Below are 57,671 nucleotides of genomic sequence, written 5' to 3' on the forward strand. Positions count from 1 at the left end.
CACCACGCCAAAAATCATGCCGAGGATCAGGTAAAGCCACAGGGTGTTAACCGGCGCGTTGGTCAGTTTACCCACCTCAATGACCGCCCCTTCGCCATTAAAGAGGCGAAACACGATGCTCGACATAATGACGCCGGTAAACACCGCTTTAATCGAGATCAGGTTGTAGCGAAACTGCGCGCGCATCTCTTCGATGATAAACAAAATGCCCGCCAGCGGCGCGTTAAAGGCCGCCGACAGCCCCGCCGCCGCACCGGTTGCCAGCAGCGTATGGCGCGCTTCGGCGCTGCGCATCCGGAACAGATCGCCCACCATGCGGCCAACGTTCCCGCCCAGTTGAACCGTAGGCCCTTCCCGGCCAAGAACCATCCCCGCGCCCAGAGTCCCCATGCCGCCGATGAACTTAACCGGAATCACCCGCCACCAGCGCACCGGACGCAGCTCCTCCAGCGCGCCTTCAATTTCCGGAATGCCCGATCCGCCCGCCTCCGGCGCAAATTTACGCACCAGAAAATACCCCACCATGGCAAACAGCGCGGACAGCCCGAATGCCCACACCCAGACCAGCCATTCGCTGTCGGCGAAACCGGCCACGGTGCCCACTCGCCAGTTGAGTACGGCATTAACCGCTTTTTCAAACGCTACGCCAACCAGGCCCGCGAGAGTGCCCACCACGGCAGCGGCCAGCAGGATCGCCAGCGGCGTTTTATCGCGATTGAGCAGCCGCCGAATGCTGACTCGGTGCTGGGCGCGCGTAAATTGTTGTTCTTCAAAAGACGGAGAATCTGATTTCATGTCCTGTTCTTATTTGTCACACAAAAAGCCGCGAGGATTTTACCAGAGACGGCCCCACCGTCTCCTGAAAATTACTTAACAAATCTTAAAGCATTGCCCGGCTAAAAATTTCATAACCTTCCCCGAATCACATAGAATAGTGGGCTTAACCATTTTATTCGAACCAGGAACGACGCCATGAGCAAGTCTGAAAACCTCTACAGTGCAGCCCGCGAGCTTATTCCGGGTGGCGTGAACTCACCTGTGCGCGCCTTCACCGGCGTGGGCGGTACGCCGCTGTTTATCGAACGTGCTGACGGCGCGTATCTGTATGATGTCGATGGCAAAGCCTATATCGATTATGTAGGTTCCTGGGGACCGATGGTGCTGGGGCACAACCACCCTGCCATTCGTAACGCGGTGATTGAAGCCGCCCAGCGTGGCCTGAGCTTCGGTGCGCCAACCGAAATGGAAGTGAAAATGGCGGAGCTGGTGACCGAGCTGGTGCCTACCATGGACATGGTGCGTATGGTGAACTCCGGTACCGAAGCCACCATGAGCGCTATCCGCCTGGCGCGCGGTTTTACCGGTCGCGATAAAATCATCAAGTTTGAAGGCTGCTACCACGGTCATGCGGACTGCCTGCTGGTGAAAGCCGGTTCCGGCGCGCTGACGCTCGGCCAGCCGAACTCGCCTGGCGTACCGGCAGATTTCGCGAAGCATACCCTGACCTGCACCTACAACGATATTGCTACCGTTCGCGCGGCGTTCGAGCAGTATCCGCAGGAGATCGCCTGCATCATCGTTGAGCCGGTCGCCGGCAACATGAACTGCATCCCACCGCAGCCTGACTTCCTGCCGGGCCTGCGCGCCCTGTGCGATGAGTTCGGCGCGCTGCTGATCATCGATGAAGTCATGACCGGCTTCCGCGTCGCGCTGGCGGGTGCCCAGTCTTACTACGACGTCGTGCCGGACCTGACCTGCCTCGGCAAAATCATCGGCGGCGGCATGCCGGTCGGCGCATTCGGTGGTCGTAAGGACGTGATGGAAGCCCTGGCGCCAACCGGTCCGGTTTACCAGGCGGGCACGCTCTCCGGTAACCCCATCGCCATGGCGGCGGGCTTTGCCTGCCTGACCGAGGTGGCACAGCCGGGTATTCACGAAACCCTGACCGACCTGACCACGCAGCTGGCAAACGGTCTGCTGGAAGCCGCGGAAGAGGCCGGTATCCCTCTGGTGGTCAACCACGTGGGCGGCATGTTCGGGATTTTCTTCACCGATGCGAAAACCGTGACCTGCTATCAGGACGTGGTGAAGTGCGACGTTGAACGCTTCAAGTGCTTCTTCCACCTGATGCTGGACGAAGGCGTGTACCTCGCGCCGTCCGCGTTCGAAGCGGGCTTTATGTCCGTGGCGCACAGCGAAGAAGATATCAACAACACCATCGACGCGGCGCGCAAGGTGTTTGCGAAGCTGTAAGATGTGCGGCTTGATGCCCTCACCCCAACCCTCTCCCACGGGGAGAGGGCGCAAACACTAAAACGGCAATCTAAGGATTGCCGTTTACTTTTATTACCGGCTCTGCTTTCTCAACAGATAAATAAAGTACGGCGCACCGATAAAGGTCGACAGCAGACCCGCCGGGATCTGATACGGGAACAGCACCATTCTTCCGCACCAGTCCGCAAACACCAGCATCATCCCGCCCGTCAGTGCCGACATCACAATATGCGGCATCGTCCGGCGGAACCCCATCATTCTGGCAATGTGCGGCGCCATTAATCCGACAAAACTCAGCGGTCCAATCGTCAGGGTTGCCACAGCCGTCAGGCACGCCGCCAGCAGCAGCAGGGCCACGCGCGCTGGCGTCAGCGCCATTCCCACCGCGCGCGCGGTTTCGCCGCCGAGCGGCAGAATGGTCATCCAGCGGCGGCACAGCGGCACCATCGCCAGCAGCACGAGCATCGAGATCCCGGACCAGACCACCTGGCTGCCGGTGGCATTGTAGGTTGAGCCGGAAATCCAGGTCAGGATCTTCGCCATACGCGGATCGCCGCTGGCCTGCAGCATCATCAGCAGCATGGTAAACGCGGTGCTGAGCGCCATCCCGGCCAGCAGCATGCGGTGCGGTGAAAATCCGCCGCGACCGGCGGCAATAAGGATAATCATCAGCGTGACTGCCGCGCCGATACTGCCGGCAGGCATCAGCCAGCCAAACGCATTCCCCGGCACAAAGAACAGCATCAGCACCACGCCAAAGGCGGCGCCAGAGCTGATCCCGAGCACTTCCGGGCTTGCCATCGGGTTGCCGGTCAGACGCTGAATAATGCACCCCGCCACCGCCAGCATTACCCCTGCGATCAGCGCAGCGAAGATACGCGGCCAGCGCCACTGCACCAGTTCATCGAGTAAATCCCCCGTCGCCCAGTGCCAGCCCACGGCATCGCGTCCAAATGAGAGCGCCGCAAACGAAGCGATAATCAGCACAGCCAGACCGGCAAGGCTAAACCACAGCACCGACCGACGTTCAGCGTAAACTTTATCGCCGGCGTCCATCGCCGGTGCGCTCATGCTGCGCAGGCGCGGGAGCAGCCACAGCAGCAGCGGCGCCCCGATAAGCGCGGTCAACGAGCCGGTGGACACTTCCCTCCAGACCTGCGCCAGCCAGAGAACAAGCTGATCGGAAAGCCAGAGGATCAGGGCCCCAATCAGCGGCGCCAGCATCAGACGCGCCAGCAGGCGACGCGCCCCGAGCATTTTCGCCAGCAGCGGCGCAAACAGGCCGATAAACCCGATGATGCCGACCGCGTTTACCAGCAGGGCGCTTAATACAATCGCCAGCGTCAGCGCCGCCAGACGAGCCAGCGACAGCGCCAGCCCCAGGTTACGCGCCACGCCATCATCCAGCCCCATGAGCGTCAGAGGGCGCAGGAGCAGCAGCGTTAGCAAGACGCCGCCAGCCAGCTGCGGCCACAGGTGCTCTACAACGCTCCAGTCGGTCTGGGTGAGCGTGCCGGTACTCCACAGGAACATGCTTTGCAGCCGATCGTGATGGAACAGCACCAGCAGCTGGTTAATCGCCCCGCAGTACAGGCTCACCACCAGCCCGGCCAGAATAAGCGTTACAGGAGAAAGGCGCTTGCCCCAGGCCACGCCAAAGACCAGCGCGCCCACCACGCACGCTCCAGCGAGTGCCGCAAACTGCGAGGTTAACGCTCCCGGCAGCGCCCACAGCGTAGTAATGGTGATCCCAAGCTGCGCGCCGGTCGCGACGCCGAGCGTGGTTGGCTCTGCCAGCGGGTTACGTAAAACCTGCTGGAACAGCACGCCCACCAGCCCTAAGCCAGCCCCGACCAAAAGGGAGATCGCCAGACGCGGCAGCAGGCTGTAGTGGAACAGCATCTGCTGAATATTGTCGATATCCGGCGAGGCCAGAGCGGCCCCCCACTGCGCGCGCGGTAAGGCCGCGGAGAGGTTGAATCCGGTTAATACCAGCGCAACCAGAAAAAGCAGGGATAACAGCAGCGCCGGGAAGCGGGCGATACGCGTACTCATGCGTTACCTCCCAGGGCGTTATCAAGCACGCGGGCAAAATGCATGGCCGACAGCGTCGCACCGTAGAACCAGACCGCCGGGACGCGCTGGAAGCGCTTCTCGCGTACAAACGGCATCGCCTGCCAGAGCGGGGTCGCCATCAGGGTTTGCATGTCGCGTTCGTTACCGTGGTCGAAACAGAGCACGTCCACATCGCGAAACGCCGCCAGACGATCGATACCCACGGCGGTACTGCCCCAGAAGGTCATCTCCCCTTCCCAGGCATTGCGAATGCCGAAGCTGTCCAGCACCTCCTGGAACAGACAGTTTTTACCGAAGACCAGCATATGGCGGGCATCCAGCAGCGTCACCATCAGCAGCGGACGATCGCCCCGGTGAGCAAAGCGCGGCTTCAGGGAGTCTATCAGGGCATCAAATTCGTCGAGATGTTTTTTGGCCTCCGCTTCGCGGTTGAGGAAATGCGCCATCTCGTTAATCGAGTTTTTCGCCACGGCCAGCGGTTTTTTACCGTCGCTGAAAGCAAATCCACGCCCCGGCGCAATGCGCGCCATGGTCTCCTCTGACGGGCCGTAGCCCGCGGACCAGAACAGGAACGAGGGTTTCATCTGGGTGAGCAGCTCAAGGTTTGGCTCCGTTCGCAGGCCGACGTCGATTACCGAGTCCGGCAGCTTTGGCTCGTTCACCCAGAGGTTATAGTTAGGAATGTCCGCCACGCCATAGGGCGTGACGCCGAGCGCCATCATCAGTTCGACCGGCAGCCACTCCAGGGCCACAATACGGTGCGGATCGACGGCGGCGGCACGCGCCGTATTCATTTTTAACAGCAGCGGCGAGAGCGCCATCGCCGTCAGCAGGCGACGGCGGCTAATGCGTGTGTTACTCAGCATCAGTAGACAAAGCTCACCGGTGCAGCCCCGGCCGGGTGAGGCAGAATACCCATCGGAATACCGTAAATATGTTCCAGCGTTTCGCTGCGCATCAGCTCGGCCGGTGTCCCCTGGGCAATCATCTCGCCCCCGCGCAGCGCGACGAGGTAGTCACAATAGCGCGCGGCCATGTTGATATCGTGCAGGACCGCAATGACCGTCAGGCCACGCAGCTGGCTCAGGCGATGCACCAGCGCCAGGACGTCGACCTGATGGGCGATATCCAGCGCAGAGGTCGGTTCATCCAGCAGCAGACAGCGGCTGTCCTGCGCCACCAGCATCGCAATCCACGCGCGCTGACGTTCGCCGCCGGACAGGCTATCCACCAGACGGTGCGCCAGCGGTTTTAGCCCGACCAGCGCAATCGCCTCTTCCACCTTCTCTCTGTCGGCGACGCCGAAGCGCCCAAGCGCACCGTGCCACGGATAACGCCCAATCGCCACCAGCTCACGCACCGTCATCCCTTCCGCCTGCGGCAGCTGCTGCGGCAGATAGGCCACTTTGCGGGCAAAGGCTTTACTGCTCCAGCTCTCCAGCGGTTGGTCATCCAGCAGAATATCGCCTTCTGAAGGCGGCTGATGGCGCCCCAGCATCTTGAGCAGCGTGGATTTACCGGAACCGTTGTGACCAATCAGTCCCGTCACTTTACCGGCCGGAAACGTCAGAGAGAGCGGATGCAGCAGCGTGCGCCCGGGTACGCGAAAGGAGAGATGGTTGAGCGTAAAGGTGGTGTCGGGTTGCGTTTGAATATCCTGCATATCAGCCAACTTAAATAAAAAGGGCACGGCGAACCGTGCCCGAAGAGAGATTAGAAGCGGAAGGTCGCGGTGGCAACAACCTGACGTCCTGCTCCCCAGTAGCATGCGTATTCGCTGTAGCAACTGGAGACATATTCACGGTCGAAGATGTTGTTCACGTTGACGCCGACTGACGAGCCCGGCAGCCCAAAGCGAGCCAGGTCGTATTTCACTGTGGCATCCGCCAGGGCATAGCCCGCGACGTTGAACGACTGGTAGGCTTTTGGCGACGAGGCAGAGTAGTAGGAGACCGTGTTGCCGATGTAACGCGTCCCCGCGCCAACGGTCAGGCCACTCAAGGCCGTCTCGTGGAAGGTGTAATCGGCCCACAGTGACGCCATGTTACGCGGCACTTCCGCCGGACGACGGCCTTCATACCAGGTATCGTGCGTGTATTCCGCATCGGTAAAGCTATAGGACGCCGTCACGTTCACATTGGCAGAGACTGCGGCTTTCGCTTCCAGTTCGAACCCGCGGGAACGAATTTCGCCGCCCTGCACGCTAAAGCCGCTGGTCGGGTTCGCCGGATCGGCCGTCAGGTTGTTGTTTTTAGTCAGCTGATATACCGCTGCAGTCACAACCACAGGCAGATCTTTCGGTACGTATTTCACGCCCGCTTCATACTGCTTGCCGCGCGCCGGATCGAACGGTTTGCCGCCCTGAGTGGTACCCGAAATCGGTTCGAACGACTCGCTATAGCTGAAGTAAGGCGTTATGCCGTTGTCGAACAGGTAGTTAATCCCGCCGCGCCATGTGAATGCCTGGTCGTTGATTTCCGCAGTAGTACCGGTTGTACGCGTCAGCGCAGAGGTTTTCGCAAAATCGTAGCGGCCCCCCATTGTGAGTACCAACTTATCCCATTCAGCCTGATCCTGAGCATACAGGCCGGTTTGTTCCTGACGGTTCAGCACTTTGTATAGGTAGTAAACGTCGACATTCGGATTGCCGTACGCAGGCTTCGTCATGCTGATGGGATCGGCAGTGCCGTAATCAGCATCAATATCGTTACGCATGCGCAGGTAATCGACGCCCGTTAACAGGGTATGATCCACTGCACCGGTTGCAAATTTAGACTGAAGCTGGGTATCGACCGTGAACGAGTTCAGGTCCTCATCAGAGCGCACGTACGCACGGCTGATCTGAGCCGGTGCAATATAGCCGTTACCGTAGACGGAACGGTAAAGCGTGTTGATTTTGGTGTAGCGCAGGTTTTGACGCACGGTAAAGGTGTCGTCAAACTGATGCGAGAAGCTGTAGCCCACCATTTTCTGACGACGGGAGATCTTGTTGTCTTCTTCACCTTCGTTGAAATCGGTCGGCAGCTTGTGCGCGTTGCCGTTGGCATCATAGTAAGGCACAACGGTACCTTCCCGCGGCAGCCAGCCGTAATAGCCTGCATCCGGATCGCTCTGGAAGTTGCTCAGGAACGTAAAATCGGTTTTATCGTCAGGTCGCCAGCTGAAAGCAGGCGCAATGGCGTAGCGGGATGACTTAACCATCTCCTGCTGCGCATTTTCGCTGCGCCCCAGGCCGGTCAGACGGTATGACCACACGCCGTCATCATCAATCGCATCGCTGAAATCAAACCCGGTCTGCCACAGGTTATCGGTACCCATTTTGAACTGGATTTCTTTCAGTGGCTCGGTGGTTGGACGCTTGCTAACCATGCTGACCACGCCGCCCGGGTGACTTTTACCGTACAGAACGGACGTTGGACCGCGCAGCAGTTCAACGCGCTCAAGGAAATACGGATCCATGGACGCTTCAGAATAGTTATCCCCCTGCAGCTTCATACCGTCCAGGTACTGGTTAGTATTCACGGTACTGGAGGTGGTGAAACCACGGATAGAAACAACATCATACGTTGTTGACGCGCCGCGCGTTGCGAACACGCTCGGCGTATAGGCCAGCGCCTGTTTAACCGTACCCGGCTGTTTCATGTCCATCTCTTCACGGGTGACGACAGAAATAGACTGCGGGGTTTTCTCAATCGGGGTATCGGTCTTGGTCGCCGTGGCGGTGCGTTTGGCCGCAATCGTGGGTGCCGGTCCCCAGGCACTTTCCTGTGCCGCAGGTGCTGCGGTTACCGTAATGGTTTCTTCTTTTTTCGGGGTTTCGGCCGCGTGAGTATAAGCAGACATGCCGGCAACCGCTGTGGCGACGACAACCGCGAGCTTACGCAGCGACGTGTTCATAGGCTGAGCAGTATTGGAAAGCGCCATGTTGAATCTCTGATGTGAAAGTGAATGATAACGTAAACGAGAATTATTATTATGAGCGCCAGAATAATATGCGAAACGCTGGTTGCATAGCAAGCAGTAAGCGGCCCTATGAGAATTAAGGGTTTAAGAAATCATCAAGAGAAAACGAAGGGTTAATCAGAGTTAAAGCGAAGGTTAACGAAATAAAGTTTACGGGTAAAAAAAGCCCCCTTCCAGGGAAGAGGGCTTTAAAAGGTTAGTTACCGCCGAACATGTCTTTAATCCAGCCCGCGACACCGTCGCTGTCTTTCTTCTCATTCTGCTGCTGCGGCTGTTGCTGCTGCGGCTGCTGTGGTTGAGAAGACTGGTCGAACGGGTTACCCGTTGGCTGTTCCGGCTGGCTTTGCTGGCACAGCGAGTCCGGGTTAGCGGTCCAGACAGGCAGCGTACGCATTCCGCCGCCGCAGACGAAGTTACCGGAGCTGTCCACGCCCATATCGACGATATCTTCCGGCGCGACCAGATTCAGCGGCACAGGAGACTGATTCGCCAAGTAGCGCTGGTAAATCGACATCGCCCCGCTCGCGCCGTACAGCTTGGTCGGCTGGTTGTTGTCGCGGCCTACCCAGGTGATCACCACTTCACGGCCATCAATACCGGCAAACCAGGTATCGACGTTGTTATTGGTGGTCCCGGTTTTACCCGCCAGATGGAGACCCGGATACTTCGCTCCCAGCTGGCGCCCTGTGCCGCGCTGCACGACCTGCTGCATGGTCCACAGCGTCATGTAGGCGGCCTGAGCAGGAACGGCACGCTCCGCCTGTGGGAAGCTCTGATACAGCACGGAGCCATCTTCGGCAATCACCGAACGCAGGGCAGACAGCGGCGCGCGGTTGCCCCCGCTGGCAATGGTCTGGAACGCCTGCGCCACTTCGATCGGCGTCAGGTTAAGCGCGCCGAGGATCATCGCCGGCACCGGGTGCAGCTGATCTTTCGACACGCCCAGTTTTTGCCAGGTGTCGACAATCGCCGGCAGTCCCAGCGACATGCCCAGGTTCACCGTTGGCACGTTCATGGAACGGGTCAACGCATCCACCAGCATGACCTGGCCGCTGAACTGTTTATCATCGTTCTGCGGTGACCAGACCTGGCCGTTAGGCTGGCGCAGGGAGATAGGCGCATCCGCAATCCAGGTATTCAGGCGATACTGATTTGGCTGGCTCAGGGCAGTGAGGTAGGTTGCCGGTTTTGCCAGAGAGCCGATTGAGCGACGCGCCTGCATGGCGCGGTTGTAGCCTGCAAACTGCGGCTCGGCACCGCCCACCATGGCGCGAACTTCACCAGAGTTACGGTCAACCACCACCATCGCGGTTTCCAGATCGCTCAGCTTACGCTGTTTCTTCAGCGCCGGAATACCTTCCACCGCGGCTTTTTCGGCCGCATCCTGCGCCACGGAGTCAAAGGTGGTGAAGATCTTCACGCCGGAGAGATCTTTGACCTTATCACCGAGCTTGCTTTGCAGCTCCTGACGCACCAGCTGCATAAATGCAGGCTGAGGCGAAATCACGCCACCGCGCGGCTGAACGCCGAGGGGACGCGCGCTCAGCATGTCGTACAGCTCCTGGTCAATCACCTGCTGCTGTTGCAGCAGACGCAGAACGAGGTTACGACGCTCCAGCGCCAGTTTCGGGTTACGCCACGGGTTATAGATGGACGCCCCTTTCACCATGCCCACCAGCAGCGCCTGCTGGTCCAGGCTCAGCTCTTCCACCGGACGGCCAAAGTAGTACAGGCTCGCCAGCGGGAAGCCGCGGATTTCGTTATCGCCGCTCTGACCGAGGTACACCTCGTTCATGTACAGCTCAAGGATACGATCCTTGCTGTAGCGCGCATCCATCAGCACGGCCATGTAGGCTTCGTTCGCTTTACGCCAGTAAGAGCGTTCGCTGGAGAGGAACAGGTTTTTCACCAGCTGCTGGGTCAGCGTACTCGCCCCCTGCACGGTGCGACCGGCAGTCAGGTTAGCCAGTACCGCACGACCAATCGAGTAGAGGCTGATGCCATCGTGCTCGTAGAAGTGACGGTCTTCGGTTGCCAGCAGGGTATCAACCAGCAGATCCGGGAAGCCGTTACGCGCCACGAACAGGCGCTGCTCGCCGTTTGCTGACGAAAGCATGGTGATCAGACGCGGATCGAGGCGGAAGAAACCGAACTGACGGTTGTTATCCATGTTCTCGATGGTGTCCAGACGATCGCCGTCAAAGGTCAGACGCGCGCGCACCTGCCCCTCTTTGCTGTCCGGGAAATCAAACGGACGACGGATCATCTCAATGCTGTTGGACTGCACGGTAAATTCGCCAGGCCTCGTCATTTTAGACACCTGACGATACTGGGTGGCTTCCAGCAGTTTGACCATCTCGTTCTTGGTGATGGACATATCTGGCTCAAGGTTCACCATACGGCCATACACTGCCGCAGGTAGCTGCCAGACTTTACCGTCGATACGGCTGCGGATCTTCTGATCCAGATACACGCCGTAAATCGCCATCAGCACGACAAAAACAATAAACAGCTTCAGCAGCAGCCAGAACCAGCCGCGTTTGCCCCGAGGCTTACGCCCTTTGCCTTTTCCATTACGCGGCATCGGTTCTTCATCCTCATAATCGTCTTCATAGTCATCGTCATAGTCCTCATCTCTGAGGCGACGACGGCTTACCTTTTCTTTCGCCGGACGCGTTGGTTTTCCCTTACGTCCTATTGGCTCGCGGTCATTCCCCGCCATGCTTTTTCTCCGCAACTTTCAGGCGCAAAGGCCAGATTTTCTTTTCTTTCACAGGCCTGTGAAAGAAGAAATCTCTCAAAATTTGTTTTCTCCCTCTCCCCATGGGAGAGGGCCGGGGTGAGGGCATCGGGCCGCACTCCCCTTTTACGAATATTTCTTCGTTCGCCGCGTCGGCGCCGTATTCGCCGGATCGTCCGGCCAGACATGTTTGGGATATCGCCCCTTCATCTCTTTCTGCACTTCACGGTAGCTTCCCGCCCAGAACGCCCCCAGATCTCGGGTGATTTGTAATGGACGATGCGCAGGCGACAGCAGCTCAAGCACTAACGGCACACGCCCTTCCGCAATGGACGGCGTGGTGGCTTCACCAAACATCTCCTGCATCCGAACCGCCAGCGCCGGCGGATTATCCTCATGATAACGGATGGCAATCCGGCTTCCGGTCGGCACAGTGTAATGCCCTGGCAGTTCACTATCCAGACGTTGACGTAATGACCAGTCCAGTAAATTCTGTAACGCGGTCTTAACATCAAGCGCCTTCAGGGCTCGCAGAGAGTGTACGCCGCTCATTTGCGGCAGTAGCCAGCGCTCAAGCGTAGCGAGCAGCGTCTCGTCATCCACCGCAGGCCAACCGTATTCCGGTAGCCACTTCGCGGCGCAGTGCAGACGAATGCGGTATTGCTCCGCTTCCGGCGTCCAGTTCAGGGCGCTCAGCCCTTTTTCCCGAATTCCGTTCAGCATCGCCTGGTGAAGCTCGTCTTCCGACGGCTTCGCCAGCGGCTTCGTTTCTAACGTCAACTTACCAATCTGGCTGCGACGAAAGGCCTTCAGCGTGCCCTGGGCGTCATCCCATTCCACGGTATCAGATTGCTGAAGCAGCTGCGGACAGGCACGCGTCAGGGCGTCAATCTCTACGGCAATCGCCTGCAGGATACGCGCATCCGGAGAATGGCTGCCCTGCAGCAGCAGCGGGGCGATCAACCATTCGTGGCGCGTCAGCGCATCATCGCTGTCCAGCATCGCCCCCATGCCGTTTGCCAGCTGGTAGCGACCGTCCAGCCCGCGCCGACGCGCGATCCTGTCCGGGAAGGCCTGGGCCAGCAGGAAGGCAATCTTATCGCTATCAGGCATTCCTCCCCGGCTATTCAGGCGTTTGCACAACTGCTGCGCACGCTGCTGCCAGTTCCCCTGGCTGCGCGAAAACGCCTGCCCCAGATCGCTGCTGCCACCGCGAGGCGGCTCCTCAAGAATAGCCGCCAGTTTTGCCGCCGTGGCAATTTCATCATCCCCTTGCGCGGCCACCAGCATCGCGGCCAGACGCGGATCGTTGCCCAGCGCCGCCATTTTCTGGCCGCGCGCCGTCAGACGCTCGCCTTCCAGCGCGCCAAGCTGCGTCAGCAGGGTGCGCGCAGCGGTGAGGTTTACGACAGGGGGAGGATTAAGCCAGGTGAGCTGCTCAGGGTTCGGGCAGCCCCACTGGAGCAGATCCATCACCAGACCAGACAAATCGCTTTGTAAAATTTCCGGCGTGCTTTGCTGTGCGGCGCGTTCAGCCTGCTCCGCGCTGGTCAAATGCAGGCAGATGCCCGGCTCAAGACGCCCCGCGCGGCCCGCGCGCTGCACCATCGACGCCTGGCTGATGCGCTGCGTCAGGAGTTTAGTCAGCCCGGTACGCGGATCAAAGCTTGCCACCCTCTCCTGCGCGCTATCCACCACCAGGCGAATCCCTTCAATGGTCAAACTGGTCTCAGCAATGTTGGTTGCCAGCACCACCTTGCGCTGCCCCGCCGGGGCCGGAAGGATGGCTTTACGCTGATCCTGTAGCGACAACGCGCCGTAGAGCGGGCAAAGCAGCACGTCGCCGCCTACGCGGGTAGAAAGCTGCTCCTGCACGCGCTGGATTTCACCGACTCCCGGCAAAAATAGCAGCAGGGAACCGGCTTCCTGGCGCAGCAGCTCAGCCGTGGCAATGGCGACGGTCTCGTCAAAACGCTGATGGGAGGGAAGCGGCTGATAGCGGCGTTCAACCGGAAACGCCCGCCCTTCCGAGCTGATGACCGGTGCATCGGGTAATGCCTGTCGTAGCCGCTCGTTATCCAGCGTGGCCGACATAATAAGCAGCCGGAGATCGTCGCGCAGCCCCTGCTGCACGTCCAGCAACAGCGCAAGGGCCAGATCCGCCTGCAGGCTGCGCTCGTGGAATTCATCGAGGATCACCAGCCCAACGCCGTTCAGCTCCGGATCGTTTTGCAGCATGCGGGTAAGAATGCCCTCGGTGACCACTTCAAGACGCGTGGTCGGGCCAACGCAGGTCTCGGCACGCATCCTGTAACCTACCGTTTCGCCCGGTTTTTCATTCAGCAGCTCCGCCAGGCGCTGCGCCACGTTGCGCGCGGCCAGCCTGCGCGGCTCCAGCAGGATAATTTTCCCGCTGATGTTCCCGTCTTTCAAAATTTGCAGCGGCAGCCAGGTGGACTTACCCGCCCCCGTCGGAGCATTCAGCAAAACCTGCGGGGAGTGGCGTAAGGCAGCGAGAAGGTCAGGAAGAACGACGGCGACCGGCAATGAGGACACTAACAGCTCCAGAGGGTTAACATTAGTCGGCGTACATTGTAGCATCGGCGCATATCATTACCGAGTCCTCCGTATGCCTGAGTCGAAACGGCTGTTTTTTGCCATTGAATTGCCCACCACAATACAGCGTCAAATTGTTCGCTGGCGCGCCGATTGCTTTCCGCCGGAAGCGGGCCGCCCTGTCGCGGCGGCCAACCTGCACCTGACGCTGGCCTTTTTGGGCGACGTCAGTGCCGAAAAACAGCGGGCGTTAGCCGCAATGGCCGGGCGTATTGCCCAGCCGGAATTTACGCTGCACCTCGACGACGCGGGTCAGTGGCTGCGTTCGCGCGTGGTGTGGATGGGAACGCGCCAGCCGCCGCGCGGATTATTGCAGCTGGCGAATATGCTGCGCGCCCAGGCGGCGCGCAGCGGCTGTTATCAGAGCCCACAGCCGTTTCATCCACATATCACGCTGCTGCGCGATGCCGGTCAGGCCGTTGCCATCCCGCCGCCGGGTTTTCACTGGGCCTTTCCGGTCAACGCATTCGCGCTTTACGAATCCGTCTTTGCACAGGGACGCACCCGCTATACGCCGCTACAGCGCTGGACGCTGGGCAACACCGAAAGGAATTCCGATGAAGTTTAGTCCTCCCCTGCAGCACGCCACGCTTATCCAACGCTACAAACGCTTCCTCGCCGACGTGATTACCCCCGAAGGGGTTCAGCTCACCCTGCACTGCCCCAATACCGGCGCCATGACGGGGTGTGCGACGCCGGGTGACAGAGTCTGGTATTCCACATCAGAAAATAGTAAACGCAAATATGCCCATACCTGGGAAGTGACCGAAACCCAAAACGGGGCATTTATTTGCGTTAATACCCAGCGCGCAAATCAGCTGGTTAAGGAAGCGCTGACCCTTGGCACCATTCCCGAACTGGTGGGATATGGCACGCATAAAAGTGAAGTGAAATATGGCGATGAAGGCAGCAGAATTGACTTCATGTTACAGGCGGAAGACAGGCCCGAGTGCTATATTGAAGTAAAATCAGTGACGTTAGCGGAACAGGAAAATGGCTACTTCCCGGATGCGGTAACGCTACGTGGCCAGAAGCATCTGCGAGAGCTAATGAGTGTTGCGGCGGCGGGCAAACGCGCCGTATTGCTGTTTGCGGTGTTGCATTCAGCCATTGAACGTTTCTCACCTGCCCGCCATATCGATCCTAAATACGCGCAATTGTTGAATGAGGCACAAAAGCAGGGGGTAGAGGTTTTCGCTTATAAAGCGGAACTTTCTGCCGATAATATGACTCTGAGATCGTCTCTTCCCATTGTCTTATAAGGGATTAGACATTGACGAATAAGTGTTCTGGCCGCGTGCGCAAATACGCTTTTCCTCACAGGCTTGTCAAGTGTTACGTTTAGATAATTGCCATACGGAAAAGCATCTGCTATTTATAGCGACCTGATTTTTCCCCCAACACGGGGATCGATAGTGCGTGTTAAGGAGAAGCAACATGCAAGAAGGGCAAAACCGTAAAACATCGTCCCTGAGTATTCTCGCCATCGCTGGGGTGGAGCCGTATCAAGAGAAGCCGGGCGAAGAGTATATGAACGAAGCCCAGCTGTCGCACTTCAAGCGTATTCTTGAAGCATGGCGTAATCAACTCAGGGATGAAGTCGATCGCACCGTTACTCATATGCAGGATGAAGCTGCTAACTTCCCGGATCCGGTAGACCGTGCCGCTCAGGAAGAAGAGTTCAGCCTCGAACTGCGTAACCGTGACCGCGAACGCAAACTGATCAAAAAGATCGAGAAAACGCTGAAAAAAGTCGAAGACGAAGATTTTGGCTACTGCGAATCCTGCGGTGTTGAAATTGGCATTCGTCGCCTGGAAGCGCGTCCAACCGCCGATCTGTGCATCGACTGTAAAACGCTGGCCGAAATCCGCGAAAAACAGATGGCCGGTTAATACCAGCGCTGTTTACACATACCAAAGGCGGGAGTCTCTCCCGCCTTGTTACAGTTGATATGTCTGAATCACACTATATTGGGCGCTTCGCGCCATCTCCTTCCGGTGAATTACACTTCGGCTCATTAATTGCCGCGCTCGGCAGTTACCTGCAGGCTCGCGCCCGCCGGGGAAAATGGCTCGTCCGCATAGAAGATATTGACCCTCCGCGTGAAGTTCCCGGTGCAGCAGAGACGATTCTGCGTCAGCTGGAACATTACGGTCTTCACTGGGATGACGAGGTTCTGTGGCAGTCAAAACGTCACGAGGCCTATCGGGAACGTCTGGCCTGGCTTCGCGCTCAGGGACTTTCCTATAACTGCACCTGCACCCGCGCGCGTATCCAGAGCGTTGGTGGCGTCTATGACGGCCACTGCCGCACGCTTAATCTTCCCCCGGAAAATGCCGCCGTGCGTATAAAACAGCGCTCCCCGGTGACGCGCTTTACCGATTTACTCTCCGGTGAGATTCATGCCGATGAACGCCTGGCGCGTGAGGATTTTATTATTCACCGCCGTGACGGCCTGTTTGCCTATAACCTGGCGGTGGTCGTCGACGATCGTTTTCAGGGCGTGACGGAAATTGTGCGCGGGGCGGATCTGGTCGAACCAACCGTACGACAAATATCGCTGTATCACCAGTTTGGCTGGACGGCACCGGACTACATTCATCTGCCGCTGGCGGTCAATGCGCAGGGCTTTAAATTGTCAAAGCAGAACCACGCCCCGGCCCTGCCAGACGGCGATCCGCGTCCTGTTTTGATCGACGCGCTGCGATTTCTCAACCAGAATGTATCCAACGAATGGCAGGATCTGCGTATTGACGAACTGCTGAAAATGGCCGTTGCCAACTGGACGCTCGCGGCAGTGCCAAAAATCCAGCATTCTCAAATGCGTTGCGCTGAGCTATGATTAGCCGCTTTTTTCATAACAAAACACACTACGAGGTGTACCATTTTTACCCGAGTCGCTAATTTTTGCCGTAAAGTGCTAAGCCGCGAAGAGAGCATGGCGAACGATGCTATTGCACAGCCACACATGTCGGTTATTCCGCGTGAGCAGCACACTATTTCCCGCAAAGATATCAGTGAAAATGCCCTCAAGGTGCTCTATCGTCTGAATAAAGCGGGCTACGAGGCCTATCTCGTGGGCGGTGGAGTACGTGATTTACTGCTGGGCAAAAAACCAAAAGATTTCGACGTGACGACCAGCGCCACGCCTGAGCAGGTGCGCAAATTATTCCGCAACTGCCGTCTCGTTGGCCGCCGTTTCCGTCTGGCTCACGTGATGTTTGGCCCGGAAATTATCGAAGTGGCGACCTTCCGCGGCCACCACGAAGCCGGCGCATCCGATCGCACCACGTCACAGCGCGGCCAGAACGGCATGCTGCTGCGTGACAATATCTTCGGCTCTATCGAAGAAGATGCCCAGCGTCGCGACTTCACCATCAACAGCCTTTATTACAGCGTGGCGGATTTCACCGTGCGCGATTACGTCGGCGGCATGCAGGACCTGAAAGAAGGTCTGATCCGTCTGATCGGCACGCCGGAAACGCGCTATCGCGAAGATCCCGTGCGTATGCTGCGCGCCGTGCGTTTCGCCGCCAAGCTTAATATGCGCATCAGCCAGGAAACGGCAGAGCCGATTCCGCGCCTGGCGACGTTGATTAACGACGTGCCGCCTGCCCGCCTGTTTGAAGAGGCGCTGAAGCTGCTGCAGGCAGGCCACGGCTTTGAAACCTACAATCTACTGCGCGAATACAACCTTTTCCAGCCCCTGTTCCCGACCATTACCCGCTACTTCACCGAAAGCGGTGACAGCCCAATGGAGCGGATGATTGCGCAGGTGCTGAAAAATACCGATACCCGTATTCGCAACGACATGCGCGTCAATCCGGCGTTCCTGTTTGCGGCGATGTTCTGGTATCCGCTGCTCGAAACGGCCCAGCGAATTACCCAGGAGAGCGGGCTTGCATACTATGATGCCTTCGCGCTGGCCGCAAACGACGTGCTGGACGAAGGGTGCCGTACGCTCGCTATTCCAAAACGCATTACCACGCTGGTGCGCGATATCTGGCAGCTTCAGCTGCGCATGTCCCGTCGTCAGGGCAAACGCGCCTGGAAGCTGATGGAGCATCCAAAATTCCGCGCCGCCTTCGATCTGCTGTCGCTGCGTGCTGAAATTGAACGCAACCAGGAGCTGCAGCGCCTGGCGCAGTGGTGGGCCGAATTCCAGGTCTCAGCACCGCCGGAGCAAAAAGACATGCTCACCGGGCTGGATGAAGAGCCAGAACCGCGTCGCCGCCATCGTCGTCCGCGCAAACGCGCGCCGCGTCGTGAAGGGACAGCATGACCCTCGCGTATATCGCCATCGGCAGCAATTTAGCCTCTCCGCTGGAGCAGGTGAACGCTGCCATACAGGCGCTGGGGGAGATCCCGCAAAGTAAGATCGTGGCGGTCTCCTCTTTCTACCGTACCCCGCCGCTGGGTCCGCAGGATCAGCCTGATTATCTCAATGCCGCCGTGGTGCTGGAAACCGCTCTGAATGCCGAAACGCTGCTGGATAACACCCAGCGTATCGAACTGCAGCAGGGCCGCGTACGCAAAGCCGAGCGCTGGGGACCGCGCACGCTGGACCTCGACATTATGCTGTTTGGTCACGAGACCATTAGCACTGAACGTCTCACCGTTCCGCATTACGACATGAAAAATCGCGGGTTTATGCTCTGGCCGCTGTTTGAAGTCGCCCCCGATCTCATCTTCCCGGATGGCATCCCACTGAGGACCATTCTGGACAACCTCAACGCGGAAAGACCCGCCCGCTGGTGATCCGATTCCCCTGCCGATTAACCTCAAAATAATTGTGGCTAATCGGTTACCTAAAATCATTGTTCCCCCGAATGTTACTGTTAGAATGCGCAAAGATTCGCTTTTGGGCTATCAGGAAACAGTATGAAACCAACCACCATCTCCTTACTGCAGAAATGCAAACAGGAAAAAAAACGCTTCGCCACCATCACTGCGTATGACTACAGCTTCGCCAAACTCTTTGCCGAAGAGGGTATCAACGTCATGCTGGTCGGAGATTCGTTAGGGATGACGGTACAAGGACATGATTCCACCCTGCCGGTCACGGTTGAGGATATCGCTTACCACACCCGTGCGGTGCGCCGCGGGGCTCCAGCCTGCCTGCTGCTCTCCGATCTGCCGTTTATGGCCTATGCCACGCCGGAGCAGGCGTTCGAAAACGCGGCAGCGGTCATGCGTGCTGGCGCTAACATGGTCAAAATTGAAGGCGGCGCCTGGCTGGTGGATACGGTGAAGATGCTCACCGAGCGCGCCGTGCCGGTGTGCGGCCATTTGGGCTTGACGCCGCAGTCCGTCAACATCTTTGGTGGATATAAAGTGCAGGGCCGCGGTGACGCCGCCCAGACGCTGCTGGATGATGCCCTGGCGCTGGAAGCCGCAGGCGCCCAGCTGCTGGTGCTGGAGTGCGTGCCGGTTGAGCTGGCGAAGCGTATTACTGAAGCCCTGTCGATTCCGGTGATTGGTATCGGTGCAGGCAACGTGACCGACGGTCAGATCCTGGTGATGCACGACGCCTTTGGCATCACCGGCGGGCATATTCCGAAGTTTGCCAAAAATTTCCTCACCGAAGCGGGCGACATGCGCGCTGCGGTCAGGCAGTATATTGCCGACGTTGAATCCGGTGTTTACCCGGGTGAAGAACACAGTTTCCATTAAGGAGTCTCGTTGTGCTAATCATTGAAACCCTGCCGCTGCTGCGCCAGCATATCCGCCGCGCGCGTCAGGAAGGTAAACGTATCGCACTGGTCCCGACCATGGGCAACCTGCATGACGGCCATATGAAGCTGGTTGACGAAGCAAGAGCCCGTGCAGATATCGTGGTGGTCAGTATCTTCGTTAACCCAATGCAGTTTGACCGCGCCGACGATCTGGCACGCTATCCGCGCACCCTGCAGGAAGATTGCGAGAAGCTCAAAAAACGCCATGCGGATATTGTCTTCTCTCCGGCACCGGCGGATGTCTATCCTCAGGGTACCGATGAGGCCACTTACGTTGACGTACCGGGCATTTCCACCATGCTGGAAGGCGCAAGCCGCCCGGGTCATTTCCGCGGCGTATCGACCATCGTCAGCAAGCTGTTCAACCTGGTGCAGCCGGACGTTGCCTGCTTCGGTGAGAAAGATTTCCAGCAGCTGGCGCTGATCCGCAAGATGGTTGCTGACATGGGTTACGATATCGAGATTGTCGGCGTACCGATTGTACGCGCGAAAGACGGTCTGGCGCTCAGCTCGCGAAATGGCTACCTGACCGCGGACCAGCGTAAAATCGCGCCGGGCTTAAGCAAGGTCATGAACACCATGGCAGAACAGCTGCTGGCGAAAGAGTTAACGGCCGAAGAGATTATTGCTCTGGCTGAACAGGCGCTGAACGATAAAGGCTTCCGCGCTGATGATATTCAAATTCGCGATGCCGACACGCTTCTGGAGCTTACACAGACCAGCAAACGTGCGGTCATTCTGGTGGCGGCATGGCTTGGTCAGGCCCGCCTAATCGACAACAAAGTGGTTGAACTGGCGTAGGTTTCTCTACCCGGAAGATGAAAGGTAAACGTAATGATTCGCAAAATGCTGCAAGGTAAGCTTCACCGTGTGAAAGTCACCCAGGCCGACCTGCACTATGAAGGCTCCTGCGCCATCGACCAGGATTTCCTTGATGCTGCGGGCATCCTTGAAAACGAAGCGATTGATATCTGGAACGTTAACAACGGCAAACGTTTCTCAACCTACGCCATCGCCGCTGAGCGCGGGTCTAAAATCATCTCCGTTAACGGCGCGGCAGCGCACTGCGCGGACGTGGGCGATATAGTGATTATCGCCAGCTTCGTGATGATGTCTGATGAAGAAGCGCGCCGCTGGCAGCCGAAAGTTGCCTACTTTGAAGGCGACAACGACATGAAACGTACCGCGAAGGCGATTCCGGTTCAGGTTGCTTAAGCACTATCCCTGCGGCTGATTGCTGATCAGCCGCGACATGGTCTCCAGCGAATCCGTTCTTAAGATGTACAGGCGTTTCAGCAAGAACGGATTATCCCCCGGCTTCACCTTCCCTTTTACCGTCGTCACCGCCAGATGAAAACCGGCGTCATTCGCCGCCTTTATCGCTTTATTGTCGTAGCCGCCAAACGGATAGGAAAGATAGAGCACGCGTGGATTAAACTGCGCCAGCGCGCGACGCGAGCGTTCAAAATCAAACAAAATCACGTGATAGCTGCGGCTCAGCAATATCGGGTGTTTATACCCATCCACGCGGTGCAGGAAATGGGTGTGAGACTGAATATCGAACACATCCTGAATCCCCTTAATCTCCTGCACGCTCATAAACTGCAGCGATTTTGGATCCCACTTCTGCGGATGGCCTTTTATGCGGGAAGAGATAATAAACGCGGTAGCCTTGAAGCCATACTCTTTCAGCACAGGATAGGCATAGCGGCTGACGGATTTCAGGCCGTCGTCAAAGGTAATCACCACCGATTTTGCAGGCAGGTTCATTTTGTTACGCACGTACCCTTCAAGCTGGTACATCGTCAGGGTGGTATAGCCCTGATCGCGTAGCCAGGCCATCTGGTTGTTGAACGCACGTACGCTGGTGGTCGTGGACGTATGTCGAAAACGCGTGTTCTCTTCATCACGCAGAATATGATGGTAGGTCAGAACCGGAAGTCCGTTATCTTCCTGCGCGTCCAGGCTGCTGATCCACGCCAGACGATTGCCGATGCGGATCTGGAACCAGGTCTGATTCAGCCGGTCTTTCAGTTTATTCAGTATGGGATAGCGCAGATTGGCGCTTAATGTGCCGAAAGGCGCGCTGCCGCTCGACGGCGCGTTATACACCGGCGTGTCTTTCCAGGTAATCAGGTTCTGATTGCTCAGGGGTTTATTGAGATCCCCGAGGCTGTCCTCGACGCGCTGTTTCCCCTGAACCGGCTCCAGGTGGCCCTTGTCGATAAACCCCGTGCCAAAACCGAAGCGAAATTCGTAGTAGTCCGCCGCCGCGGGCACAACGGCCAGGATCTGCCCGGCGCGCACGTTACCGACGTTGATCACGCTGTTCCCCACCTGCGCCCAGATCGCCGCGTCTTCGGTGGTTTGCATGTACTGGGTAGGCAGCGTGTGCTGACTGAGTAAACTGGCTGAGCTGACGCCGGAAATGAGCATCAATAGCAGGAAAAGAAAGCGCGGTAGCATGGTGTCTTAATCGGTGCGGAAAACTGCCGCTATTGTAACAAATGAGACATCAATACCAACGTTTAATTCTTATACAAATCGTGGAGCAGGACGAAAGGAGGATTTTTTTGCTGCTGATGCCACAAGCTGCTGACGCCCGGAACGCCCTGCGCCACGATGGCCTGGCGAAACTCAGCGCTACTTAATAATTCACGCTGCGGATACATTAACGCCAGCAGGGAGAGGTTAATACCCGAGATCACTTCACAGCACGCGTGCTTATGGCTCAGCAACGCGGCTGCGCGGTAAGGCGCCGCGCCCGATTTATCGGTCAAAAAAATGACGCCATCACCGGTGTCCGTTTCATGCAGGGCATCGCACATCATGCGGCTCAGCATGTTGGTGCTCAACCCGCGCCAGTAGTTTACCGCCCGGCACTGCACCAGCGGGCCAAATCTGGCTTCAAGCTTATCCAGCATTTCCTGCGCCTGTTCATCGTGGCAGGTGATAACCCATCCCAGCATAACTCCCTCCTTAGCAGGCAAGTAGTTTAGCGGAGTGAAGGTTAGCTTACGGTGATAACTGTCAAAGAAAGTGCCCGGCAAACAGAACGTCGCCGGGCAAAAGATTAGCTGCGCAGCCCGCGTCCGCGCTGGATCAGCGACCAGCAGAGCAGGTAGAAGGCGATGATAAACACCACCAGCACCGCCACCGTGGTAAACAGCGGCACATCGGTGATACCGAGGAAGCCAAAGCGGAACCCGCTGATCATGTAGACAATCGGGTTCAGGTGCGACAGCGCCTGCCAGAACGGTGGCAGCAGCGTCAGGGAGTAGAACACCCCGCCGAGATAGGTCAGCGGCGTCAGCACGAAGGTCGGGATCAGGCTGATGTCGTCAAACGTTTTGGCGAACACGGCGTTCAGCAGACCGGCCAGCGAGAACAGGATCGCCGTCAGGAGCAGCGTCAGCGCGACAAACAGCCACGAGTGGACCTGAAACGGTACGAAGAACAGCGAAATCGCCGTGACCAGGATCCCCACGCACAGCCCGCGCGCCACGCCGCCGCCAACATAGCCCGCGATAATGACGTGCGTCGGCACAGGCGCGACCAGCAGCTCTTCAATATTGCGCTGGAACTTGGCGCTGAAGAATGACGACGCCACGTTGGCATAGGCGTTGGTGATCACCGCCATCATAATCAGGCCCGGCACGATAAACTGCATATAGGTAAAGCCGTGCATTTCACCAATCCGGGAACCAATCAGGTTACCGAAGATGATGAAATAAAGCGTCATCGTGATGACCGGCGGCACCAGGGTTTGCACCCAGATACGCATAAAGCGGTTGATCTCTTTCGCCCAGATACTTTTCAGCGCGACCCAGTAAAGATGCGTCATGCCTTGTCTCCTTGTTTGTCATGTACCAGAGAGACAAACAGCTCTTCCAGTCGGTTCGCTTTGTTACGCATACTTAAAACCTGAATCCCCTGCGCGCTCAGCTGTGAGAACACGCTGTTAATCCCCTGCTCGCGCAGCACTTCCACTTCCAGCGTCGAGGTATCCACCAGACGATAGTTGTAGCCTTCAAGTTTTGGCAGCGCGCTTTTCGCCGCCAGATCGAGAATGAAGGTTTCGGATTTCAGCTTGGAGAGCAGATTCTTCATCGAGGTGTTTTCCACCAGCTCGCCGTGCTGAATGATGCCGATGTTGCGGCACAGCATTTCAGCCTCTTCCAGGTAGTGGGTGGTCAGAATAATGGTGGTGCCTTTATCGTTGAGATCTTTCAGGAAGCCCCACATGGAACGACGAAGTTCGATATCGACACCCGCAGTCGGCTCATCGAGGATCAGCAGTTTTGGCTCATGCATCAGCGCACGGGCGATCATCAGGCGGCGCTTCATCCCGCCGGACAACATGCGCGCGCGTTCGTTACGCTTTTCCCACAGATCGAGCTGCTTAAGGTATTTTTCGCTACGCTCGAGGGCCTCTTTACGCTCAACGCCGTAATAGCCCGCCTGGTTAACGACAATTTGCTGCACCGTCTCGAACGGGTTGAAGTTGAACTCCTGCGGAACCAGCCCCAGCTGGCGCTTGGCGTTCACCACATCTTTTTGCAGGTCGTACCCAAAGACGCTCACCCGGCCGGACGTTTTATTGACCAGTGAGCTGATAATCCCAATGGTGGTCGATTTCCCCGCCCCGTTCGGCCCCAGAAGCGCGTAAAAATCACCGGCCTCTACTTTCAGATCTATTCCGCGTAGCGCCTGAACGCCACCCGGATAGGTTTTTTTAAGCTGCTCAAGCTCCAGTGCAATTGCCATGAAATTAACTTACCTTCAGTTCTTACACACGTTGTGTGGTTTCATTAAAAGTCGGGTTACCCTATAGTAGCGCAACGCAATAACTCGGTTACAGGTCGCTAACCTCCATGAACAACATAGATACACTCATCAGCAACAATGCACTATGGTCAAAAATGCTGGTGGAGGAAGACCCCGGATTTTTTGGAAAACTCGCGCAAGCTCAGAACCCACGCTTTCTCTGGATTGGATGTTCCGACAGCCGCGTACCGGCGGAGCGCCTGACCGGCCTTGAACCCGGCGAACTGTTTGTTCACCGCAATGTCGCCAATCTCGTGATTCACACCGATCTCAACTGTCTTTCTGTCGTTCAGTATGCCGTGGACGTTCTGCAAGTCGAGCACATCATCATTTGCGGCCATTATGGCTGCGGCGGCGTGCAGGCGGCGGTTGAAAACACGGAACTGGGGCTCATTGATAACTGGCTACTGCACATCCGCGATATCTGGTTCAAACATAGCTCACTGCTGGGCGAAATGCCGCAGGAGCGTCGCATGGATACCCTTTGCGAACTCAACGTGATGGAGCAGGTATATAACCTGGGCCACTCAACGATCATGCAATCAGCATGGAAACGCGGGCAGAAGGTTTCTATCCACGGCTGGGCGTACGGTATTCACGATGGCCTGCTGCGCAATCTGGAAGTGACCGCCACCAACCGCGAAACGCTGGAGCAGCGTTACCGTTCGGGGATTGCCAACCTTCAGCTTAAGCATGTGAACCATAAATAAAGCCGGGAATGTTCTCCCTCTCCCTGTGGGAGAGGGCCGGGGTGAGGGCATCAGCCCGCCATTACTCGTCCAGCAATACCACTTTCCCCACATACGGCAGATGACGATAACGCTGCGCGTAGTCAATGCCGTAACCGACGACGAATTCGTCAGGAATCGAGAAGCCTACGAACTCTACCGGCACCTGCACTTCACGACGGTCAGGTTTATCCAGCAGCGTACAAATCGCCAGAGATTTTGGCTCGCGCAGGCTCAGGATCTCGCGCACTTTTGACAGCGTGTTGCCGGAGTCGATGATGTCCTCAACGATCAACACATCTTTGCCACGAATATCTTCATCCAGATCTTTCAGGATTTTCACATCACGGGTAGTGGACATGCCGCTGCCGTAGCTGGAGGCGGTCATAAAATCGACCTCATGAGGCACATGCACTTCACGGCACAGGTCTGCCATGAACATGAAAGAGCCGCGCAACAGACCGACCAGCACCATTTCGCTACCGCTGTCCTTGTAATGTTCGGTGATTTGACGACCCAGTTCGGCGATACGCGCTTTGATCTCGGCTTCCGGGATCATCACTTCAACAGTATGTTTCATATTACTAACCAAATGATTTTAGTGAAAATCTCTCAATACGGATGAGTTAATATCCAGCACTGATACGCAAGCCAGCCATTATATCAGCAAATGGATAAGCCTGGCGTATGAGTTATAAAAAGCAAATATTGTGATTCCGATCACACTTGTTAATACCTATAATTAGTTGCTAGCAAATTATTAACAAAAACTGACGAGTACACTTTCTATGGCTGAAACAAACTCTAAACAGCCGCGTCTACTGGTGACATTAACAGCCGCATTCGCAGCCTTCTGCGCGCTGTATCTGTTAATCGGTGGCGTCTGGCTGGTCGCTTTAGGCGGCTCCTGGTACTACCCGATTGCGGGTCTGGTTATGGTTGCCGTAACCGTCCTGCTGTTGCGCAGAAAACAATCTGCACTGTGGCTGTATGCCGCCCTCCTCCTTGCCACCATGATCTGGGGCGTCTGGGAAGTCGGGTTCGACTTCTGGGCACTGACGCCGCGCAGCGACATCCTGGTCTTCTTCGGTATCTGGCTGATCCTGCCGTTCGTCTGGCGTCGCCTGATTGTGCCTTCCAGCGGTGCGGTAGCGGGCCTGGTTGTTGCCCTGCTTATTACCGGCGGCATTCTGACCTGGGCCGGCTTTAATGACCCGCAGGAGATCAACGGTACGCTGAACGCAGAATCCACGCCTGCGGCAGCTATCTCCCAGGTCGCTGACGGCGACTGGCCTGCATATGGTCGTAATCAGGAAGGTCAACGCTACTCTCCGCTGAAGCAGATCAACGCGGACAACGTTAAAAACCTGAAGGAAGCCTGGGTATTCCGTACCGGCGATGTGAAGATGCCGAACGATCCGGGCGAGCTGACCAACGAAGTGACGCCGATTAAAGTCGGCAACATGCTTTATCTGTGTACGGCGCACCAGCGTCTGTTCGCGCTCGACGCGGCCACCGGTAAAGAGAAATGGCACTTCGATCCGCAGCTGAACTCCAACCCGTCCTTCCAGCACGTCACCTGCCGCGGCGTCTCTTACCACGAAGCGCGCGCCGATAATGCCAGCCCGGAGGTCATTGCCGACTGTCCTCGCCGCATTATGCTGCCGGTGAACGATGGCCGTCTGTTCGCCATCAATGCCGAAACGGGCAAGCTGTGCGAAACCTTTGCCAACAAAGGTATCCTGAACCTGCAGACCAACATGCCGGACACCACGCCGGGTCTGTATGAGCCAACCTCGCCGCCAATCATCACCGATAAAACCATCGTGATTGCCGGTTCGGTAACGGATAATTTCTCCACGCGTGAAACCTCCGGCGTTATCCGTGGTTTCGACGTGAACACCGGTAAACTGCTGTGGGCCTTCGACCCGGGCGCGAAAGATCCCAACGCGATCCCGTCGGACGAGCACACCTTTACCTTTAACTCGCCAAACTCCTGGGCACCGGCGGCGTATGACGCGAAGCTGGACCTGGTCTACCTGCCAATGGGCGTGACCACGCCGGATATCTGGGGCGGTAACCGCACGCCGGAGCAGGAGCGTTATGCAAGCGCTATCGTGGCGCTAAATGCGACCACCGGCAAGCTGGCGTGGAGCTACCAGACCGTTCACCACGATCTGTGGGATATGGATATGCCGTCCCAGCCGACGCTGGCCGACATTACCGTTAATGGCAAAACCGTTCCGGTGATTTACGCTCCGGCCAAGACGGGCAACATCTTCGTGCTGGATCGCAGCAACGGTAAGCTGGTTGTGCCAGCACCGGAAAAACCGGTTCCGCAGGGCGCGGCGAAAGGCGATTACGTCAGCAAAACCCAGCCGTTCTCTGACCTGAGCTTCCGTCCGAAGAAAGACCTCAGCGGTGCGGACATGTGGGGCGCCACCATGTTTGACCAGCTGGTGTGCCGCGTGATGTTCCACCAGCTGCGCTATGAAGGCATCTTCACGCCGCCGTCTGAGCAGGGCACGCTGGTCTTCCCGGGTAACCTGGGGATGTTCGAGTGGGGCGGTATTTCCGTTGACCCTAACCGTCAGGTGGCGATCGCCAACCCGATGGCGCTGCCGTTTGTTTCCCGTCTGATCCCACGCGGTCCGGGCAACCCAATGGAGCAGCCGAAAGACGCGAAAGGCAGCGGTACCGAAGCCGGCATTCAGCCGCAGTACGGCGTGCCGTTTGGCGTAACGCTGAACCCGTTCCTGTCGCCGTTTGGTCTGCCGTGTAAACAGCCTGCCTGGGGTTATATCTCCGGCCTGGATCTGAAAACCAACCAGATCGTATGGAAAAAACGTATTGGTACGCCACAGGACAGCATGCCGTTCCCGATGCCTGTTCCGGTGCCGTTCAATATGGGTATGCCAATGCTGGGTGGCCCAATTTCCACCGCCGGTAACGTGCTGTTCATCGCGGCAACCGCAGATAACTATCTGCGCGCGTACAACATGACCAACGGTGAAAAACTGTGGCAGGGCCGTCTGCCAGCGGGTGGACAGGCCACGCCGATGACCTATGAAGTGAATGGCAAGCAGTACGTTGTCATCTCTGCCGGCGGTCACGGTTCGTTTGGCACGAAAATGGGCGACTACATCGTCGCATATGCGTTGCCTGACGAAGGCAAATAAAAGCAAAACGGCAACTTCGGTTGCCGTTTTTGTGTTTGTTCCCTCTCCCTGTGGGAGAGGGTCAGGGTGAGGGCATCAGGCCGCACCTGCGAAATCCAGGCCGGGTAAGGTGAAGCCGCCATCCGGCTTTTTTTATACGGTAAAGCCGAGCATCATCCCCGTATCTTCATGCTCCAGCAGGTGGCAGTGCGCCATATAGGCAAACTCCTTCGGCGCCTCGTGGTCAAACTTCACCAGCACCTCGCTGACGCCGCCTTCTACTCTCACCGTATCTTTCCAGCCCGCGCGGTGCGCATCCGGCGCTTTGCCGTTCTCTGTGAGAATGCGGAACTGGGTGCCGTGGATATGGAACGGGTGCAGCATCATGTCCCCTTCGCCTGAAATCACCCAGCGCTCAAGCTGACCCTTTGTCGCAGCAAACATCGGCGTATTCATGTCGAACGCTTTGCCGTTGATCATGTTGGCGTTGTGGAAATCAAAACCGTGGTCGCCGTGATTCATGTTCCCCATGCTGCCCATTTTGCCGTGGTCCATATTCATGTGGCCCATCATCTGCCCGTGGTGCATCCCCGCCATCGCCTGATCGCCATATTTCGCCATCAGTGCCTGCATGCCCATCATATCGAGCATCGGGTTCATAGAGAGCTGCAGCTTGCGCTGCGTAAGCCCCTCCAGCGACGGGAGGGCTGGCAGAGTGGTTAACGTATCAGGCAGCGTGCCGGATGCGGTCACCAGCAGCGGCTGAATACGAAGCACCGGATGCGGCTTATCAAACGGTGCGACCGCCATCCCCATCTGGCTCACCGGCAGCGTCACGAGGTCAAACGGCTTGCCGTCGCTGATATCCACCAGCACCTCAAAGCGTTCGCCCATGAGCATCGGCAGTTCGCTCACCTTAACCGGCTCCGGCAGCAGCCCGCCGTCGCTGGCTACCACATACAGCGGGCGTTTATCGCTGGTGGCGAAATTGAGCGAGCGTGCGTTACAGCCGTTGAGCAGGCGCAGGCGCAGCCAGCCTTTCGGCGCGGCGTGCTGAGGGTAAATGGCGCCGTTGGTCAGCAGCGTGTCGCCAAACCAGCCTACCGCCGCGCTCATCACGTCCAGCTGGTAGTCAATTTGCCCGTCAGCGTTGAATTTCTTGTCCTGCACAATCACCGGTACGTCGTCGATGCCCCACTGCTTCGGCAGGCGCAGCAGGCGGCTTTCGTCGTCTTCAATCAGCACCAGCCCCGCCAGCCCCATCGCCACCTGATGGCCCGTTTTGCCATGCTGATGCGGATGGAACCAGCAGGTCGCCGCGCGCTGATCGGGCGTAAAGGTGACGCTGCGCGTACCGCCCGCTTTGATGATGCCCTGCGGCCCGCCGTCCACCTCGCCCGGCACTTCCAGCCCGTGCCAGTGCAGCGTCGTCTCTTCGGCGAGCGTGTTGTGGATATCCACCGTCACCGTTTTCCCTTTACGTAGCTGAAGCGCCGGACCGAGCAAATTGCCGTTATAACCCCACGTCGTGGCGTGGTGCTCGCCGAACGTCGTTTTACCGGCCTGAACCACAAGCTGGATACGGCTGCGGGCGTCAGCGGTCACTAAGTCAGGGATGGGTAAGGCAGGCCTGTCGGCCGCGAAAACCGCGCGGCTCCAGAGTGGTAATGCGCTGGCAGCCCCCAGCACAGCGGAATATTTTAAAAAATCACGACGTTGCATGTTCATTTCCTTATTTCCAGCAGGCGATCTTTTGAGCATAAACCCTCCCCTTACCGGAAGGTCAAGTAAAGCGGCAATAATAAAGATCGTCGCACCGGCATCAAGTATGCTAACGTTAATTTTCCGTGAAGAAGTGGTAGAAGCAATGAAGACGTTTTTCAGGACAATTTTGTTCGGAAGCCTGATGGCAATGTGTGCGAACAGCTATGCGCTAAGTGAAAATGAAGCGGAAGATATGGCCGATTTAACGGCGGTTTTTGTATTCCTGAAAAATGATTGTGGCTACCAGAATTTACCCAACGGGCAGATTCGCCGCGCGCTGGTCTTTTTTGCCCAGCAAAACCAGTGGGATCTCAGCAACTACGACAGCTTCGACATGAAGGCGCTCGGTGAAGACAGCTACCGTGACTTGAGCGGTATTGGTATTCCCACTGCCAAAAAATGTAAAGCGCTGGCTCGCGACTCACTCAGCCTGCTCGCCTACGTCAAATAACCTTCCCGACGCCCCCTGTTGAACCTATAGCCGTGCAACCACGGTTATAGTTAGCTATCATGTTTCGCTCATTTTTTGTGAGCGTAACGGATGTTAACAAAGGAGGAGTCCGCGTATGGCCGACCACACGTTGTGGCATGAAACACTGCATGACCAGTTTGGTCAGTACTTTGCCGTTGATAACGTGCTCTATCATGAGAAAACCGATCACCAGGATCTCATTATCTTCGAAAACGCCGCCTTTGGCCGCGTCATGGCGCTGGACGGCGTGGTGCAAACCACCGAGCGCGACGAGTTCATCTATCATGAGATGATGACCCACGTCCCGCTGCTGGCGCACGGTCACGCGAAGCATGTCCTGATTATCGGCGGCGGCGACGGCGCAATGCTGCGTGAAGTGTCCCGCCATCGTTCCATTGAAACCATCACCATGGTGGAAATCGATGCGGGCGTCGTCTCTTTCTGCCGCCAGTACCTGCCCAATCACAATGCCGGTAGCTATGACGATCCGCGCTTTAGCCTGGTGATTGACGACGGCGTTAACTTTGTTAACCAGACCTCGCAGACCTTTGACGTTATTATCTCCGACTGCACCGACCCTATCGGCCCCGGCGCGTCGCTGTTTACCTCCTCCTTCTACGAAGGCTGCAAGCGCTGCCTGAACCCGGGCGGGATCTTCGTCGCACAAAATGGCGTCTGCTTCCTGCAGCAGGATGAAGCGCTCGACAGCCATCGTAAGCTGAGCACCTATTTCGATGACGTCAGCTTCTATCAGGCGGCCATTCCGACGTACTACGGTGGGATCATGACCTTTGCCTGGGCGACCGATAACGACGTATTACGCCATCTCTCCACCGAAATTATTCAGGCCCGCTTCCATCAGGCCGGTCTTCAGTGCAGATACTACAATCCGGCTATCCATACCGCAGCGTTTGCTCTGCCGCAGTACCTGCAAGACGCATTATCCACTAAGGGGGTGAGCTAATTGAAAAAGCTTAAACTGCATGGCTTTAACAACCTGACGAAAAGCCTGAGTTTTTGTATTTACGATATCTGCTATGCCAAAACAGCGGAAGAACGCGATGGTTACATCGCCTATATCGACGAACTCTACAACGCCAACCGTCTGACCGAGATCCTGTCAGAAACCTGTTCCATTATCGGCGCAAACATCCTGAACATCGCCCGACAGGATTATGAACCTCAGGGCGCCAGCGTGACCATTCTGGTCAGCGAAGAGCCGGTCGACCCGAAGCTTATCGACAAAACGGAACATCCGGGCCCGCTGCCGGAAGTGGTCGTGGCCCACCTCGATAAAAGCCATATCTGCGTGCACACCTACCCGGAGAGTCACCCGGAAGGCGGGCTGTGTACGTTCCGCGCCGATATTGAAGTCTCGACCTGCGGCGTGATTTCCCCGCTGAACGCGCTGAACTATTTAATCCACCAGCTGGAATCGGACATCGTCACCATTGATTACCGCGTGCGTGGTTTTACCCGCGATATCAACGGCATGAAGCATTTCATCGACCACGAGATCAACTCCATCCAGAACTTTATGTCCGAGGACATGAAATCACTGTATGACATGATGGACGTGAACGTGTATCAGGAAAACATCTTCCATACCAAGATGTTACTTAAGGAGTTTGACCTTAAGCACTATATGTTCCACACGAAGCCGGAAGATTTGAGCGAAGAAGAGCGTAAGGCGATTACTGACCTGCTCTGGAAAGAGATGCGCGAGATTTACTACGGCCGCAATATTCCGGCCGTGTAAGAGCAAGCCGGAGCATGGATGCTCCGGTCTTTTATTTCTGTTTCATAAAGTCGCGGTAGGCATTTACCACCTGAAGGAAATCCTCTACGCCGCACATCGACAGGCTCTCTTCGTCGTAGTAGCTCATCCCCTCTTCCATCTCGTCACCTGAAAACTCGAGCTGGTTGGCACGCACCATGACCTCTTCACCGTCCATCCACAGCGTATATTCATGCCCGGCGCGCTGCCAGGATCGTTCACTGCCTTTCACCGTATTTGCCGCCTGTTCAACTTCATCAAGAAGTGCGAGATTTTCTTTCACCTCTTCGTTAAACCAGTGTCCAACGGCTTCGTGGCCCATCGACATACGCACTTTCACCACTCCGGTGATGTCGCGCAGAAATTCGTAATCCATAGTGTTTTCCTCTGCAAAGCCATTACGGTAATTATCGCAGCAGCGAGGAAGAAAAAAAGCGGGAGAGGTGGGAGGAATGAAAATAAAAAAGGTGAGAGCAAGACCCTGCGGCCTGATACCCTCACCCCGTCCCTCTCCCACGGGAGAGGGTGCAAACACTAAAAACCGTCTCGTAGAGACGGTTTTGCTGTTTATACCGCCGTCTGGAAGATAACCCCGTCGGCCTTCTCGGTGTACTGAGAAAGCTGGTCGAAGTTCAGATAGCGATAGGTATCCACCGCGGTCTTATCCACCTGAGCCACAAAGGTCTGGTACTCTTCCGGCGTTGGCAGTTTGCCAATCAGCGCCGCAACCGCCGCCAGCTCCGCAGAGGCCAGGAAGACGTTCGCACCGGTACCTAAACGGTTCGGGAAGTTACGGGTAGAGGTGGAAACCACCGTCGCACCGTCGGCTACGCGCGCCTGGTTGCCCATGCACAGGGAACAGCCAGGGATTTCGATACGCGCACCGCTCTTACCAAACACGCTGTAGTAGCCCTCTTCGGTCAGCTGAGCCGCGTCCATACGGGTTGGCGGCGCCACCCACAGACGGGTTGGCAGCTGGCCTTTGTGGGTATCCAGCAGTTTACCGGCAGCACGGAAGTGACCGATGTTGGTCATACAGGATCCGATGAACACTTCGTCGATCTTCTCGCCCTGAACCTCAGACAGCGGACGCGCGTCGTCAGGATCGTTCGGTGCACACAGGATTGGCTCTTTGATATCCGCCAGATCGATGTCGATCACCGCCGCGTACTCTGCGTCAGCATCGGCTTCCAGCAGCTGCGGATCGGCCAGCCATTTTTCCATGCCCTGGATACGACGCTCCAGCGTACGACGATCGCCGTAGCCTTCTGCAATCATCCACTTCAGCAGCACGATGTTAGAGTTCAGATACTCAATAATCGGCTCTTTGTTCAGCTTGATGGTACAGCCCGCCGCAGAACGCTCGGCGGAAGCATCGGTCAGCTCGAACGCCTGCTCCACTTTCAGATCCGGCAGACCTTCAATTTCCAGAATGCGGCCAGAGAAGATGTTTTTCTTCCCTTTCTTCTCAACGGTCAGCAGGCCCTGTTTAATCGCATACAGCGGGATCGCGTGAACCAGGTCGCGCAGGGTGATACCCGGCTGCATTTTACCTTTGAAGCGCACCAGCACCGATTCCGGCATATCCAGCGGCATCACGCCCGTCGCAGCAGCAAACGCCACCAGACCGGAGCCCGCCGGGAAGGAGATACCTATTGGGAAACGGGTATGGGAGTCACCGCCGGTACCGACGGTATCCGGCAGCAGCATGCGGTTCAGCCAGGAGTGGATGACGCCGTCACCCGGACGCAGGGAAACGCCGCCGCGGTTCATGATGAAGTCTGGCAGCGTGTGGTGCGTGGTCACGTCAACCGGCTTCGGATAGGCCGCCGTATGGCAGAAGGACTGCATCACCAGGTCAGAAGAGAAGCCCAGGCACGCCAGGTCTTTCAGTTCGTCACGGGTCATTGGACCGGTGGTGTCCTGAGAGCCCACGGAGGTCATCTTAGGCTCGCAGTACGCGCCAGGACGAATACCGGCGACGCCGCACGCGCGGCCCACCATTTTCTGTGCCAGAGAATAACCGCGGTTGCTTTCAGCAACGTCTTTCGCCTGACGGAAAACGTCAGAGTGCGGCAGACCCAGCGCTTCGCGCGCTTTGGTAGTCAGGCCACGACCAATGATCAGCGGGATACGGCCACCGGCGCGCACTTCGTCGATCAGCACGTCGGTTTTCAGCTCGAAGCTTGCCAGCAGCTCGTTGGTTTCGTGGTTACGCACTTCGCCTTTGTACGGGTAAACGTCAATTACGTCGCCCATGTTCAGGTTAGAAACATCCACTTCGATCGGCAGTGCGCCCGCATCTTCCATGGTGTTGAAGAAGATTGGCGCAATTTTGCCGCCGAGGCACAGGCCGCCGCCGCGCTTGTTTGGCACATGCGGAATGTCGTCGCCCATGAACCACAGCACGGAGTTGGTTGCGGACTTACGGGAAGAACCGGTACCCACAACGTCACCCACATAGGCCAGCGGGAACCCTTTTTTCTGCAGGGCTTCGATCTGTTTGATCGGTCCGACGCTGCCCGGCTGATCCGGCTCAATACCTTCACGGGCGTTTTTCAGCATCGCCAGGGCGTGCAGAGGGATATCCGGGCGAGACCACGCGTCCGGTGCCGGAGAGAGGTCATCGGTGTTGGTTTCACCGGTCACTTTAAAGACGGTAACGGTGATTTTTTCAGCCAGCGCTGGGCGGTTCAGGAACCATTCGGCATCAGCCCAGGACTGCATCACCTGCTTCGCATAGACGTTGCCCGCTTTGGCTTTTTCTTCCACATCGTAGAAGTTATCGAACATCAGCAGCGTGGAAGAGAGCGCTTTAGCGGCAATCGGTGCCAGCTTGTTGTTATCCAGCGCGTCAATCAGCGGGTGAATGTTGTAACCACCCTGCATGGTGCCGAGCAGTTCAATGGCTTTTTCAGGAGTAACCAGTGGGGAGGTGGCTTCGCCTTTGGCGATAGCAGCAAGGAATCCGGCTTTTACGTAGGCAGCTTCATCTACGCCAGGCGGTACGCGGTTGATCAGCAGATCTAACAGGAATTCTTCTTCGCCCTTAGGCGGGTTCTTCAGCAGCTCGACGAGCGCGGCCATTTGGGTTGCATCTAAAGGTTTGGGTACAATTCCCTCGGCGGCACGTTCTGCTACGTGCTTACGGTATTCTTCTAGCACGACGGTTCTCCTCGCTCTCATTGTCATATGCGGCGGGCGTTCTCTTCACGCTCCTGTGAGACAGCAGTTTGTAGGGTAAATGCCCGATACCGCGTCGGGCAGCATAGCAGGATTTCTGCACAGTGTTAATCCGTTTACAAAAAAGCAACATTAAAAAATTTGCTGAATCGTTAAGCATGGTGTAGCGGGGATTCAGGGCATCTTTTTTGCGGTATCTTCTGCACCGTGACGCTTCAGTTTTTTCTTCATCAGATATAATTGTGTAATAAATACTCACACTCTTTATCCGGACGTCCCGGACGCTTCCCAATAAAAGTCAAAACAGTAAAAGACGGGCGAATAATACTCACGCCAACCGTAACGCCTCACGGCACAGCGCTTGTCTCGTTGGAGTCATTTTATGAAGTTGCCCTTTAAGCCACATCTGCTCGTCCTTGTGTGCAGTGCCGGGCTGTTTGCCGCCTCGGGCGTCATGTTTGTCAAAGGCCGCGCCACGGAGCCCGCTGCGCCAGCCGCCGTCACACAACAACCGGCTGCACCAGCGCCTGCAGCAGCCCAGCCCGCCCCTGCTGTCGCGCCAGCCTATACTGCCGCGCAAATCGATCAGTGGGTCGCCCCTGTTGCGCTCTACCCCGATGCCCTGCTGTCGCAAATTTTAATGGCGTCGACCTATCCGGCCAACGTGATCCAGGCCGCTCAGTGGTCCAAAGACAACCCTAAAATGGAAGGGGACGCGGCGATTCAGGCCGTTGCCAGCCAGCCCTGGGATCCCAGCGTAAAATCGCTGGTCGCGTTTCCTCAGCTTATGTCCCTGATGGGTGAAAACCCGACGTGGGTGCAAAATCTGGGTGATGCGTTTCTCGCGCAGCCGAAGGACGTGATGGATTCCGTTCAGCGCCTGCGCGCGCTGGCGCAGAAGGCCGGCGCTTTACAATCCACGCCCCAGCAGACGGTCACCACCGTGACAAAACCGGCGCCAGCGAAAACCAGCACCGCTGAGGCAACGACAACCACGACGTCCGCGCCCGCCCCAACGGTAATCAAAATTGAATCTGCCGACCCGCAGGTTGTTTACGTCCCCACCTATAACCCCAATACGGTTTACGGGACCTGGCCAAACGCCGCCTATCCGCCCACCTATCTCCCGCCTTCACCCGGGGAGCAGTTTGGCAACAGCTTCGTAAACGGTTTAGGCTTCAGCCTGGGCGTCGCCACAACCTATGCCATCTTCAGCAGCATCGACTGGGATGATGACGATGACTGGGATCATCACCATGGCGACTGGGATAATCACGGCGGCTATAACCGCAACGGTGATAACAATATCAATATCAACGTTGAGAACTTCAATAAAATCAGCGGACAGCGCCTGACGGACGCCAACCGCACCTGGCAGCATAACCCGGCCTATCGGGAAGGCGTGCCCTACCCGACTAACCAGCTCAACACTCGCTTCCACGCCACCAACGCGGCGACAGGGCTCAGCTCAACGCAGCAAAAACCGGTTAATCGCGATAGCCAGCGTCAGGCCGCGCTGAGCCAGATGGAGAAATCCACGGGCAAAACCTTCCCCCAAACGGCGCGCACCGGAACGAAAGACGTGCAGCGTCAGGCCTCAGGCGAACAGCTGAAGCAGATTTCGCAGCGTAATAACTACCGCGGCTACGACACCAAACCGCAGACGGCGAAGCGTAGCACCGCGCAGCAGCGAGAAAACCGCCAGACCACCGCCCAGAGACAAGAGAAGCGGGCTTCGCAGCCCGCGCAGCAACGCTCTCTCCAGCAGCGAAGCAGCCAACCCCGGGCCAATGCGCTGAGCGGTAACGACAGCCGCTCCGCAAACTGGCAGGCGCAGCAGCAGCGCGGTGCGCAAAGCAGACAGCTCGCTGCGCGCCAGCAGCAGCCACGTCAGGCGTCTGGTGGACGTGCTGAACGCCGTGAAATTCGACATCGCTAAGGGAACCGACATGAAACGTAAACTACTCAGCGGAATGGTGTTATTTATGCTTTCGGCCCCGGTGATGGCGCAGCAGTCTTTTAGCACACCCGCTCAGGCAACCGATGCGCTGACCAAAGCCATCAGTGAGCAAAACGAGAGCGCGATGACCGACCTGCTTGGAGAGAACTGGCGCGATTTTCTGCCCCCTGAGGGCGTTGATCCGGATGCTGTCGATCGCTTCCTGCGCGACTGGAACGTCCGTCATACCACGGTTGTCGAAGGAGATAAGGCGCATCTGGTTGTCGGAGACAACGGCTGGCAGCTTCCCATCCCGGTGATCAAAACCTCTGCAGGCTGGCAGTTCGACATCAAAGAAGGGGCTGAAGAGATCCTGACCCGTGAAATCGGGCGTAACGAGCTCGCCGCCATTGAAGCCTTGCATGCCTATGTTGATGCGCAGCAAAGCTATTTTGCGATGAACCAGAAATACGCGCAGAAGATTGTCAGCTCGAAAGGCAAAAAAGACGGTTTGTACTGGCCAGCCTCGCCCGGCGAAGCGCCCAGCCCGCTCGGTCCGGCATTTAGCCCGAAAGAGCCGGGCACCGGCTATCACGGCTATCGCTTCCGCATCCTGCCGGATAATCACGGTTTCGCGATGGTTGCCTGGCCGGTCAGCTATGGTCAGACGGGCGTAATGAGCTTTGTGATAAACCAGGACGACAAGGTGTACCAGTCCGATCTCGGCAGCGATTCAGAGCAGAAAGCCCGGGCGCTAGCCGCCTATAGCCCTGATAAAAACTGGCAGCCTGTGGCACCCTAAACGCAGCGCATAAAAAAAGCGGCCATTGGCCGCTTTTTTTCATCTGAAGAAACTTATTTCTTCTTCGCTTTCGCGTTTGGCAGGTCGGTGATGCTGCCTTCAAACACTTCTGCCGCCAGGCCCACGGACTCGTGCAGAGTCGGGTGAGCGTGGATGGTCAGCGCGATGTCTTCAGCGTCACAGCCCATTTCGATAGCCAGACCGATTTCACCCAGCAGCTCGCCGCCGTTGGTACCGACAATCGCACCACCGATGACGCGGTGAGTCTCTTTGTCGAAGATCAGTTTGGTCATACCGTCAGCGCAGTCGGAAGCGATAGCACGGCCAGAAGCAGCCCACGGGAAGGTGGCGGTTTCGTAGCTGATGCCTTTCTCTTTCGCTTCTTTCTCAGTCAGACCGACCCATGCAACTTCTGGCTCGGTGTACGCGATAGATGGAATGACTTTCGGATCGAAGTAGTGCTTCATGCCGGCGATAACTTCAGCGGCAACGTGACCTTCGTGAACACCTTTGTGTGCCAGCATTGGCTGACCGACGATATCGCCGATAGCAAAGATGTGCGGCACGTTAGTGCGCAGCTGCTTGTCAACGCGGATAAAGCCACGGTCGTCCACTTCCACGCCAGCTTTGCCCGCGTCGAGGTTTTTACCGTTCGGCACACGGCCGATAGCCACCAGCACGGCGTCGTAACGCTGCGGTTCGGATGGGGCTTTTTTGCCTTCCATGGAAACGTAAATACCGTCTTCTTTCGCTTCAACGGCAGTCACTTTGGTTTCCAGCATCAGGTTGAATTTCTTGCTGATGCGTTTGGTGAAGACTTTAACGATGTCTTTGTCGGCAGCCGGGATAACCTGGTCGAACATTTCAACCACGTCGATCTCTGAACCCAGCGCATGGTACACGGTACCCATTTCCAGACCGATGATACCGCCGCCCATGACCAGCAGACGCTTAGGAACGGTTTTCAGCTCCAGCGCATCGGTGGAATCCCACACGCGTGGATCTTCATGCGGAATGAATGGCAGTTCGATTGGGCGAGAGCCTGCCGCGATGATCGCGTTGTCGAAGTTGATCACGGTTTTGCCGTTTTCGCCTTCCACTTCCAGGGTGTTCGCACCGGTGAATTTACCCAGACCGTTTACCACTTTCACTTTACGGCCTTTGGCCATACCCGCCAGACCGCCGGTCAGCTGAGTGATAACTTTCTCTTTCCAGGTACGAATTTTGTCGATATCGGTTTTCGGCTCGCCGAAGACGATGCCGTGTTCAGCCAGCGCTTTGGCTTCTTCGATAACTTTCGCCACGTGCAGCAGCGCTTTAGAAGGGATACAGCCGACGTTCAGACAAACACCGCCGAGGGTGCTGTAACGTTCTACGATGACGGTTTCCAGACCTAAATCCGCTGCACGGAATGCTGCGGAGTAACCTGCCGGGCCTGCCCCAAGTACTACGACCTGAGTTTTGATTTCTGTGCTCATCATGACCTCTTAATTTATACCCGTCGTCCACCGGGTCGTTCTATCCGCCCGCAGTTTACAAAATTGTTAACAATTTTGAAACAACAAACGGCTCACGAATTGTCGCTTTCGCCAATAACCTCACAAACACCATGAGATTATCAGAAAAAAGCCGGCCGACTGGCCGGCTTTTCGATTACATCACCAGGCGGCGAATGTCGCTCAGCATGTTGTTGATGATGGTGATGAAGCGCGCACCATCAGCACCGTCGATCACGCGGTGGTCGAAGGACAGAGAGATTGGCATCATCAGACGCGGCACGAACTCTTTGCCGTTCCACACCGGCTCCATCGCGGACTTGGACACACCGAGGATAGCCACTTCCGGCGCGTTCACGATCGGTGCAAAGTGGGTGGTACCCAGGCCGCCGATGCTGGAGATAGTGAAGCAACCGCCCTGCATTTCGCCGGCAGTAAGCTTACCATCACGCGCTTTCTTGGAGATCACGGTCAGTTCACGGGACAGCTCAGTGATGCTCTTCTTGTTCACGTCTTTGAAGACCGGAACAACCAGACCATTTGGCGTATCAACCGCAACACCGATGTTGATGTATTTCTTCAGCGTCAGCTTCTGGCCGTCTTCGGACAGGGAGCTGTTGAAGCGTGGCATCTGCTCAAGGGCAGCAGCAACGGCTTTCATGATGAAGACTACTGGGGTGAATTTCACGTCCAGTTTGCGCTTCTCAGCTTCAGCGTTCTGCTGTTTACGGAACGCTTCCAGATCGGTGATATCGGTTTTGTCGAAGTGCGTAACGTGCGGGATCATCACCCAGTTACGGCTCAGGTTAGCACCAGAGATTTTCTGGATGCGGCCCAGCTCCACTTCTTCGATTTCGCCGAACTTGCTGAAGTCCACTTTCGGCCATGGCAGCATGCCCGGGATACCGCCGCCAGCGGCTGCAGCAGGTGCAGCTTCGGCGCGTTTCACCGCGTCTTTCACGTAGGTCTGAACGTCTTCGCGCAGGATACGACCCTTACGGCCGGTTCCTTTCACTTTCGCCAGGTTCACACCGAACTCGCGCGCCAGGCGACGAATCAGCGGGGTAGCGTGGACGTAAGCGTCGTTTTCAGCGAACTCAGATTTTTCTGCTTTAGCAGCAGGGGCAGCGGCTGGTTTAGCAGCCTGCGCCGGTGCAGCAGCAGGGGCTGGAGCAGCCGTGGCAGCCGGAGCTGCGGCAGGCGCAGCGCCTTCCACTTCGAAGACCATGATCAGAGAGCCGGTAGACACTTTGTCGCCGGTGCTGATCTTGATCTCTTTAACGGTACCCGCGAACGGCGCCGGCACTTCCATAGAAGCTTTGTCGCCTTCGACGGTGATCAGTGACTGTTCAGCGGCAACTTTGTCGCCCACTTTCACCATCACTTCGGTCACTTCAACTTCGTCACCGCCGATGTCCGGTACATTAACGTCTTTCGCACCGCCAGCAGCTGCTGGTGCAGCAGCCGGAGCCGGAGCAGCGGCCTGCGCAGGCGCAGCACCCGCCACTTCGAAGATCATGATAAGCGACCCGGTAGACACTTTGTCACCGGTGTTGATCTTGATCTCTTTAACGGTACCCGCAAACGGAGCCGGCACTTCCATAGAGGCTTTGTCGCCTTCTACGGTGATCAGTGACTGCTCAGCCGCAACGGTGTCGCCCACTTTCACCAGGATTTCAGTGACTTCAACTTCGTCACCGCCGATGTCAGGCACGTTCACTTCTTTTGCTGCTGCGGCAGCTGCTGGAGCAGCGGCGGCCGGAGCAGCTTCTTTCTTCTCTTCCTGCGCAGGTGCAGCAGTTGCTGCACCGTCGGCGGAATCGAAAATCATGATCAGTTTACCGGTCTCGGTTTTATCGCCAACAGAGACTTTGATCTCTTTAACGATGCCAGCCTGAGGAGACGGGACTTCCATAGAGGCTTTGTCGCCTTCTACGGTGATCAGCGACTGTTCAGCTTCAACTTTGTCGCCTACTTTGACCAGGATCTCGGTGATTTCAACTTCATCAGCCCCGATGTCCGGTACATTGATTTCGATAGCCATTATTCTTTTACCTCTTACGCCAGACGCGGGTTAACTTTTTCTGCATCGATGTTGAATTTGGTGATTGCGTCCGCAACCACTTTCTTATCGATTTCGCCACGTTTAGCCAGTTCGCCCAGTGCTGCTACAACCACGTAAGAAGCATCAACTTCGAAGTGGTGACGCAGGTTTTCGCGGCTGTCAGAACGACCGAAGCCGTCAGTACCCAGTACGCGATAATCATCAGCTGGAACGTAAGTACGAACCTGCTCTGCGAACAGTTTCATATAGTCAGTAGACGCCACCGCTGGCGCGTCGTTCATCACCTGAGCGATGTACGGAACGCGTGGAGTTTCCAGTGGGTGCAGCATGTTCCAGCGCTCACAATCCTGGCCATCACGCGCCAGTTCAGTGAAGGAGGTCACAGAGTACACGTCGGAACCCACGCCGTAGTCTTTCGCCAGGATCTGCGCTGCTTCACGTACGTGACGCAGGATAGAGCCGGAGCCCAGCAGCTGAACTTTACCTTTGCTACCTTCGATGGTTTCGAGTTTGTAGATACCTTTACGGATACCTTCCTCGGCACCTGCTGGCATTGCCGGCATGTGGTAGTTTTCGTTCAGGGTGGTGATGTAGTAGTAAATGTTCTCTTGCGCTTCACCGTACATGCGCTGCAGACCGTCATGCATGATGACTGCCACTTCGTACGCGTAAGACGGGTCGTAAGAGATACAGTTAGGGATAGTCAGAGACTGAATGTGGCTGTGGCCATCTTCGTGCTGCAGACCTTCACCGTTCAGGGTCGTACGACCGGAGGTACCGCCTACCAGGAAGCCGCGAGCCTGCTGGTCGCCTGCCTGCCAGCACAGGTCACCGATACGCTGGAACCCGAACATGGAGTAGTAGATGTAGAACGGGATCATCGGCAGGTTGTTGGTGCTGTAAGAGGTCGCAGCAGCCAGCCAGGATGCGCCTGCGCCCAGCTCGTTGATACCTTCCTGCAGGATCTGACCTTTTTCGTCTTCTTTGTAGTATGCAACCTGCTCACGGTCCTGCGGAGTGTACTGCTGGCCGTTCGGGCTGTAGATACCGATCTGACGGAACAGACCTTCCATACCGAAAGTACGCGCTTCGTCGGCGATGATTGGAACCAGACGATCTTTGATCGACTTGTTCTTCAGCATCACGTTCAGGGCACGAACGAAAGCGATAGTGGTGGAGATCTCTTTGTTCTGCTCTTCCAGCAGCTGAGAGAAGTCTTCCAGCGCTGGCAGTTCCAGCTTCTCGGTGAAGTTAGGCTGACGAGCTGGCAGGTAGCCTTTCAGCGCCTGACGACGTTCGTGCAGGTACTTGTGCTCTTCAGACCCTTCCGGGAAGGTGATGTAAGACAGGTTTTCTACCTGCTCATCGGTCACTGGAACGTTGAAACGGTCGCGGATATAACGCACGCCGTCCATGTTCATTTTCTTAACCTGGTGAGCGATGTTTTTACCTTCTGCGGTATCACCCATGCCGTAACCTTTGATGGTATGGGCCAGGATTACAGTCGCTTTACCTTTGGTTTCACGCGCTTTTTTCAGTGCAGCGTAGACTTTCTTCGGATCATGACCACCGCGGTTCAGAGCCCAGATCTGCTCATCAGTCCAGTCTGCAACCAGTGCTGCGGTTTCAGGATATTTGCCGAAGAAGTGCTCACGAACGTAGGCACCGTCTTTGGATTTGAAGGTCTGGTAGTCACCGTCAACGGTTTCGTTCATCAGCTGGATCAGTTTACCGCTGGTGTCTTTACGCAGCAGCTCATCCCAACGACCGCCCCACATGACTTTGATCACGTTCCAGCCAGCACCAGCGAAGATGCCTTCCAGTTCGTTGATGATCTTGCCGTTACCGGTTACCGGACCATCCAGACGCTGCAGGTTACAGTTGATGATGAAGCACAGGTTGTCCAGCTTCTCACGGGTAGCGATGGTGATCGCACCTTTGGATTCTGGCTCATCCATTTCGCCGTCGCCCAGGAAGGCGTAAACGGTCTGCTCAGAGGTGTCTTTCAGACCACGGTGTTCCAGGTATTTCAGGAATTTAGCCTGATAGATCGCACCGATTGGGCCCAGACCCATAGATACGGTCGGGAACTGCCAGAATTCAGGCATCAGTTTAGGGTGCGGGTAAGAAGACAGACCTTTACCGTGTACTTCCTGACGGAAGTTGTTCATCTGCTCTTCAGTCAGACGACCTTCCAGGAATGCACGTGCATAGATGCCCGGAGAGATGTGGCCCTGGAAGTACACCAGATCGCCGCCGTCTTTCTCGTTCGCTGCACGGAAGAAGTGGTTGAAGCACACTTCGTAAACGGTCGCAGAAGACTGGAAGGACGCCATGTGGCCACCCAGTTCCAGGTCTTTCTTGGATGCGCGCAGAACGGTCATGATGGCGTTCCAGCGGATTGCAGAACGGATACGACGTTCCAGATCCAGATTGCCCGGGTATTCCGGTTCGTCTTCGACGGCAATCGTGTTTACGTAGTTGCTAGCCCCTGCACCTGAAGCAACCTTCACGCCACCTTTGCGGGCTTCAGAAAGCAGCTGATCAATCAGATACTGAGCGCGCTCAACACCTTCTTCACGGATGACCGATTCGATCGCCTGTAGCCAGTCGCGAGTTTCGATCGGATCCACGTCATTTTGGAGACGTTCTGACATGGGGGTATTCCTTATCTATCTAATACGTTGATTTGTCTGGAACCTGTCCCATTGTATTTTCGCCAGAAAACACAATAAGACAGGTTCTGCGTTTAGTTGCCGCGCTCTAAAAGTACCTGGCGCTTAATCCTTTCGTTGCTGTATGCGGCGTAATGAACGTTCGCGACGCGATTGTTCACGGCTGCGGTCCAGCAAGATTTCCTCAATGAAAGCCAGATGTCGGTGCGACGCTTCGCGCGCCTGCTCCGGTTCCCCGGCCATTATCGCCTCGAATACTCGGGTGCGATGGTTGCTTACCAGTGGGAGCATGTCCCGACGGGCATACAACAATTCAAAATTCTGACGAACGTTCTGGGCCAGCATGGGCTCCATGCAGCGTAGCAGATGGAGGAGCACCACGTTGTGGGCCGCTTCGGTGACGGCAATTTGATACTGGACGACGGCGCTGGACTCGGCGTCTAAATCGCCGGACTGCTGTGCCCGTTCAATGGCCTGATGCAGTTCGCGGATACGCACGCGATCTTCATCAGTGCTGCGAAGGGCGGCGTAATAGGCCGCAATACCTTCAAGCGCGTGACGGGTCTCAAGCAGGTCAAACTGGGATTCTGGGTGGTCAGAGAGAAGTTCTACCAGCGGATCGCTGAAGCTCTGCCACAGGCTGTTTTGCACAAAGGTTCCGCCGCCCTGGCGACGAAGCAGCAAGCCCTTTGCTTCGAGACGTTGAATCGCCTCACGCAGAGAGGGACGTGAAACGTCGAACTGTTTTGCCAGCTCGCGTTCTGGCGGAAGTTTCTCACCCGGGCGCAGAGTCCCTTCGAGGATTAAAAACTCCAGCTGCTGCTCAATCACATCAGATAGTTTTGGTTGGCGAATTTTGCTGTAGGCCATATTCCCTGTCTTACGCCTTTTTGCCCGGAGTCAATTGGTCTTACCAATTTCTATTTCGTATCGCTAAAGTAACAAAGTATTCACCTTCTGTCCATATTGGTTTTGATTGAAATCAGTAAACCCTGCACATTTTAACAACCTTACAGAAATAACGTTTCAGAAATGTAACTTTGCACAAATGAGTTGATTACTCCCAAAGAGGGAGTTTTAACCATAATGAAACGAGGGTTTTTGCAATCTGAAGCGATTCAACAAGGCAAATAATGAAAATTCGCCCACTTAAGGCGCATTTCTATTCTATAGGTTGGGTGAGGAACAACGAGCGGGCCGATTTACAAATGCTTTCTTTTTATTCAAGTCGTCATCACCCCTTCATAAAGCAGGTGCATTCGCAGGCACTTATCACTATTCTGGCGCTTACGGAAGCCATCTCCGCTTTTTTCGGTCTCGTTAACCGTAAAGAAATAAATACAGAATATGGATTTTCATAATTACACACGCACAGCGTGAACATAACAACCACACACGAGGTTTCAAATGGAAGCTCAACAGCACGGCGATCAGCTAAAGCGCGGGCTTAAAAACCGCCATATACAGCTCATCGCACTGGGCGGTGCGATTGGTACCGGCCTGTTTCTGGGCAGCGCATCCGTTATCCAGTCAGCCGGTCCCGGCATTATTTTGGGTTACGCGATTGCGGGTTTCATTGCTTTTCTGATTATGCGCCAGCTGGGTGAAATGGTCGTTGAAGAGCCGGTCGCAGGCTCCTTCAGCCACTTTGCCTATAAATACTGGGGCAGCTTTGCCGGTTTCGCCTCGGGCTGGAACTACTGGGTCCTGTACGTTCTGGTTGCCATGGCCGAGCTTACCGCCGTTGGGAAATACATTCAGTTCTGGTATCCCGAGATCCCAACCTGGGCTTCCGCAGCCGCTTTCTTCGTCATTATTAACGCCATTAACCTGACCAACGTAAAAGTGTTCGGTGAAATGGAGTTCTGGTTTGCCATCATCAAGGTCATTGCCGTAGTGGCGATGATTATCTTCGGCGGCTGGCTGCTGTTCAGCGGCAACGGCGGCCCGCAGGCAACCGTGCGCAACCTCTGGGAACAGGGCGGATTCCTGCCTCACGGTATGACCGGTCTGGTAATGATGATGGCCATCATTATGTTCTCCTTCGGCGGTCTGGAACTCGTGGGCATCACCGCCGCTGAAGCCGACAACCCGGAGCAAAGCATTCCAAAAGCCACTAACCAGGTTATCTACCGTATTCTGATCTTCTACGTGGGCTCGCTGGCCGTGCTGCTCTCCCTGCTGCCGTGGACGCGCGTGACCGCCGACACCAGCCCGTTTGTGCTGATCTTCCACGAGCTGGGCGACACCTTTGTCGCTAACGCCCTGAACATCGTGGTGCTGACCGCAGCGCTCTCGGTTTACAACAGCTGCGTATACTGCAACAGCCGCATGCTGTTCGGCCTGGCCCAGCAGGGCAACGCGCCAAAAGCGCTGCTCAACGTCGATAAGCGCGGCGTGCCGGTAAACACAATTCTGGTTTCGGCGGTTGTGACCGCGCTGTGCGTGCTCATTAACTACATGGCTCCGGAATCGGCGTTTGGCCTGCTGATGGCGCTGGTGGTCTCTGCCCTGGTCATCAACTGGGCCATGATCAGCCTGGCGCACATGAAGTTCCGCCGCGCCAAGCAGCAGCAGGGCGTCACCACGCGCTTCCCTGCCCTGCTCTATCCGCTGGGTAACTGGATCTGCCTGCTGTTTATGGCAGCCGTGCTGGTGATTATGCTGATCACCCCGGGTATGGCGATTTCCGTCTACCTGATCCCGGTCTGGATTGCGATCCTGGGCGTGGGCTATCTGTTCAGTCAGAAAAGCCGTAATGCCATGAAGGCACACTAAGCCTCTCTTCGCGGCGCCTGCTTTTGCGGGTGCCGCGCGTTGTTACCTCCCTCACACTTTCATGCCCACAGAGCATTTATCCATATCACCGCCCTGATACTGCAACGCATATATTCCTTTGCCAGCAAATAATTCTCTCCATACCGTAAACCGGAGAGCTGTCGATGGATAACAACACACTGTCAGTAAAAGAAAAGATCGGCTATGGGATGGGCGACGCGGGATGCAATATCATCTTCGGCGCCATCATGCTGTTTGTTAACTATTTTTATACGGATATTTTTGGCCTCGCCCCTGCGCTGGTCGGCGTGCTGCTGCTTTCCGTACGCGTGATTGACGCCGTAACGGACCCGATCATGGGGGCGATTGCTGACCGTACCCGCAGTAAATATGGCCGGTTTCGTCCATGGCTGCTGTGGATCGCCTTCCCCTACGCGCTGTTCAGCATTCTGATGTTCACCACGCCGGAGTGGAGCTATAACAGCAAAGTTATCTATGCGTTTGTCACCTACTTCCTGCTCTCTTTGACCTATACGGCCATCAACATTCCCTACTGCTCGCTGGGCGGGGTGATCACCAACGATCCAAAAGAGCGCGTGGCCTGCCAGTCGTATCGCTTCGTGCTGGTGGGCATCGCCACGCTGCTGCTCTCATTAACGCTGCTGCCGATGGCCGACTGGTTTGGCGGGGATAACAAAGCCAAAGGCTACCAGATGGCGATGACCGTCCTGGCGCTGATTGGCACCTGCATGTTCCTGTTCTGCTTCGCCACCGTGCGCGAGCGCGTGCGTCCGGCGGTACAGACCAACGACGAGCTGAAAAACGATCTCAAAGACGTGTGGAAGAACGACCAGTGGGTACGCATTCTGCTCCTGACCCTGTGCAACGTCTGCCCGGGCTTTATCCGCATGGCGGCCACCATGTATTACGTCACCTGGGTGATGGGCCAGAGCACCCATTTCGCCACGCTGTTTATCAGCCTGGGCGTGGTCGGTATGATGCTCGGCAGCATGCTGGCAAAAGTGCTGACCGACCGCTGGTGTAAGCTGAAGGTCTTCTTCTGGACCAATATCGTGCTGGCGATTTTCTCAACCGCCTTCTATTTCTTCGACCCGAAAGCCACCGTCACCATCGTGGTGCTCTACTTCCTGCTGAACATCCTGCACCAGATCCCGTCTCCGCTGCACTGGTCGCTGATGGCCGACGTGGACGACTACGGCGAGTGGAAGACCGGAAAACGCATCACCGGGATCAGCTTCTCCGGCAACATCTTCTTCCTGAAGCTGGGGCTGGCGATTGCCGGGGCGATGGTCGGCTTCCTGCTCTCCTGGTACGGTTACGACGCGGGCGCAAAAGCGCAAAGCGCGGACGCCATTAACGGGATCGTGCTGCTCTTTACCGTCATTCCTGGCATCGGGTATCTCATTACCGCTGGCGTGGTACGCCTGCTGAAAGTGGACCGTGAAACGATGAAGCGCATTCAGGAAGACCTGGAAAAACGTCGTACCAATTACCGTGAACTGAGCGACTATCAGGAACTGAAAGCCGCAGAGACAAAATAAGGAGAGCCAAATGCATCAGTGGCCAAATCCGTTTATCGAACAACGTGCCGACCCGTACATTTTACGCCACGAGGGGCAGTACTATTTTATCGCCTCCGTGCCTGAGTACGACAGGCTGGCGATCCGCCGCGCAGCGTCGCTGGAAGGCTTACGTAATGCCGAAGAAGTGGTGGTCTGGCGCAAACCCGAGACCGGCCCGATGAGCCAGCTGATCTGGGCGCCGGAACTGCACCACATCGACGGGAAGTGGTACATCTATTTTGCTGCGACGCACACCCAGGCGCTCGACGCGCTCGGAATGTTCCAGCACCGCATGTTCGCCATTGAATGTGCTGACGGCGATCCACTCACCGGCGCGTGGGTGGAAAAAGGACAGATCAAAACGCAGTTCGATACCTTCGCCCTGGACGCCACCACCTTTGTTCATAAGGGGAAACGCTGGTATCTGTGGGCGCAAAAAGCGCCGGATATCACCGGAAACTCCAATCTTTATCTCTGTGAAATGGAGAACCCGTGGACGCTGAAAGGTGAGCCGGTGATGCTCAGCAAGCCGGAGTATGACTGGGAGCGTCGCGGTTTTTGGGTCAACGAAGGCCCGGCGGTGCTGGTTCACGGCGATAAGCTGTTTATCAGCTACTCCGCCAGCGCGACCGACGAGAACTACTGTATGGGGCTACTGTGGATAGACCTGAATGCCGATCCGCAAAACCCGGCAAACTGGCACAAATCCCCGCGTCCAGTGTTCGTTACCAGCTACGAAAATCGCCAGTTCGGCCCGGGACACAACAGCTTTACGCAAACGCCGGAAGGGGAAGATGTGCTGGTGTATCACGCGCGTAATTACACCGAAATAGAGGGCGACCCGCTGTACGATCCGAACCGTCATACTCGACTGAAGCTTGTCCGCTGGAATGAAAGCGGGATGCCTGATTTCGGCATCCCGCCCGCGGATACGCTTTAGCCTTTGCGGCGCGCTGGCCTACACCAGCGTGCCGTAAATCGTCAGCAGCGCCACGATCACCACCACCACAAACGACGTTTTCTTCGCCATGGAGACAGCGGCCTTCGGCGTTTCAATCTTGTCAGTATGCGGCTCACGCGCCAGCGAGAACTGCGCCAGACGCGTTAGCACCTGGTACTGCGACGTATGGCGATCGGCAAGAGAAGCGAACCATGCGGGCAGCGCTTTTTCACCGTGACCAATTAACGCGTACACCACGCCGACCAGACGCACCGGGAGCCAGTCGATCACGTGCAGGATGGCGTCAATACCGGACTGCAGGCGTTCGTGCGGCGTCAGATAACGGGCAAGCCAGGTCTGCCAGGCGCGCAGGAACGCATATCCCATCAGCAGCACCGGCCCCAGCGGGCCCCCCACTACAAACCAGAACAGCGGCGCAAGATAGTAACGGAAGTTAATCCACAGCAGCGCGTTTTGCAGCTCGCGCAGGAATTCGCGCTCGTCGCAGTCCGGCGGCACGCCGTGGATCATCGTCAGCTCGCTCGCCATGGCACCGCGCGCATGGGCATCGTCACGGGAGGCGGCTTTCAGGTATGCGTGATAGTGTAAACGCACCTTGCCTGCGCCAATGCACAGCACGCCAAGCAGGATCCACACCACCAGCAGCGGCACGTTGAAAAAGAGTCCGTACAGCGAGCGCAGGAGCAGGAACGTAATGACCATCACCCCTGCCATCATCAGCAGCGTGCGCAGCATGGAATAATGTTTGATACGGCGGAATAACACCTCCAGCCGGTGATCCAGATGCCAGTGCTCGCCGAGCTTGAACAGGCGTTCAGCGATGATAACCAGCAGCATGGTAAACAACGTCATGGTATCTCCTTATTCTGACGACTCGGTGAGCATGGCGCGAAACCGGGGCCAGTCAAAGGCCGGGCCGGGATCGGTTTTTCTCTCCGGGGCTATATCACTGTGTCCCGTGATATTGTCGGCGATAGCCGGGTAGAGTCCGATAAGCGTGCGGGTCACTGCCGCTAGCCGTTGATACTGTGAATCGGTGTAGGGCGTAGTATCCGTGCCTTCCAGTTCGATCCCGATAGAAAAATCGTTGCACCGTTCGCGCCCGTGATAAATCGACACGCCGGCATGCCAGGCGCGCTTATCAAAGGGAACATACTGAACCACTTCACCATCGCGACGAATCAGGCAGTGAGCCGATACGCGCAGATGTGCAATTTCAGCAAAGAAGGGATGAGCATCGGGATCAATCGTTCCCGTGAATAACGCATCGATCCACGGGCCGCCAAATTCACCCGGCGGGAGACTAATATTATGAACCACCAGCAGTGTGGGCTTTTCATCCTCCGGGCGGCAATCGTGGTGCGGCGAGGGCACGTGCCGCGCATCCACCAGCCATCCGTTTTCTAACAACATGCTGGAACTCCTTCTGTATGGTGCAATGACTCGGTTCAGAGTAGCATGTTTCAATATTATGATTCGTTACCAATTTGGAGTTTTATCATGCCGCCTCGCCGCTACAACCCCGACCACCGACGTGAAGCGCTTCTGGAACGTATTAATATGGATATTCCGGCAAGCGTCTCCCATGCTTTGAAAGAAGATCTGGGCGGTGACGTTAACGCTGATAAGGATATTACCGCACAATTGTTGCCAAAAGAGACGCGCTCGCACGCGGTCATTATTACCCGTGAAAAGGGCGTTTTTTGCGGCAAGCGTTGGGTTGAAGAGGTCTTTACCCAGCTGGCGGGTGATGATGTGCAGATTATCTGGCACGTTGAAGACGGCGATGCAATTACGGCAAACCAGCCGCTGTTTGAACTGGACGGTCCTTCCCGCGTCTTGCTGACCGGCGAACGTACCGCGCTCAATTTTGTACAAACGCTCTCTGGCGTGGCCAGTGAAGTGCGTCGCTACGTTGACCTGCTGGCCGGTACTCGCACCCAACTGCTGGATACGCGCAAAACGCTGCCGGGCCTGCGTACCGCGCTGAAGTATGCGGTGCTCTGCGGCGGCGGCGCTAACCATCGCCTGGGCTTATCCGACGCCTTCCTGATTAAAGAGAACCACATTATTGCCTCTGGCTCCGTGCGTCAGGCGGTGGAGAAAGCCTTCTGGCTGCACCCGGATGTGCCTGTCGAGGTAGAAGTCGAAAGCCTGGAAGAGCTGGAGCAGGCGATTAAGGCCGGGGCCGATATCATCATGCTCGATAACTTCGAAACAGAGCAGATGCGCGAGGCGGTAAAACTGACTAACGGCCGGGCCCAGCTTGAAGTGTCCGGGAACGTCACTTTCGAAACGATCCGTGAATTCGCCGAAACCGGCGTGGATTACATCTCCGTCGGCGCGCTGACCAAACACGTTCGCGCCCTCGACCTCTCAATGCGCTTCAAATAACGCATTCTCCCCTCTCCACCCGGAGAGGGGAATTTCAGCCCCGCTCGCAGATCCACTGTTCTGCCGTGCAACACTGAAAAAATTCTTGGAAGCCTCCTTCCCGTTCCCTTTTTTGCCTCTCGTTTCTGCTCTTTCCCACTGACAAAGTAGCGCCACTTTGCATAAGGAGCAGATATGGACAGACAACAAGGATTCACACTCATTGAGCTGATGGTGGTCATTGGCATCATTGCGATTCTGAGCGCCATCGGCGTTCCCGCCTATCAGAACTACCTGCGCAAGGCGGCGCTGACCGATATGCTGCAAACCTTCGTTCCCTACCGCACGGCCATTGAGCTTTGCGCGCTGGATCACGGTGGCGTGGAGAGCTGCGACGCCGGCAGTAACGGTATCCCTTCCCCCACCACGAAACGCTACGTTTCAGGAATGAGCGTGGCGAAAGGGACCGTGACCTTAACAGGACAGGAGAGTCTTAACGGGCTGACGGTAACCATGACGCCACGGTGGAGCGACGGCAACGGTATGACGGGCTGGACGCGCGACTGCAACATCAGTGCTGACAGCGCCCTGAAACAGGCCTGCGAAGACGTTTTCCGCTTCGACAATAACTGAGGAGCGGATAATGAATACCGATCAACTCGTGGCGCTTTGTCAGCGCCATCACGCTCTGCTGCTCACCAGCGACAGTGACATGGTCAGCATCGCCGTCGTGGGCAGCCCCGCGGCTGAACTCATGGAGGCGCTGCGCTTCGCGACCCAGAAACGGATTGATATTGAGTGCTGGAGCGCTGAGCGCATGGAAAAACACCGGCAGCTAACGTCACAATCGCATCTGCCCGTCGTTTCGCAAATACACTCGACGGTGGATATCCTCAACCACACGCTGCAGCAGGCAATCAGCCAGCGCGCCTCCGACATTCATATCGAACCGATGGAACACGCATGCCAGATCCGTTTACGCATCGACGGGGTTCTTTGCCCCCAGCCTCCGCTTTCCGCCTCGCTGGCCAGCCTGTTCAGCGCTCGTTTAAAGGTGCTGGGTAATCTGGATATTGCAGAACGTCGTTTACCTCAGGACGGCCAGTTTACGATTGAGCTGGCAAACGCGCCGGTCTCGTTTCGGATCGCAACGCTTCCCTGCAGCGGTGGCGAGAAAATTGTGCTGCGTCTGCTGCATCAGGTTCAGCAGGCTCTTGAGCCGAAAGCGCTTGGTATGAGCGCAGAACAACTGGCCTGTTTTAATGAGATCCTCCACCAGCCGCAGGGGCTGATTCTGGTCACCGGCCCTACCGGCAGCGGCAAAACCGTGACGCTGTACAGCGCGCTGCAGGCGCGTAACACCCCCGACGTCAACATCTGTAGCGTGGAGGATCCCATTGAGATCCCCCTTGCGGGATTAAACCAGACGCAGATTAATCCCCGGGCGGGTTTAACATTCCAGAGCGTGCTGAGGGCGCTGCTGCGTCAGGATCCAGACATCATTATGGTCGGCGAAATCCGTGACGGCGAAACGGCAGAAATTGCCATTAATGCCGCTCAGACCGGTCATCTGGTGCTGTCAACGCTGCACACCAACTCGACGACGGAAACCCTGATTCGCCTGGAGCAGATGGGCGTCGCGCGCTGGATGATATCTTCCGCGCTGTCGATGGTGATTGCCCAGCGGCTGGTCCGTCGTTTGTGTCCGCACTGTCGCCGGGAAGCCAGCGAGCATGCTGAATTACCGCGCGCCGTATGGTCCAGACCGCTTCCACGCTGGCAGCCCACCGGCTGCGATCGCTGTTATCACGGTTTTTATGGCCGCGTGGCCATTTTTGAAGTACTGGCGATCGACAATGCCCTGCGTCAGGCCATTGCCAGCGGGGCGGGAATCGAAGTGATAGAGGCGAGTGCCCGGCAGGCGGGAATGATTTCTCTTTTTGAGCACGGCTGCATGGCCGTCGAACAAGGGCTGACCACGATCGAAGAGCTGGTGCGCGTGCTGGGAATGCCGGATGGCTGCTAATCAGCTCTGGCGCTGGCGAGCGCTCACCAAAGAAGGAGAACCCCGAAGCGGGACACTCTGGGCCACAGACCGCACTGCCGCCTTCACCAGGCTGATGCGTAGCGATCTCCATCCTCTGGCGCTGACCCGATGCGCTCAGCGGCACCGCTGGCTGCCGCATCACTGCTGCGAGATGTTTCGCCAGCTCGCAACGCTTCTGCAGGCGGGGCTGACGTTGTCCCACAGCCTGCAGATGCTGGCAGAGCAACATCCGTTAAAACCGTGGCAGGCGCTGCTGCAAAGCATTGCAGATGAGCTCAGTGAGGGATCCCCCTTTTCTGAGTCGCTAAAAAAGTGGCCAGCGGTGTTTAGCCCACTGCATGTCTCTATGGTGAAAACCGGTGAGCTCACAGGGAAACTGGAGGAGTGCTGCCGCCAGCTCGCGCAGCAGCAAAAAGCGCAGCAGCAGCTCAGAGAGAAGGTGAAAAAGGCCCTGCGCTATCCGGCGATCGTCCTGACGCTGGCCGTACTCGTGGTGCTGGCGATGGTCATTCTGGTCTTGCCCGAGTTTGCCGCGATCTATAAAACGTTTAACACGCCGCTCCCGACGCTGACGCAAATGGTCATGGGGATGGCCGCATTTATTCAGTCCTATGCCCTCGCGTTGTTCGTCGCGTTATTAACGCCCTTAGCCGCCGCCTGGGCACTGCGGCACAACCCTCGCTGGCAGCGCATGCTGATGCACATGCCCGTGATGGGCGCGCTGGCAAAAGGCCAAAAACTGGGACACATCTTTAACGTGCTGTCACTCACGCAGCAGGCAGGTATCCCCTTTTTACAGGGTCTGGAGAGCGCAGAGGAGACCGTTGAAAGTTGTTACTGGCGGGGGATACTCCACAGCGTTCGGGAGGACATTGAAAAAGGTCTCCCCGTCTGGTCATCCTTTCAGAAAGCGGCCATCTTTACCCCGCTGTGTATTCAGCTTTTACGAACCGGTGAAATGTCAGGTGCGCTGGACATCATGCTGGCAAATCTCGCCCGGCACCACACGGAACAGACCTTTCAACGGGCAGATAATCTGGCGGCACTTCTCGAGCCAGTGCTTCTGATTGTGACAGGGGTCATCATCGGCACGCTGGTAGTGGCAATGTATCTGCCGATTTTCCATCTGGGGGATGCGATGAGCGTGGGGTAGTGCTGAACAGCGCTGGCGCACGGGAATGCGCCAGCAGAAGCCATTACAGGCTATTGAATACGCGGTTTTCCTGTTCCTGAACGCGAATAAACGTCGTACGTTTCGTCAGCTCTTTCAGGCGGGATGCCCCAACGTAGGTGCAGGCCGAGCGCAGGCCGCCAAGGATATCGCGCGCGGTGTATTCAACCGGGCCGCGCAGAGGCAGCTTCACGGTTTTGCCTTCTGCCGCACGGTATTTTGCCACGCCACCGACGTGACGGGTCATCGCGGATTCAGAACTCATGCCGTAGAACAGCATAAATTTCTCGCCGTTTTCTTCAACAACGGTACCACCGCTCTCTTCGTGGCCTGCCAGCATACCGCCGAGCATCACGAAGTCGGCGCCGCCGCCGAAGGCTTTCGCAACGTCGCCCGGCATGGTACAGCCGCCATCGCTGATGATCTGACCGCCCAGACCGTGCGCCGCATCGGCACATTCAATGACTGCAGAGAGCTGCGGATAACCGACGCCGGTTTTGACGCGAGTCGTGCACACAGAGCCCGGGCCAATACCCACTTTCACGATATCTGCACCGGAAAGGATCAGCTCTTCACACATTTCACCGGTCACCACGTTGCCCGCGATGATGGTTTTCGTCGGCCAGGCCTCACGCGCCTTGCTGACAAACTGCACGAAGTGTTCGGAGTAACCGTTCGCCACGTCAATACAAACGAAGTTGAGCGCCGGGTTAGCGTTCAGGATTTGTTTCGTCTTCTCGAAATCCGCATCGGAGGTCCCGGTAGAAACCATCACATGCTTCACCACGTCAGCAGACGCGGACGCAACAAACGCATTCCACTCTTCAGGGCTGTAATGTTTGTGCACGGCGGTAAGAATGTCGAACTGTGCCAGGGCGGTTGCCATCTCAAAGGTTCCCACAGTATCCATGTTGGCGGCGATGATCGGCACGCCAGACCAGGTCTGACCGGAATGCTTAAAGGTGAATTGACGTTCGAGTTCAACGTCTGAGCGACTTTTCAGTGTAGAGCGTTTAGGGCGGATAAGAACGTCTTTGAAACCTAACTTCAGATCTTCTTCGATACGCATGTGCGGATTCCTGGGGTTAGAGGCAAATATGTTAAAAGCACAACTCCAGTGACGTTATCATACGCACTAATACCTGCTCCGCAAGACTGCGAAATTCTCTTTTTTTACGCTACAATCCTATAAATTTACCTGGTAATAAGCCGGTAAACAGGACCAAACAGTTGCTGGCGCACCTAAGAGTTTTAATCAACTGATTTTAATAATGAATAATTCCCAGGATTTGAATTAATGGGGTATATCGTCGCATTAACCGGCGGCATAGGTAGTGGCAAAAGTACCGTTGCGGACGCGTTCTCTCGTTTGGGTATCACGATTATTGATGCCGATATCATTGCCCGCCAGGTGGTAGAGCCCAATACACCCGCGCTAAAGGTCATCGCAGAACATTTTGGTCAGGCAGTCATCAATGCCGATGGCACACTGAATCGCCGTCAGCTTCGCGAATGCATTTTTTCTGATTCTGCAGAAAAAGCCTGGCTTAATGCCCTGCTCCACCCCATCATCCACCGGGAAACTCAGCGTCAGATAGCCGCAGCCCGCTCGCCCTATGTCCTGTGGGTGGTTCCGCTACTGGTTGAAAATCAGCTGCAGAAGAAAGCCGATCGTGTGCTGGTGATTGATGTCGCTCCCGAAACGCAAATCCAGAGAACCATGGCGCGCGATCGCGTCTCGCGGGAGCATGCTGAACAAATTCTTGCCGCTCAGGCTACGCGCGCTCAGCGCCTTGCCGTGGCGGATGATGTTATTGATAATAACGGCGCACCAGATGCCATTGCATCGGATGTTGCCCGTCTGCACGCGCAGTATCTGACGTTCGCCGCGCAGGCCGTTGCACAGGAAAAACCATAATGTCGACACACATCCTTTTTGAGCATCCGCTCAACGAAAAAATGCGCACCTGGCTGCGCATCGAATTTCTTATTCAACAGCTTTCACAACATCTGCCTGTTAACGATCATGCCACGGCGTTGCACTTCTTCCGCAACGTAGGCGATCTGCTGGATGTGATTGAACGCGGCGATGTCCGTACAGAATTACTCAAAGAGCTGGAACGCCAGCAGCGTAAATTGCAGGCATGGACAGAGGTCCCCGGCGTAGATCAGAGCCGTATCGACGCGCTCCGCCAGCAGTTGAAAAGCAGTAGCGCCGTCCTGATGGCCGCGCCGCGCGTCGGGCAGTTTTTGCGTGAAGACCGCCTGATTGGACTGGTGCGCCAGCGTCTGAGCATTCCTGGCGGCTGCTGCAGCTTCGACCTGCCGACGCTGCATATGTGGCTACATATGCCACAGGCGCAGCGTGACGCGCAGGTGAACAGCTGGCTGGCAAGCCTGGAGCCAATGCACCAGACGCTGTCGCTGATCCTCGATCTGATCCGTAACTCTGCGCCGTTCCGCAAGC

At 56.6% G+C, this 57,671-nt stretch carries 49 protein-coding genes (1 of these 49 running past the window's edge); 27 read left to right on the forward strand and 22 right to left on the reverse strand.

Annotated elements, in window-relative coordinates; translation table 11 throughout:
- Positions 1 to 795, reverse strand: a 795-nt coding sequence (clcA, locus tag DEO48_RS14295) for a H(+)/Cl(-) exchange transporter ClcA (RefSeq protein ID WP_109845542.1), incomplete at its 3' end; no start/stop codon positions are given.
- 177 nt (positions 796 to 972) lie between these two features.
- On the opposite strand from clcA, the gene hemL reads away from it, so the two are divergent.
- Positions 973 to 2,253, forward strand: a complete 1,281-nt coding sequence (gene hemL / locus DEO48_RS14300; RefSeq protein ID WP_109845543.1) for a glutamate-1-semialdehyde 2,1-aminomutase — start codon at positions 973 to 975, stop codon at positions 2,251 to 2,253.
- 93 nt (positions 2,254 to 2,346) lie between these two features.
- Here the strand turns inward: hemL and fhuB are convergent, their stop codons facing one another.
- The 6 genes from fhuB to hrpB all read right to left on the reverse strand — a co-directional run bounded on the left by fhuB (position 2,347) and on the right by hrpB (position 13,609).
- Positions 2,347 to 4,329 carry a Fe(3+)-hydroxamate ABC transporter permease FhuB gene (gene fhuB / locus DEO48_RS14305; protein ID WP_109845544.1) on the reverse strand — a complete coding sequence of 661 codons (1,983 nt, stop codon included), beginning with the start codon at positions 4,327 to 4,329 and terminating at the stop codon, positions 2,347 to 2,349.
- Positions 4,326 to 5,216, reverse strand: coding sequence for a Fe(3+)-hydroxamate ABC transporter substrate-binding protein FhuD (gene fhuD / locus DEO48_RS14310; RefSeq protein WP_109845545.1), 891 nt, complete (start codon positions 5,214 to 5,216; stop codon positions 4,326 to 4,328). Before fhuD ends, fhuB begins: the two co-directional genes overlap by 4 nt.
- Positions 5,216 to 6,013, reverse strand: a complete 798-nt coding sequence (gene fhuC / locus DEO48_RS14315) for a Fe3+-hydroxamate ABC transporter ATP-binding protein FhuC (RefSeq protein ID WP_109845546.1) — start codon at positions 6,011 to 6,013, stop codon at positions 5,216 to 5,218. The genes fhuD and fhuC overlap by 1 nt, the downstream gene beginning before the upstream one ends.
- A gap of 50 nt (positions 6,014 to 6,063) precedes the next feature.
- Positions 6,064 to 8,274: a ferrichrome porin FhuA gene (gene fhuA, locus DEO48_RS14320; RefSeq protein WP_109845547.1), complete on the reverse strand. Its 2,211-nt coding sequence runs from the start codon at positions 8,272 to 8,274 to the stop codon at positions 6,064 to 6,066.
- A gap of 235 nt (positions 8,275 to 8,509) precedes the next feature.
- Positions 8,510 to 11,035 carry a bifunctional glycosyl transferase/transpeptidase gene (gene mrcB / locus DEO48_RS14325; protein WP_023310439.1) on the reverse strand — a complete coding sequence of 842 codons (2,526 nt, stop codon included), beginning with the start codon at positions 11,033 to 11,035 and terminating at the stop codon, positions 8,510 to 8,512.
- 144 nt (positions 11,036 to 11,179) lie between these two features.
- On the reverse strand, positions 11,180 to 13,609 hold the full coding sequence (gene hrpB, locus DEO48_RS14330) for an ATP-dependent helicase HrpB (RefSeq protein ID WP_109845548.1): 2,430 nt from the start codon (positions 13,607 to 13,609) through the stop codon (positions 11,180 to 11,182).
- 73 nt (positions 13,610 to 13,682) lie between these two features.
- On the opposite strand from hrpB, the gene thpR reads away from it, so the two are divergent.
- The 9 genes from thpR (at position 13,683) to panD (ending at position 20,620) form a co-directional block, all read left to right on the forward strand.
- Entirely contained in the window at positions 13,683 to 14,237 is a 555-nt protein-coding gene (gene thpR / locus DEO48_RS14335) for an RNA 2',3'-cyclic phosphodiesterase (protein ID WP_109845549.1), read from the forward strand.
- Positions 14,227 to 14,931, forward strand: coding sequence for a DNA/RNA nuclease SfsA (gene sfsA, locus DEO48_RS14340; RefSeq protein ID WP_045401080.1), 705 nt, complete (start codon positions 14,227 to 14,229; stop codon positions 14,929 to 14,931). The genes thpR and sfsA overlap by 11 nt, the downstream gene beginning before the upstream one ends.
- 175 nt (positions 14,932 to 15,106) lie before the next feature.
- Complete coding sequence (dksA, locus tag DEO48_RS14345; protein WP_001155232.1) at positions 15,107 to 15,562, forward strand: RNA polymerase-binding protein DksA; 456 nt, start codon at positions 15,107 to 15,109, stop codon at positions 15,560 to 15,562.
- Between the two features lie 59 nt (positions 15,563 to 15,621).
- A complete protein-coding gene (gluQRS, locus tag DEO48_RS14350) occupies positions 15,622 to 16,512 on the forward strand; it encodes a tRNA glutamyl-Q(34) synthetase GluQRS (protein ID WP_109845550.1) in 891 nt (296 codons plus the stop codon).
- 42 nt (positions 16,513 to 16,554) lie between these two features.
- Positions 16,555 to 17,952, forward strand: coding sequence for a polynucleotide adenylyltransferase PcnB (gene pcnB, locus DEO48_RS14355; RefSeq protein WP_216786933.1), 1,398 nt, complete (start codon positions 16,555 to 16,557; stop codon positions 17,950 to 17,952).
- Complete coding sequence (gene folK, locus DEO48_RS14360) at positions 17,949 to 18,428, forward strand: 2-amino-4-hydroxy-6-hydroxymethyldihydropteridine diphosphokinase (RefSeq protein WP_109845552.1); 480 nt, start codon at positions 17,949 to 17,951, stop codon at positions 18,426 to 18,428. The genes pcnB and folK overlap by 4 nt, the downstream gene beginning before the upstream one ends.
- Before the next feature lie 123 nt (positions 18,429 to 18,551).
- Positions 18,552 to 19,343: a 3-methyl-2-oxobutanoate hydroxymethyltransferase gene (gene panB / locus DEO48_RS14365; RefSeq protein WP_023310432.1), complete on the forward strand. Its 792-nt coding sequence runs from the start codon at positions 18,552 to 18,554 to the stop codon at positions 19,341 to 19,343.
- Between the two features lie 11 nt (positions 19,344 to 19,354).
- The gene (panC, locus tag DEO48_RS14370; protein ID WP_023310431.1) at positions 19,355 to 20,206 is read left to right on the forward strand and encodes a pantoate--beta-alanine ligase; all 852 of its coding nucleotides are present in this window, start codon (positions 19,355 to 19,357) and stop codon (positions 20,204 to 20,206) included.
- A gap of 33 nt (positions 20,207 to 20,239) precedes the next feature.
- A complete protein-coding gene (gene panD, locus DEO48_RS14375) occupies positions 20,240 to 20,620 on the forward strand; it encodes an aspartate 1-decarboxylase (protein ID WP_006810068.1) in 381 nt (126 codons plus the stop codon).
- Between the two features lie 3 nt (positions 20,621 to 20,623).
- Here panD and DEO48_RS14380 read toward each other — a convergent pair whose 3' ends face one another.
- From DEO48_RS14380 to DEO48_RS14395, 4 genes are all read right to left on the reverse strand, one after another.
- The gene (locus DEO48_RS14380; RefSeq protein ID WP_109845553.1) at positions 20,624 to 21,871 is read right to left on the reverse strand and encodes a polysaccharide deacetylase family protein; all 1,248 of its coding nucleotides are present in this window, start codon (positions 21,869 to 21,871) and stop codon (positions 20,624 to 20,626) included.
- Positions 21,872 to 21,933: 62 nt separating this feature from the next.
- Positions 21,934 to 22,374 carry a PTS sugar transporter subunit IIA gene (locus DEO48_RS14385; RefSeq protein ID WP_109845554.1) on the reverse strand — a complete coding sequence of 147 codons (441 nt, stop codon included), beginning with the start codon at positions 22,372 to 22,374 and terminating at the stop codon, positions 21,934 to 21,936.
- 104 nt (positions 22,375 to 22,478) lie between these two features.
- A complete protein-coding gene (locus DEO48_RS14390) occupies positions 22,479 to 23,249 on the reverse strand; it encodes an ABC transporter permease (RefSeq protein ID WP_023310428.1) in 771 nt (256 codons plus the stop codon).
- Positions 23,246 to 24,172 carry an ABC transporter ATP-binding protein gene (locus DEO48_RS14395; protein ID WP_003856300.1) on the reverse strand — a complete coding sequence of 309 codons (927 nt, stop codon included), beginning with the start codon at positions 24,170 to 24,172 and terminating at the stop codon, positions 23,246 to 23,248. The genes DEO48_RS14390 and DEO48_RS14395 overlap by 4 nt, the downstream gene beginning before the upstream one ends.
- Before the next feature lie 107 nt (positions 24,173 to 24,279).
- Here DEO48_RS14395 and can point away from each other — a divergent pair, with 107 nt between their 5' ends.
- A complete protein-coding gene (can, locus tag DEO48_RS14400) occupies positions 24,280 to 24,942 on the forward strand; it encodes a carbonate dehydratase (RefSeq protein WP_008501947.1) in 663 nt (220 codons plus the stop codon).
- 61 nt (positions 24,943 to 25,003) lie between these two features.
- Here can and hpt read toward each other — a convergent pair whose 3' ends face one another.
- A complete protein-coding gene (gene hpt, locus DEO48_RS14405; protein ID WP_008501948.1) occupies positions 25,004 to 25,540 on the reverse strand; it encodes a hypoxanthine phosphoribosyltransferase in 537 nt (178 codons plus the stop codon).
- 208 nt (positions 25,541 to 25,748) lie between these two features.
- Here hpt and DEO48_RS14410 point away from each other — a divergent pair, with 208 nt between their 5' ends.
- A complete protein-coding gene (locus tag DEO48_RS14410) occupies positions 25,749 to 28,139 on the forward strand; it encodes a glucose/quinate/shikimate family membrane-bound PQQ-dependent dehydrogenase (protein ID WP_023310427.1) in 2,391 nt (796 codons plus the stop codon).
- A 132-nt stretch (positions 28,140 to 28,271) separates the two neighbouring features.
- On the opposite strand, the gene cueO is transcribed toward DEO48_RS14410, so the two are convergent.
- Positions 28,272 to 29,840 (reverse strand): multicopper oxidase CueO, encoded by a 1,569-nt coding sequence (cueO, locus tag DEO48_RS14415; protein WP_109845555.1) that lies wholly within the window; start codon positions 29,838 to 29,840, stop codon positions 28,272 to 28,274.
- Between the two features lie 145 nt (positions 29,841 to 29,985).
- Here cueO and DEO48_RS14420 point away from each other — a divergent pair, with 145 nt between their 5' ends.
- The 3 genes from DEO48_RS14420 (at position 29,986) to speD (ending at position 32,113) form a co-directional block, all read left to right on the forward strand.
- Positions 29,986 to 30,333, forward strand: a complete 348-nt coding sequence (locus DEO48_RS14420) for a YacC family pilotin-like protein (RefSeq protein WP_014882582.1) — start codon at positions 29,986 to 29,988, stop codon at positions 30,331 to 30,333.
- Between the two features lie 115 nt (positions 30,334 to 30,448).
- Positions 30,449 to 31,318 (forward strand): polyamine aminopropyltransferase, encoded by an 870-nt coding sequence (gene speE / locus DEO48_RS14425; RefSeq protein ID WP_023310424.1) that lies wholly within the window; start codon positions 30,449 to 30,451, stop codon positions 31,316 to 31,318.
- A complete protein-coding gene (gene speD / locus DEO48_RS14430) occupies positions 31,319 to 32,113 on the forward strand; it encodes an adenosylmethionine decarboxylase (protein ID WP_032649781.1) in 795 nt (264 codons plus the stop codon).
- A 31-nt stretch (positions 32,114 to 32,144) separates the two neighbouring features.
- On the opposite strand, the gene yacL is transcribed toward speD, so the two are convergent.
- Positions 32,145 to 32,507, reverse strand: coding sequence for a protein YacL (gene yacL, locus DEO48_RS14435; RefSeq protein WP_023310423.1), 363 nt, complete (start codon positions 32,505 to 32,507; stop codon positions 32,145 to 32,147).
- Positions 32,508 to 32,698: 191 nt separating this feature from the next.
- A complete protein-coding gene (gene acnB / locus DEO48_RS14440) occupies positions 32,699 to 35,296 on the reverse strand; it encodes a bifunctional aconitate hydratase 2/2-methylisocitrate dehydratase (protein WP_109845556.1) in 2,598 nt (865 codons plus the stop codon).
- 400 nt (positions 35,297 to 35,696) lie between these two features.
- Between acnB and DEO48_RS14450 the strand changes: the two genes are divergently transcribed.
- Together DEO48_RS14450 and DEO48_RS14455 are read left to right on the forward strand one after the other, a co-directional pair.
- Positions 35,697 to 37,253, forward strand: coding sequence for a DUF3300 domain-containing protein (locus tag DEO48_RS14450; RefSeq protein WP_109845557.1), 1,557 nt, complete (start codon positions 35,697 to 35,699; stop codon positions 37,251 to 37,253).
- 10 nt (positions 37,254 to 37,263) lie between these two features.
- Positions 37,264 to 38,055 carry a DUF2950 family protein gene (locus tag DEO48_RS14455; protein ID WP_109845581.1) on the forward strand — a complete coding sequence of 264 codons (792 nt, stop codon included), beginning with the start codon at positions 37,264 to 37,266 and terminating at the stop codon, positions 38,053 to 38,055.
- A gap of 53 nt (positions 38,056 to 38,108) precedes the next feature.
- Here DEO48_RS14455 and lpdA read toward each other — a convergent pair whose 3' ends face one another.
- The 4 genes from lpdA to pdhR all read right to left on the reverse strand — a co-directional run bounded on the left by lpdA (position 38,109) and on the right by pdhR (position 45,161).
- Positions 38,109 to 39,533, reverse strand: a complete 1,425-nt coding sequence (gene lpdA / locus DEO48_RS14460; protein WP_003856313.1) for a dihydrolipoyl dehydrogenase — start codon at positions 39,531 to 39,533, stop codon at positions 38,109 to 38,111.
- A 175-nt stretch (positions 39,534 to 39,708) separates the two neighbouring features.
- Positions 39,709 to 41,595, reverse strand: coding sequence for a pyruvate dehydrogenase complex dihydrolipoyllysine-residue acetyltransferase (aceF, locus tag DEO48_RS14465; RefSeq protein ID WP_109845558.1), 1,887 nt, complete (start codon positions 41,593 to 41,595; stop codon positions 39,709 to 39,711).
- 14 nt (positions 41,596 to 41,609) lie between these two features.
- Complete coding sequence (gene aceE, locus DEO48_RS14470; RefSeq protein WP_023310418.1) at positions 41,610 to 44,273, reverse strand: pyruvate dehydrogenase (acetyl-transferring), homodimeric type; 2,664 nt, start codon at positions 44,271 to 44,273, stop codon at positions 41,610 to 41,612.
- Between the two features lie 123 nt (positions 44,274 to 44,396).
- Positions 44,397 to 45,161: a pyruvate dehydrogenase complex transcriptional repressor PdhR gene (pdhR, locus tag DEO48_RS14475; protein ID WP_008501960.1), complete on the reverse strand. Its 765-nt coding sequence runs from the start codon at positions 45,159 to 45,161 to the stop codon at positions 44,397 to 44,399.
- Positions 45,162 to 45,424: 263 nt separating this feature from the next.
- On the opposite strand from pdhR, the gene DEO48_RS14480 reads away from it, so the two are divergent.
- The 4 genes from DEO48_RS14480 (at position 45,425) to DEO48_RS14495 (ending at position 49,592) form a co-directional block, all read left to right on the forward strand.
- Positions 45,425 to 45,652 (forward strand): hypothetical protein, encoded by a 228-nt coding sequence (locus DEO48_RS14480; protein ID WP_023310417.1) that lies wholly within the window; start codon positions 45,425 to 45,427, stop codon positions 45,650 to 45,652.
- A 46-nt stretch (positions 45,653 to 45,698) separates the two neighbouring features.
- Positions 45,699 to 47,069 carry an aromatic amino acid transporter AroP gene (aroP, locus tag DEO48_RS14485; RefSeq protein ID WP_045355157.1) on the forward strand — a complete coding sequence of 457 codons (1,371 nt, stop codon included), beginning with the start codon at positions 45,699 to 45,701 and terminating at the stop codon, positions 47,067 to 47,069.
- A gap of 164 nt (positions 47,070 to 47,233) precedes the next feature.
- A complete protein-coding gene (locus tag DEO48_RS14490; RefSeq protein WP_109845559.1) occupies positions 47,234 to 48,631 on the forward strand; it encodes a glycoside-pentoside-hexuronide (GPH):cation symporter in 1,398 nt (465 codons plus the stop codon).
- A gap of 10 nt (positions 48,632 to 48,641) precedes the next feature.
- Complete coding sequence (locus DEO48_RS14495) at positions 48,642 to 49,592, forward strand: family 43 glycosylhydrolase (protein WP_109845560.1); 951 nt, start codon at positions 48,642 to 48,644, stop codon at positions 49,590 to 49,592.
- Positions 49,593 to 49,610: 18 nt separating this feature from the next.
- On the opposite strand, the gene ampE is transcribed toward DEO48_RS14495, so the two are convergent.
- Entirely contained in the window at positions 49,611 to 50,465 is an 855-nt protein-coding gene (gene ampE, locus DEO48_RS14500; protein ID WP_109845561.1) for a beta-lactamase regulator AmpE, read from the reverse strand.
- 9 nt (positions 50,466 to 50,474) lie between these two features.
- On the reverse strand, positions 50,475 to 51,026 hold the full coding sequence (gene ampD / locus DEO48_RS14505; RefSeq protein WP_109845562.1) for a 1,6-anhydro-N-acetylmuramyl-L-alanine amidase AmpD: 552 nt from the start codon (positions 51,024 to 51,026) through the stop codon (positions 50,475 to 50,477).
- A gap of 87 nt (positions 51,027 to 51,113) precedes the next feature.
- On the opposite strand from ampD, the gene nadC reads away from it, so the two are divergent.
- From nadC to hofC, 4 genes are all read left to right on the forward strand, one after another.
- Positions 51,114 to 52,007: a carboxylating nicotinate-nucleotide diphosphorylase gene (gene nadC, locus DEO48_RS14510; protein WP_109845563.1), complete on the forward strand. Its 894-nt coding sequence runs from the start codon at positions 51,114 to 51,116 to the stop codon at positions 52,005 to 52,007.
- 174 nt (positions 52,008 to 52,181) lie between these two features.
- A complete protein-coding gene (ppdD, locus tag DEO48_RS14515; protein WP_109845564.1) occupies positions 52,182 to 52,619 on the forward strand; it encodes a prepilin peptidase-dependent pilin in 438 nt (145 codons plus the stop codon).
- Between the two features lie 10 nt (positions 52,620 to 52,629).
- Positions 52,630 to 54,012, forward strand: a complete 1,383-nt coding sequence (gspE, locus tag DEO48_RS14520) for a type II secretion system protein GspE (protein WP_109845565.1) — start codon at positions 52,630 to 52,632, stop codon at positions 54,010 to 54,012.
- Positions 54,002 to 55,186: a protein transport protein HofC gene (gene hofC / locus DEO48_RS14525; protein ID WP_109845566.1), complete on the forward strand. Its 1,185-nt coding sequence runs from the start codon at positions 54,002 to 54,004 to the stop codon at positions 55,184 to 55,186. Before gspE ends, hofC begins: the two co-directional genes overlap by 11 nt.
- Before the next feature lie 43 nt (positions 55,187 to 55,229).
- Here hofC and DEO48_RS14530 read toward each other — a convergent pair whose 3' ends face one another.
- The gene (locus DEO48_RS14530; protein WP_023310407.1) at positions 55,230 to 56,273 is read right to left on the reverse strand and encodes a GMP reductase; all 1,044 of its coding nucleotides are present in this window, start codon (positions 56,271 to 56,273) and stop codon (positions 55,230 to 55,232) included.
- A 228-nt stretch (positions 56,274 to 56,501) separates the two neighbouring features.
- Here DEO48_RS14530 and coaE point away from each other — a divergent pair, with 228 nt between their 5' ends.
- On the forward strand, positions 56,502 to 57,122 hold the full coding sequence (coaE, locus tag DEO48_RS14535) for a dephospho-CoA kinase (RefSeq protein WP_109845567.1): 621 nt from the start codon (positions 56,502 to 56,504) through the stop codon (positions 57,120 to 57,122).
- A protein-coding gene (gene zapD / locus DEO48_RS14540) for a cell division protein ZapD (protein ID WP_023310405.1) crosses the window boundary here: on the forward strand, positions 57,122 to 57,671 show its 5' portion. It continues 194 nt past the right edge of the window; the window shows 550 of its 744 coding nt (coding positions 1-550); it begins with the start codon at positions 57,122 to 57,124; the stop codon falls past the right edge of the window. Before coaE ends, zapD begins: the two co-directional genes overlap by 1 nt.

The organism is Enterobacter sp. CGMCC 5087 (assembly GCF_003144775.1).
In the GTDB taxonomy this organism is placed as follows: Bacteria; Pseudomonadota; Gammaproteobacteria; order Enterobacterales; family Enterobacteriaceae; genus Enterobacter; species Enterobacter cloacae_M.

Coding starts and splice junctions, on each gene's coding strand:
- aceE (WP_023310418.1), bottom strand. CDS start 44,273: ATGTCAGAACGTCTCCAAAATGACGTGGATCCGATCGAAACTCGCGAC.
- DEO48_RS14420 (WP_014882582.1), top strand. CDS start 29,986: ATGAAGACGTTTTTCAGGACAATTTTGTTCGGAAGCCTGATGGCAATG.
- hemL (WP_109845543.1), top strand. CDS start 973: ATGAGCAAGTCTGAAAACCTCTACAGTGCAGCCCGCGAGCTTATTCCG.
- DEO48_RS14410 (WP_023310427.1), top strand. CDS start 25,749: ATGGCTGAAACAAACTCTAAACAGCCGCGTCTACTGGTGACATTAACA.
- lpdA (WP_003856313.1), bottom strand. CDS start 39,533: ATGAGCACAGAAATCAAAACTCAGGTCGTAGTACTTGGGGCAGGCCCG.
- dksA (WP_001155232.1), top strand. CDS start 15,107: ATGCAAGAAGGGCAAAACCGTAAAACATCGTCCCTGAGTATTCTCGCC.
- ampD (WP_109845562.1), bottom strand. CDS start 51,026: ATGTTGTTAGAAAACGGATGGCTGGTGGATGCGCGGCACGTGCCCTCG.
- fhuB (WP_109845544.1), bottom strand. CDS start 4,329: ATGAGTACGCGTATCGCCCGCTTCCCGGCGCTGCTGTTATCCCTGCTT.
- sfsA (WP_045401080.1), top strand. CDS start 14,227: ATGAAGTTTAGTCCTCCCCTGCAGCACGCCACGCTTATCCAACGCTAC.
- gspE (WP_109845565.1), top strand. CDS start 52,630: ATGAATACCGATCAACTCGTGGCGCTTTGTCAGCGCCATCACGCTCTG.
- DEO48_RS14385 (WP_109845554.1), bottom strand. CDS start 22,374: ATGCTGGGATGGGTTATCACCTGCCACGATGAACAGGCGCAGGAAATG.
- panB (WP_023310432.1), top strand. CDS start 18,552: ATGAAACCAACCACCATCTCCTTACTGCAGAAATGCAAACAGGAAAAA.
- gluQRS (WP_109845550.1), top strand. CDS start 15,622: ATGTCTGAATCACACTATATTGGGCGCTTCGCGCCATCTCCTTCCGGT.
- fhuA (WP_109845547.1), bottom strand. CDS start 8,274: ATGGCGCTTTCCAATACTGCTCAGCCTATGAACACGTCGCTGCGTAAG.
- pdhR (WP_008501960.1), bottom strand. CDS start 45,161: ATGGCCTACAGCAAAATTCGCCAACCAAAACTATCTGATGTGATTGAG.
- DEO48_RS14495 (WP_109845560.1), top strand. CDS start 48,642: ATGCATCAGTGGCCAAATCCGTTTATCGAACAACGTGCCGACCCGTAC.
- fhuC (WP_109845546.1), bottom strand. CDS start 6,013: ATGCAGGATATTCAAACGCAACCCGACACCACCTTTACGCTCAACCAT.
- DEO48_RS14390 (WP_023310428.1), bottom strand. CDS start 23,249: ATGACGCATCTTTACTGGGTCGCGCTGAAAAGTATCTGGGCGAAAGAG.
- hpt (WP_008501948.1), bottom strand. CDS start 25,540: ATGAAACATACTGTTGAAGTGATGATCCCGGAAGCCGAGATCAAAGCG.
- aceF (WP_109845558.1), bottom strand. CDS start 41,595: ATGGCTATCGAAATCAATGTACCGGACATCGGGGCTGATGAAGTTGAA.
- DEO48_RS14455 (WP_109845581.1), top strand. CDS start 37,264: ATGAAACGTAAACTACTCAGCGGAATGGTGTTATTTATGCTTTCGGCC.
- hofC (WP_109845566.1), top strand. CDS start 54,002: ATGGCTGCTAATCAGCTCTGGCGCTGGCGAGCGCTCACCAAAGAAGGA.
- thpR (WP_109845549.1), top strand. CDS start 13,683: ATGCCTGAGTCGAAACGGCTGTTTTTTGCCATTGAATTGCCCACCACA.
- DEO48_RS14380 (WP_109845553.1), bottom strand. CDS start 21,871: ATGCTACCGCGCTTTCTTTTCCTGCTATTGATGCTCATTTCCGGCGTC.
- DEO48_RS14480 (WP_023310417.1), top strand. CDS start 45,425: ATGAAAATTCGCCCACTTAAGGCGCATTTCTATTCTATAGGTTGGGTG.
- DEO48_RS14490 (WP_109845559.1), top strand. CDS start 47,234: ATGGATAACAACACACTGTCAGTAAAAGAAAAGATCGGCTATGGGATG.
- aroP (WP_045355157.1), top strand. CDS start 45,699: ATGGAAGCTCAACAGCACGGCGATCAGCTAAAGCGCGGGCTTAAAAAC.
- cueO (WP_109845555.1), bottom strand. CDS start 29,840: ATGCAACGTCGTGATTTTTTAAAATATTCCGCTGTGCTGGGGGCTGCC.
- mrcB (WP_023310439.1), bottom strand. CDS start 11,035: ATGGCGGGGAATGACCGCGAGCCAATAGGACGTAAGGGAAAACCAACG.
- speE (WP_023310424.1), top strand. CDS start 30,449: ATGGCCGACCACACGTTGTGGCATGAAACACTGCATGACCAGTTTGGT.
- nadC (WP_109845563.1), top strand. CDS start 51,114: ATGCCGCCTCGCCGCTACAACCCCGACCACCGACGTGAAGCGCTTCTG.
- coaE (WP_109845567.1), top strand. CDS start 56,502: ATGGGGTATATCGTCGCATTAACCGGCGGCATAGGTAGTGGCAAAAGT.
- DEO48_RS14450 (WP_109845557.1), top strand. CDS start 35,697: ATGAAGTTGCCCTTTAAGCCACATCTGCTCGTCCTTGTGTGCAGTGCC.
- folK (WP_109845552.1), top strand. CDS start 17,949: ATGACCCTCGCGTATATCGCCATCGGCAGCAATTTAGCCTCTCCGCTG.
- DEO48_RS14530 (WP_023310407.1), bottom strand. CDS start 56,273: ATGCGTATCGAAGAAGATCTGAAGTTAGGTTTCAAAGACGTTCTTATC.
- fhuD (WP_109845545.1), bottom strand. CDS start 5,216: ATGCTGAGTAACACACGCATTAGCCGCCGTCGCCTGCTGACGGCGATG.
- ppdD (WP_109845564.1), top strand. CDS start 52,182: ATGGACAGACAACAAGGATTCACACTCATTGAGCTGATGGTGGTCATT.
- DEO48_RS14395 (WP_003856300.1), bottom strand. CDS start 24,172: ATGGCAATTGCACTGGAGCTTGAGCAGCTTAAAAAAACCTATCCGGGT.
- can (WP_008501947.1), top strand. CDS start 24,280: ATGAACAACATAGATACACTCATCAGCAACAATGCACTATGGTCAAAA.
- panD (WP_006810068.1), top strand. CDS start 20,240: ATGATTCGCAAAATGCTGCAAGGTAAGCTTCACCGTGTGAAAGTCACC.
- ampE (WP_109845561.1), bottom strand. CDS start 50,465: ATGACGTTGTTTACCATGCTGCTGGTTATCATCGCTGAACGCCTGTTC.
- yacL (WP_023310423.1), bottom strand. CDS start 32,507: ATGGATTACGAATTTCTGCGCGACATCACCGGAGTGGTGAAAGTGCGT.